This is a genomic window from Rhodococcus sp. SORGH_AS_0301, from assembly GCF_030818285.1.
Classification (GTDB): Bacteria; Actinomycetota; Actinomycetes; order Mycobacteriales; family Mycobacteriaceae; genus Rhodococcoides.
Genome location: NZ_JAUTAC010000002.1, coordinates 3936525 through 3994195, shown reverse-complemented (window position 1 = coordinate 3994195; position 57671 = coordinate 3936525). Strand labels below are relative to the sequence as shown.

Below are 57671 nucleotides of genomic sequence, written 5' to 3'. Positions count from 1 at the left end.
CTCGACCGACAACGGGCTGATCGAACTGAGTCCGCCCGGAGTGTCGAAGGCGTCGGGACTGCTGGAGATCGCGCGCACACTCGGCATCGACGCGTCCGAGATGATCGCCTTCGGAGACATGCCGAACGACGTGCCGATGCTGACGATGGTCGGCCACGGCGTCGCGATGGGCAATGCGCACCCTGCTGCGATCGCCGCGGCCGACGAGGTCACCACGAGCAACGCGGACGACGGCGTCGCCCGCGTGCTCGAACGGTGGTGGAGCTAGAGGAGAACGATCAGCCGACGGGCGCTGCCTCGGGAGCCGGGGCAGCCTCCGGGGCCGGTGCGGGAGCGTCCACCGGCGCGCCGGCGTTCATCTCCGCGGTGTACGTGTCGGTGAAGGTCTTCACGACCGTCGTCACGATGCCCGTGATCTCGTCGAACGAGAGCGACCCGTTCTCGAAGTCGGACTGCCATCCGTTCGGGATGCGGTACTCGTCGGACGTCGGTAGTCCGAGAGATCCGGACTCCGAGCCCATGGCGACGAACTGCTTGAAGATCTGGCCGAGCACCGAGACCACCTGGCCGGTGGGCGTCGTGTAGATCGATCCGTTGGCGAAGTCCGCGCGGGTCTGTCCCTCGGGTGCGGGGAGCAGTCCGGTCAGGGCGGCGCCGAGTCGACCCGACTCACCGCCCTCGGCGACCCACTTCTGCACGATCGGGTTCTGGACGCCCATCGCGAGGAGTTCGGACACGAGCCCGGTCAGCGTGTTGCCGGGTGCCGGTGACGACGCGTCGACACTCGGGGGAGCGGCGACGGGCGGTGCCACCAGGCCCTCGTCGGTCGAGGTCCCGGTACCGGGCTCCGCCGGTGTCGGGGTGCCGGTCCCGTTCAGGTTGGCTGCCGCGATGGACCGGATGTCGTCCATACGTGCGTAGGCGGCGTCGCCCGGGCACTCGGTGTTGCCGACGTCGCGGTGCGCGAAGATCACCGGGAGATCGATCGAGCGGCCCTGCTGGACGAACGTGTACTGCGTGCCCTCCGACGTCATCGTGGTGGTCCCCTTCGGGTCCAGGCCGGCCTTGCCGAGACGCCACCCGAGGAACTTGCCGGCAGCGTCGAGCGACTCCTGCGTCGGCTGCTCCGAGCTGTAGTCGCCCATCAGCGCGATGCCCATGGTGTTCTCGTTGAAGCCGCCCGCGTGCGCGCCCTCGACGTTGCGATCGAGGCCACCTGCGCGGCCCTCGAACACCTGGCCGTACTTGTCCACCAGCACGTTGTAACCGATGTCGCACCAGCCCAGTGTCTGCGCGTGGTACGCGTAGATCGCCCGGACGATGCCCGCGGACTCGTCCTTGCTGTAGTTGTTGCTGCCCGCGGTGTGGTGCACCGTGGCGCCGCCGAGAGAGTCGTCGTACGTGGGAGAACCGCAGCGCTTCGACTCGTCCGCTCCCCACTGGGCGCGGGTGATCACGGCGGGGCCGGAGCCGTCGACGGGGGTCGCGATGTCACTCAGCGTGCTGTCGGCCGCCGAGGTGCCGGGCGTGATGAGCACGGCGGTCGCGTCCGCGAGGGCGTTCGCGATCGGCTGGGCCCGTAGCGGGCGGGACGACGACGCCGGGACGTAGCCGAGCTCGGGTGCCGGCGCGACGGGATCGGCCGCGTCGGGAGCGGGAGCCGCCTCGGGTGCCGGTGCCGCCTCGGGAGCGGGTGCCGGCGGCTCGACCGGGAAGGCCGGGTCGGCGGGGTTCAGCACGGCGCCGGCCGGGACGGTGGGGCTCAGCAGGAACTGGACGCGCTTGGTCAGGCCCACGTAGATGGGCTCCGTGCCGTTGGCGACGGCGGGCACGTCCGAATCGGTGCGACCGGTGTCGATGGACTGCGTCTCGTTCCACGGACCCCAGGAACCGTCGTCGAGCTGGGCACGCACACGGGCCGCAGCAGAGCCGAGCTGGTCGGCCGTCAGCGCGACCATGCTGAAGGGGGTGTCCTGGGACACCTCCTTGACCACGGCGCCGTCCTGCGAGCCGTCCACCTCGGACGGCGCGGGGGCTGCCGGATCGGTGGGCGACGCGGCGGGCACCTCGGGAACCGTGAGTCCGGGGATGGACGGGATCTCGAAGGAGTCGGGCAGCGACAGATCGCGCAGCGACCCCAGGTCGATGTCCGGCAGATCCAGCCCGGTGAGTTCCTTCACGGGGATGACGATGTCGGGTGCGTTCGCGAGCGCCAGCTTGGCGATCTGCGTGGGAACGACGGTGGTCGTGTCGTTGGCCGCGCGCACTCCGGTGGTGCTGTCCCCGACGGCGTAGACCACGACAGGACTCGTGACCGCGAGTGCGGCGACGACACCCAGAATCAGTGACGGCTTCGGTCGACGGTGCAAGACGATTTCTCCCCTGGTAGACGTTGCCCCGCGATCACCGTCACATGTGACGGATGTGACTCATGTGATAGATGATGCGCAACAAGCGCCACACTAACCACAGAAACACCAACCATCAACCTCAAGTAGAGGGTTCGGCCAGGTGTTCGAACGATTCGCCCGTCGGGAGGGTCGACGTGCGGGTTGCGGGACGACTACACAGCGTCGGATACCCTGGTCACCCGTGACTGATACTTCGCGAGGACGGTACGACCTGATCGTCGTGGGGTCCGGTTTCTACGGCCTCACGATCGCCGAGCGGAGTGCCGCGGAACTGGGAAAACGAGTGCTCGTGCTCGACCGGCGCTCCCACATCGGAGGCAATGCCTACTCCGAACCCGAGCCCGGTACCGGCATCGAGATCCACAAGTACGGCGCCCACCTCTTCCACACGTCGAACGAGAAGGTGTGGGAGTACGTCACTCGCTTCACCGAGTTCACGGGCTACCAGCACCGCGTGTTCGCCCTGCACAAGGGCCAGGCGTACCAGTTCCCGATGGGCCTGGGCCTGGTGTCCCAGTTCTTCGGCCGCTACTTCACTCCAGCCGAGGCGCGCGCGCTCATCGAGGAGCAGTCCAGCGAGATCTCGGTCGAGGATGCCGCGAATCTCGAGGAGAAGGCCATCGCGCTGATCGGCCGCCCGCTGTACGAGGCGTTCGTCCGCGACTACACCGCCAAGCAGTGGCAGACCGATCCCAAGGATCTGCCCGCGGGCAACATCGCGCGGCTCCCGGTCCGCTACACCTTCGACAACCGCTACTTCAACGACACCCACGAGGGTCTGCCCGTCGACGGCTACACCGCGTGGCTCGAGAACATGGCGAAGAGCGACCTCATCGAGGTCCGGCTGGACACGGACTGGTTCGACGTCCGTGACGAACTCCGGGCCGAGAGCCCGGACGCGCCGATCGTCTACACGGGACCGCTGGACCGATACTTCGACTACTCCGAGGGCGAACTGGGTTGGCGCACACTCGACTTCGAGACCGAGGTGCTCGACACCGGTGACTTCCAGGGCACCCCGGTGATGAACTACAACGATGCGGACGTGCCCTACACGCGCATCCACGAGTTCCGGCACTTCCATCCCGAGCGCGACTACCCCGCGGACAAGACGGTCATCATGCGCGAGTACTCCCGGTTCGCGGAGTCGGGAGACGAGCCGTACTACCCCATCAACACTCCCGACGACCGCGCGAAGCTGGCGGCCTACCGGGCCCGCGCCAAGCAGGAGACGGCCGAGAACTCCGTCCTGTTCGGCGGCCGACTGGGCACCTACCAGTACCTCGACATGCACATGGCCATCGCCAGTGCGCTCACCACGTTCGAGAACACGTTGCGCCCCCACCTCGAATCCAATGCTCCACTGGGTGATTCGGCGTGAGCGAGGACCAGTTGCTGGGGCGGTCGCTGCTCCAACGCATCCTGCTCCCGCGCGCCGGTGAGCCGCTCGACGTCCGCACCCTGTACACGGACGAGGCCCGCACCAACCCGCGCCGCGCGCATTCGCTCTCTCGCACCTCGGTGTCCATCGGATCCGAGTCGGAGGTCTCCTTCGGCACGTACTTCAACGCGTTCCCGGCGAGCTACTGGCGACGGTGGAGCACGCTGGATTCCGTCGTCCTGCGGGTCGAGCTGATCGGCCACTGCCGCGTCGACGTCTACCGCTCGAAGGCGGACGGGTCCCGGATCCACGTCCAGGGCGGCGACACCGACGACGCGACGACGGTCGACGGCGACGTCACGACTCTCGAGTTCGTCGTCGAGCTCGGTCCCTTCGAGGACGGCGGATGGATCTGGTTCGACGTCACCACGGACACCGACGTCGAGGTGCGGTCCGCCGGGTGGTTCGCACCCGTCGACGCGCCCGGACGCGCGTCCGTGGCCATCGGCATCCCCACGTTCAACCGGCCGACGGACTGCGTGAAGGCGCTGACGGCGATCGCGTCCGATCCACTGGTCATGGCCGTCGTCGACGCCGTCATCGTGCCCGACCAGGGCACCCGCAAGGTGCGCGACGAGCCCGGATTCGACGACGCCGCGGCCGCGTTCGGTGATCTCCTCAGCATCCACGACCAGGCCAACCTCGGTGGATCCGGCGGATACAGCCGGATCATGTACGAGGCACTCGAGAACACCGACGCCGAGCACATCCTCTTCATGGACGACGACATCGAGATCGAGCCCGACTCGATCCTGCGGGCGCTCGCCATGGCCCGCTTCGCGAAGGTGCCGACACTCGTCGGTGGCCAGATGCTCAACCTGCAGGCACGAAGTCACCTGCACGTGATGGGCGAGAAGATCGACACCGGCATCTTCATGTGGGGTGGCGCCCAGAACGTCGAGTACGACCACGACTTCGCCGAGAAGCCGCTCCGCGAGTCGACACTGCTGCACCGCCGGATCGACGTCGACTACAACGGCTGGTGGATGTGCCTCATCCCGCGGGTGGTCGCCGAGACGATCGGTCAGCCGCTGCCGCTGTTCATCAAGTGGGACGACGCCGAGTACGGACTGCGAGCCCGCGAGGCCGGGTTCCCCACGGTGACTCTGCCGGGGGCCGCGATCTGGCACATGGCGTGGAGCGACAAGGACGACGCCATCGACTGGCAGGCGTACTTCCACCTGCGCAACCGCCTCGTGGTGGCGGCGTTGCACTCCCCGGGTTCCGCCCGCGGCCTCGTGGTGAACACCGTCAAGGCCACGATGAAGCATCTGCTGTGCCTCGAGTACTCCACGGTCGCGATCCAGAACATGGCGATCCGCGACTTCCTCGCCGGCCCCGAGCACATCATGGACATCCTGCCGACGGCGCTCGCCGAGGTGCACCGGGTACGCAGGCAGTACGCCGACGCCGTGGTCGTCCCGTCGTCGACGCTGCTCCCGCCGGCCAGCGGCGCGGACGTTCCCGCCGTCGCCGAGCCGGTCGGCGCCGTGGCCAAGGTGTCCCGGCTGGCGAAGGGCCTGATCCACAACGCCCGAGGTGCGCAGCGGCAGCACCACGACCGTCCCCAGCTCAACGTGCCGACGCTCGATGCGCGCTGGTACCTGCTCTCGCAGGTCGACGGTGTCACCGTCACCACCGCCGACGGACGCGGCGTCGTGTACCGCAAGCGGGATCCGAAGATCGCCTCCGCGCTGCTCGGAGAGGCGCTCTCGCTGCGCCGCGAGCTGGCGTCGCGCTTCCCCGAGCTGTCCGACCGGTACCGTCGCGCCGTGCCCGAACTCACCAGCAAGGAGCGTTGGGAACGTGTCTTCTCCTATCCGAACTGACAACCTGGTTCGAACCGACCTGCGGGTCCTCACCGCGGTGCAGGGCAGCGTCGGATCACTGCCGGGCGCCGTGCGTGTCGCTCGGGGGATGTCGCACTTCGGTGAGCACGCCCTCGGGTGGATCGCCATCGGCGGTGTCGGTGCCGTGGTCGACTCGGCGCGGCGCGAGCAGTGGGCGTCGGTCGCGGTCGGTGCCGTCGGTGCGCACGCGGCGTCGATCGTCGTCAAGCGCATCTCGCGGCGTCGGCGCCCGACCCATCCGTCCGTGCGCGTCGGCGTCTCCACGCCCAGCCGGTTCAGCTTTCCGTCGTCGCACGCGACGTCCACCACGGCCGCGGCGCTGCTGATCGGCCGCGCGAGCGGTCTGCCCGTGGCACCGGTGCTGGTGCCCGCGATGCTGGTGTCGCGCCTGGTGCTCGGTGTTCACTACCCTTCCGACGTACTCGTGGGCTCCGCGCTCGGCGCGCTGTCCGCGGCGGCGACGGTGCGAGCCGAGAAGAACGCGGCGGTCCGATTCGGCCTGACCGGCGGAGACGCAGCGGCCACGACAGCAGGAGCAGCATGAGCGAGGAACCCGCCGTCGTCGGCGCGCCCCCGAAGAACCTGGCCACGGGCATCGTCAAGGCGGTGCGCCCGCGCCAGTGGGTCAAGAACGTGCTGGTCCTGGCGGCGCCCCTGGCTGCCGGCTCGGTCACCGAGAGCTCGGTGCTCCTGCCGGTCGCGCTCGCGTTCCTCGTCTTCTGCATGGCCGCGTCGGGCATCTATCTGGTCAACGACGCGATGGACGTCGAGGCGGACCGGGCGCACCCCACCAAGCGATTCCGTCCCATCGCGGCGGGTGTCCTCCCGGTCAACCTGGCCTTCGCGATGGCGGTGGTGCTGCTCGGCGGCGCGATCGGGCTCTCGTTCCTGGCCAACTGGAACCTCGCCGTGGTCATGGGCGTCTACATCGCGGTCCAGCTCGCGTACTGCTTCGGCCTGAAGCACCAGGCGGTGCTCGACATCTGCATCGTCTCGTCCGGCTTCCTGCTGCGCGCGATCGCGGGCGGCGTGGCGGCCGACATCCCGCTGTCGCAGTGGTTCCTGCTGATCATGGCCTTCGGATCGCTGTTCATGGCAGCCGGCAAGCGGTACGCCGAACTGCAGCTCGCCGAACGCACCGGCGCCAAGATCCGCAAGTCGCTGGAGAACTACACCACCACCTACCTGCGGTTCGTGTGGACGCTCAGCGCCACGGCCGTCGTCATCTGCTACGGACTGTGGGCCTTCGACCAGGACGCGAAGAACGGCAGTTCCCTCTTCGCGATCTCGATGGTTCCCTTCACTGTCGCTATCCTGCGGTACGCAGTGGACGTGGACGGTGGCGAAGCGGGCGAGCCTGAGGAGATCGCACTCGGGGACCGGGTGCTCCAGATGCTCGCCATCGTGTGGATCGGAGTGGTGGGTGTCGCTGTCTACCTCGCATGAGGAACTGACAGAACGTACCGGCGACGAGCAGTCGCGGGCCGAGGACCGGGTGGGAACGCCCGGGTGGGCCCGAGCGACCGGCGTCGCCGGTATCGCCGTGGTCGCGGTGCTGACCTTCTGGGGCGCCTGGGACCGCCGTTGGATCGCGGACGACGGACTGATCGTGCTGCGCACGGTCCGCAACCTCCTGGCCGGCAACGGGCCGGTGTTCAACGCGGGCGAGCGCGTCGAGACCAACACGAGCGCCGCCTGGACCTATGTCGTGTACGCCTTCTCGTGGCTCAGCGGTGTCCGCCTCGAGTACGTGGTGCTGACCATCGCCCTCGTGCTGACGACGGCGGCCGTCACGGTCGCGATGATCGGCACGGCACGCCTGTACGCCGGGCGCGCGGTGCTCGCGCTCCCCGCAGGAGCGCTCGTCTACATCGCCGTACCGCCGGCACGCGACTTCGCGACGTCCGGCCTCGAGTCGTGCCTGGTCATCTTCTGGATCGCGGTCCTGTGGTGGCTGATGCTCCGTTGGGCGGACCGGCGGGTGGAGAACCCGTCGACGGCACTCGTGCTCGTCATCGCGTTCTGGGGCGGACTGTCGCCCCTCGTCCGCCCGGAACTCGTCATCGTCGGCGGCCTCGCGCTCCTCATGCTCGTCGTCGCGACGTCGGGATGGATCCGCCGCGGCGCCGTCGTCGTGGTCGCCGGTCTGCTCCCGGTGGGCTACCAGATCTGGCGCATGGGCTACTACGCGCTGCCGTACCCGAACACCGCGGTGTCGAAGGACGCCGGCGGCGCCAAGTGGGCGCAGGGTTCGACGTATCTGTGGAACCTCGTGGGGCCCTACGCCCTGTGGGTGCCCGCGGTGCTGGTCGTCGTGGCCGCGGCACTGGCCGCCACCCGGATCGGGCCCGGTGCGGCTCGCCGTGGCGAGGCGCCGAGCGGTCTCGCCGGACTGGTCTCGCGGATCCGGACGCCGAGCGCCGTGGTGGTCTTCGCGCTCGTGTCGGGTCTGATCTCCACGGTGTACGCCGTGCGCGTGGGCGGCGACTTCATGCACGGCCGCACTCTGCTCCCCGCGCTGTTCCTGCTGCTGCTCCCGGTCGCCGTCGTGCCGATCCCGCTGCGGCGCGGGATCGTGGCGCTGGTGTCGTGCGTCGCGCTGTGGCTCGGCGTGGTCGTCTGGGCGGTCTTCGCGGCCACCACCACCGGCATGCCGCAGGGCACGACGGTCGGGCGTAGCGGCATCGTCGACGAGCGGGCCTTCTACTCCGAGAACACCGGCCACCGCCATCCGATCCTGGCCAGCGACTACCTGGACTACCCGCGCATGCGGGCAATGGTGCAGACCATCGAGAACACGCCGGACGGCGGTCTGTTGCTGCCGTCCGCGCAGTTCACCTACTGGGACGTGGTGCCGCCGCCCCTGCCGATTCCCGAGGGCGGCGACGAGCACGTCGTCTACTTCCTCAACTTGGGAATGACCAGCATGAACGTGGGGCTCGACGTCCGGGTGCTGGATCAGATGGGCCTGGCGTATCCGTTGGCGGCGCACACGGAACGGCTCGACAACGGCCGCATCGGACACGACAAGAACCTGTACACGGACTGGGTGGTCGCGGACACCGGAATGGTGGACGTGCATCCCTTCCTGCCGTTCTATCTGGACGAGGAATGGGTGGAGCAGGCGCAGGTCGCGTTGACCTGTCCGGAGACGCAGGAACTGCTGACGTCCTACCGTTCGGAGCTCACGCGGGCCCGATTCGTGCAGAACTTCAAGCACTCGTTGGATCTCGCGGGGTACCGATTCGACCGGGTGCCGAAGTACGAAATACAACGGTGTAATTTGGAGATGCCCCCGGAGCGGCCCGCATCGTGACGATGTGCGGCAAGTGAGATCCGCATCACAGTGAGATCACCGGGTCATGGCGTTTCGGTGTCGTGAGTATTCCGATTTCGACGTCCCGGCTGGATTCCGGCATCTCGTTTGTGTAACGCTGTCTCCGTCGGCGGAGATATGTGTAGATGATGTGCGTCGACGTGCAGGATCGCCCGCGGGGCGATCGTGCGCGGAAGACGAGACCGATGGTTCAGGTTCCGAGGTCTTCCTCGGAGCGTGACCGGATATCGATCGACGAAGCGGTGCGGCCGTCCGGCTGCACGGAACTGTGAGAGGCCGAATGTATGCGTGACGGGTCCGTTACCGATGTCGCTGGTGACGACAGCGCTCTGCCGCGTAAGGCTTCACGCCTGCGCACCCCCCGAGTGGGCCGACGTATGCGTCAGGCCCTCGTCTCCGTCGTGATGGCCGCCGCCATCCCCCTCGGCCTCGCGGTCGTGGGCACCGGAGCCACTGCCAACGCCGAGATCCGTGCCGGATTCGACGTCTGGTCCGACTCGTCCATGGGTCCGATCAAGAGTCGCGTCTGGCGCGCCGCCGACGGCAACACGTCGAAGGTCGTGTACCTCCTCGACGGTCTCCGCGCGACGCCGGACATCAGCGGCTGGGAGCACGAGACCAATGCGGGCTCGTTCCTCTCGGACAACAACATCAACGTCGTCCAGCCGGTCGGCGGTGAGTCCAGCTTCTACACCGACTGGTACGCACCGTCGAACTTCAACGGCCAGCAGATCACGTACAAGTGGGAGACGTTCCTGACGCAGGACCTCCCCAACCGTCTCGCAGCGGGTGACCTCGGCTTCTCGCGTCAGAACAACGGCATCGTCGGTCTGTCGATGGGCGGCAGCGCTGCGCTGACGCTCGCCGCGTACCACCCGAACCAGTTCAGCTACGCCGGCTCGCTGTCCGGCTACCTGAACATCTCGGCGCCCGGCATGCGCGAGGCCATCCGCGTCGCGATGCTCGACGCCGGTCGCTACAACGTCGACAGCATGTGGGGACCGCCCTGGAACCCGGCGTGGCTCCGCAACGACCCGTTCGTCTTCGCGCCGCGTCTGCGTGACAACGGCACGCGTGTCTGGGTCTCGGCCGCCAGCGGCCTCCCGGGCAACTACGACCGCCCGGGCTCGCTGCTCGACTACTACAACACCGCCAACGGCATGGGCCTCGAGGCTCTGGCGCTCGCCAACAGCCGCGCGTTCCAGGTCCGCATGGCCTCGATCGGCGCCAACAACGTCACCTACAGCTTCCCCGCGCAGGGAACGCACCGGTGGGGTTACTGGTTCGATCAGATCGTGCAGATGATGCCCGACCTGCGTGCCAACATCGGCTGAGTCAGCTCGCTAGTCGACAGCCCCGGCCCTCGCTTCGGCGACGGTGTCCGGGGCTGTCGCATGTTCTGAGGCGACTCCAGTAACATTTGCACCACCAGTCACAGCGAGTCTCCCCGAGACCGTCGCCGTGACCGTGTAGAACAAGATCGGCGGCACTCTCGACGGACCGGACCTCTCCGGCACGCCGACGGCCCCGCACAGTCTGACGTTTCGAGGAAGCGAGTCCCACACATGCGAGTTCCGAACGGCCGGAGAGCGCGGATCCTGTCCGCCCTGGCGGTCACGCTGGTTCTTCCGCTCGCAGGGGGCCAGGCCGCCACGGCGGTCGCGTCTCCGGTCCACGCGGCACCGGTCCAGGCAGCGCCGCTGCGCGCGCAGGCGGATGCCGGCGCCACCGTGTCCGCGGTCGACTGGATCACCGACCGCCGTGTCGCGGTGTGGGTGAACTCGCCGTCCATGGGAGTCCCGATCCAGGTGCAGCTGCTGCTCGCGCGGGACTGGAACAAGAACCCGCAGGCCACGTTCCCGTCGGTGTGGATGCTCGACGGCATGCGCGCGACCGACACCGAGAACGGCTGGACCGCCGAGACCGACGCCGAGTCCTGGTTCGCCGACAAGAACGTCAACGTCGTGCTGCCCGTCGGCGGTCAGTCGAGCTTCTACTCCGACTGGGCCGAGCAGAACAACGGCCGGAACTACAAGTGGGAGACGTTCCTGACCAAGGAGCTCCCGCCCATTCTCGAGCGTGACTGGCGCTCCAACCAGACGCGCGCGGTCGCCGGTCTCTCCATGGGCGGCACCGCCGCGATGACGCTCTCGGCGCGGAACCCGGGCTTCTTCCGATTCGCCGGATCGTTCTCCGGCATCCTCAGCACCACGACGCTCGGCATGCCGCAGGCCATCGGGTACGCCATGCAGGACGCGGGCGGCTTCGACGCCGGTGCCATGTGGGGCGTGCCGTCGAGCGAGCTGTGGGCTCAGCACGACCCGTACGTTCTCGCGGAGAAGCTGAAGGGCATGAGCCTGTACGTCTCGAGCGGCAGCGGTACCGCCGGACCGTACGACCAGCAGTCCGACATCCCCGGCATCAGCACGAACTACGCCGGCATGGGTCTCGAGATCCTGTCGCGGCTCACGTCGCAGACGTTCGCGACCAAGCTCAACAAGCTCGGCATCCCGGCCTCGATCAACTACCGGCCGTCGGGAACCCACTCGTGGCAGTACTGGCAGTTCGAGCTCCGCCAGGCATGGCCGCAGATCGCCACCGCCCTCGGCGTCGAGGTGGACAAGCCCGCGTGCAGCGTCGGCGGGAACATCGGCGGCACCGCGAGCGCCAACGGATGGCTCGGCGACTGCCTCACCTCCGAGTACGACGTCGCGGGTGGGCGCGCACAGGACTTCCGGTTCGGTCGCATCTTCTCCTCCGACGGGGGCACGCACGTCGTCGCCGGTGCGATCGGTGGCGCGTACGCGGCCAACGGTGGTCCGGCCGGCGCACTGGGCATGCCGCTGTCGGGTGAGCTCGGAACCCCGGACGGCCGTGGACGCTACAACTCGTTCCGCAACGGAATGGTCTACTGGACCCCGCAGACCGGTGCGCACGCAGTGCGCGGCGCGATTCTCGACGAGTGGGCCCGCCAGGGCTACGAGGGTGGGCCGCTGGGCTACCCGCTGCGCGACGAGGTGCAGACCCCGAACAAGCCGGGTGCGGTCCAGGGCTTCGAGATCGGTGCGATGTACTTCTCGCCCGACACCGGCACGCACGCCGTGATGGGCAAGATCATGGAGAAGTACGGCCAGCTCGGGTGGGAGAACGGGGCACTCGGCTTCGCGAAGACCAACGAGGTCCCGGTCCGTGACGGCGGTCGTTTCACCGAGTTCCAGGGCGGCAACATCTACTGGTCGCCCGCGACCGGCGCGTGGTCCATCCTCAACGGCCAGATATTCGACGCGTGGAAGAGCGTCGGGTACGAGAACGGTCGCCTGGGATACGTCACCAGCGATCAGTTCGACATCCCCGGCGGTGTCCAGCAGAACTTCCAGAACGGCTTCGTGACGGTGCGGGACGGCGTCGTCCAGATCGTTCCCTGACCCGACACCGGGCGGTGCCGACACGGTGGGACTTCGCCCCGCGGCCGGCCTCCGGCCTTGCCGCACACAGAGTCCTCTCAGACCGTGCCGGTACCGTCCGCTGTCAGTTGCCGTGCCCCGATGACAGTAAGGACGTTCTCGTGACCTCGAGGTTCGCCACCACCGTCGCTCCCGTGATGCTGGCCGTCGCGGCCGGTGCTCTGCTCACCGCGTGCGGCGGCGACGACTCCTCGGCCAGCAGCACGCCGTCCCTCACGTCGAGCGCCACCGCCGCTGCGACCACGACGGAGGCGCCGACCTCCACGTCCGCGTCCGCCACGTCGACCTCGCCCGGCGCGACCACGAGTCCGGGCGCGGCGGCGACCGCTCCCGACGAGGCGGAACCGGTGCCCAGTGGCTTCCCCGGCCCGACCGAGGTGCCGATCGACGCCCGTGGAACCGCGTTCCTCGACGCTCTGAAGTCCCGCGGCGTCACGGTGGCCGGCAACGGCGACATCGCCATCGGCACGGCGAGCTACATCTGCGCCGCCCAGTCCGAGGGTGTGGCGGACGACCAGGTCCTCACCTTCGTCACCGCGAACGTCGGTGCCGAGGCGTCGGCGTCCGGTGCGACCATCAGCGCCGAGGACGCGTCGCGGACCGCACAGACGTACGTCGACGTCGCGCGCTCGACGTACTGCGGATAGGCGGCGCCTCGTGACACGATCCGGTCGGCCCGGGCCGCCGCGTCGGCGTTCGGTGGCGCGCACACTGCTCGTCCTGCTCGCGGTCGCGCTCGTCGTCGTCCTCGTCCTGCTGTTGCTCTGGTACCTGCTCGCGGGTCGACTGACGACACCCGGTCCCGGTGAGCCGCAGGTTCCCGGCGCCGAGCCGCCCACCTCGCAGCCGGCGTCGTGCCCCGACGTGTTCGTGCTCTCGGTGCCGGGCACGTGGGAGTCGAACGCGGCGGACGATCCCTACGCTCCCACCGCGAACCCGATCTCGTTGATGCTGAACGTGACTCAGCCGCTGCAGCAGCAGTTCGGCCCCGAGCGCGCCGAGGTCTACACGGTTCCGTACGTCGCGCAGTTCTCGAATCCCATCGCGTTCCCGCCCGACGGCCAGGCCTCGTACAACGTCAGCCGGTCGGAGGGCGCCGCGAAGGCGAACGAGATCCTGGCGCAGCGGTCCTCGGAGTGCCCGCTCACGTCCTACGTGCTCGCAGGGTTCTCGCAGGGAGCAGTCATCGTCGGCGATCTCGCCGCGTCGATCGGCGCAGGGGCGGGTCCGGTTCCGGCGGAGCGAGTCCTCGGCGTCACCGTCATCGCGGACGGCCGACGCGACGGCACCAGCGCGCAGCAGATCGGCCCGCCGGTGGACGGCGTGGGCGCGGAGGTGGCTCTCGGCGGTCTCGACGTACCCGGAATCACCATGACCGGTGCCCGCCAGGGTGGGTTCGGTGCGCTCGCCGATCGGACCTTCTCGATCTGCGCTCCCGGCGACCTCATCTGCGCGGCGCCGCCCGAGGCCATGTCGCTCCGGAACATCCCGTCGTCGCTGACCGCACTGGCCGGTGCGGCGGGTAATCCGGTGCACGGCAACTACGCTCGGTACGTCGTCGACGACGCCGGCACCACCGCCACACAGTGGACGGCGAACTGGGCGGCGGGGCTCGTCGCGTCGGCTCCGACGCCTGCTCACAGCTGACGGAAGGTGCTGCGCGGGGCAACTTTGGTCTCGAGCCGGTAACGGTTAGAGTGGCGAGTCGGCTTCGACTCCGGCCACCGCACCTTCCCTCGACGCTGCAGGAGAGAAAATTCATGAGTTCTGCCGACGCCGCGGCCACCACTGCGCCACTGCGCACGTTCCGCTTCGCGGCAGGCGGTGAGGGCAACCCGGACGAGGGCGGCGCACGGCGTTTCGTGAAGTTGGCGCAGAAGGCGGAGGAGCTGGGTTTCGACAGCTTCATGATTCCCGACCACCTGGGCAACCAGGTCGGCCCCATCGCCGCGCTCGGCGCGCTGGCCGTCGCCACCGACAAGATCCGCCTCGGGACCGCAGTCCTCGCGAACGGTTTCCGTCACCCGGCGGTGCTGGCGAAGGACGCGACGACCATCGACCAGATCTCCGGCGGACGGCTCGAGCTGGGCATCGGTGCGGGCTGGCTCAAGGAGGAGTACGACAAGGCGGGCATCGCCTACGAGAGCCCCGGTGTGCGCATCGAGAAGCTCGACGAGTCGCTCACCATTCTCGACACCCTGATGCGTGGGCAGGAGTGCCACTTCCAGGGCAAGCACTACCAGGTGAACGGGTTGCAGGGCAGCCCGCGGCCGCGCCAGGGCCCCCGGCCTCCCATCGCCGTGGGCGGCGGCGGCCCGAAGATGCTCGCGATGGCAGCCAAGCACGCCGACATCATCTCCCTGGTCCCCAGCACCACGCGCGAGGGCAAGCTCAAGCTGTCCGAGATCACCATGGAGAAGAGCATCGAGCGCGTCGAGCTCATCCGCGCCGCTGCGGGCGACCGGTTCGCCGACATCGAGCTGAACTGGACCATCACGACCATCCTGATCTCGGACGATCGGGAGCAGACGGCGGAGATGGTCATCGGTGCGCTCGACAACGGCTTCCCGCCCAACATGGAGGTCGACACCCGTCTGACCGTCGAGCAGATCCTGGAGTCGCCGTACATCGCGATCGGGAGCTTCGAGGAGATCGCGGACCAGATCCGGAACGTGCGGGCCCGGACGACGATGTCGTACGTCGGTGTCTTCCCGACGCAGATGGACGCCTTCGCTCCGGTCATTCCGCTGCTGGCGGGAGAATGACGGTCGTCGCTCGGCGGGTCTGTACCATGCTTGTCGTTCTCGCTGTCACGATCGGTGAGCGGGACCGGTGAGACTTACCGGTGAGTAAGATGACGACGCTCGAGAACGAGCGCGTGCATCCAGCAGACCGCGCCCACATCAGAACTGGGCGGTGTCGTGTAGCCGGCGGTGTCGCACTGCTTCGGAGGAGAGAATGATGAGTAACTCGTTCGACGATTTCGTCGACGACACCGGCAACATCGTGATCCGCGAGGATCTGACGCTGGTCCGCCACGTCGAGCAGAACGTCGCGGACAACGGCGACGACCTGGCCTACCGCTACGTGGACTACTCGCGGGAGCGCGACGGTGAGGTGCACGAGCTCACCTGGTCGCAGTTCGGTGCCCGTCTGCGCGCCGTGGCCGCGCGCCTGCAGCAGGTGACGTCGCCCGGTGACCGCGTGGCGATCCTCGCTCCGCAGGGTCTCGACTACGTCGTGGCGTTCTTCGGTGCCGTGTATGCGGGCACCATCGCGGTACCGCTCTTCGATCCGGACGAGCCCGGACACAGCGACCGCCTGCACGCCGTGCTCGACGACTGCTCGCCGTCGGCGATCCTCACCGCGACCAACTCGGCCGCCGGTGTACGCCAGTTCTTCCGCGCTCTTCCCGCAGCGCAGCGCCCCCGCATCATCGCGGTCGACGCCATCCCGGACAGCGTCGGCGCCACCTGGACCGAGCCGCCCACCGACATCGACGCGATCGCGTACCTGCAGTACACGTCCGGATCGACCCGCGTGCCGGCCGGTGTGGAGATCACGCACCGCGCCGTCGGCGTCAACGCCCTGCAGATGGTCGACGCGATCGAGCTGAACCACGACTCGCGCGGCGTCACGTGGCTGCCGCTGTTCCACGACATGGGCCTGCTCACCGTGATCCTGCCGGCGCTGGGCGGCAAGTACATCACCATCATGAGCCCGCGTGCCTTCGTGCAGCGGCCGTGGCGATGGATCAAGGAACTCGCCGCCGTGTCCGACGGTGCCGGCACATTCGCGGCCGCACCGAACTTCGCGTTCGAGCACGCGGCACAGCGCGGCCTGCCGAAGAACGGCGAGTCGCTGGACCTGTCCAACGTCATCGGCCTGATCAACGGCAGCGAGCCGGTCACCACCACGTCGATGAAGAAGTTCAACGACGCGTTCATGCCGTACGGACTGCCGAAGACGGCCATCAAGCCGTCGTACGGCATGGCGGAGGCGACACTGTTCGTCTCCTCCACCAAGCACTCGGACGAGGCCAAGGTCATCCACGTCGACCGCACGGAGCTCAACTCCGGACGTGTCGTCCAGGTCGCCGAGGGAACGCCCAACTCCATTCCGCAGGTGTCGTGCGGCTACGTCGCACGCAGCCAGTGGGCCGCCATCGTCGACGCCGACTCCGCGTCCGAGGTTCCCGACGGGCACGTCGGTGAGATCTGGCTGCACGGCGAGAACATCGGCAAGGGCTACTGGGGCCGGGAGAAGGAGACCTCGGAGACCTTCCACAACAAGCTGGTCTCGCGCCAGACGGAGAACAGCCACGCCGACGGTGCGGCCGAGGGCGCGAACTGGATGCGCACCGGCGATTTCGGTGTCTACGTGGACGGCGAGCTCTACATCACCGGTCGCGTGAAGGACCTGGTCATCGTCGACGGCCGCAATCACTACCCGCAGGACCTCGAGGCATCCGCCCAGGACGCGAGCACGGCCCTGCGCCCCGGTTTCGTGGCGGCCTTCGCCGTGCCCGCGAACCAGCTTCCCGACTTCGTCTTCGAGCACGGCGGCGCCGGACTCACCCGAGACCCGGGTGACTCGTCGGAGCAGCTGGTCATCGTGGCCGAGCGGGCACCGGGCGCCGGCAAGGCGGACCCGCAGCCCATCGCGGACACCGTGCGTGCGGCGATCTCGACTCGCCACGGCGTGACGGCACGCGACATCCTCCTGGTTCCCGCCGGTTCGATCCCGCGTACGTCCAGCGGCAAGATCGCGCGTCGGGCCTGCAAGGCGGCGTACATCGAGGGCACGCTGCGTGGTGGCTACCAGCAGACGGCGTTCCCCGACAATCCCGAAGACTGATCACCCGACGCGGGTAGTTTGGCGAGCTGATGGCTGAAGAAGAGACAACGACGTCCGCACCGGAGCCGACAGGTGACGTCGGGGCCCCGCAGGCGGGCGACATGACCGTCGCGCAGCTGAGGGACTGGCTCCGCGCCTGGGTCGCCGAGGCCACCGGCAAGGACGTCTCGGAGATCTCCGACGACCGTCCGATGGAGGAGTTCGGTCTCGCGTCCCGCGACGCCGTCGCGCTGAGCGGCGACATCGAGGATCTGGTCGGCGTCACGCTGACGGCCACGGTCGCGTACCAGCACCCCACGATCGCCTCGCTCGCGACACGCATCATCGACGGGGAGCCCGAGTCGGAGAGCGGCACCACCGACGACGCGTTCTACCTGTCCGGCACCACCGACGACAGTCACGACATCGCCGTCGTGGGCGTGTCCACCCGCTTCCCGGGTGCCGGCCACACGCCGGACGAGATGTGGGACATGCTGTCCGGCGGACGCGACGGCATCACCGATCTGCCCGAGGGCCGGTGGTCCGAGTTCCTCGGCGACCGTGCCATCGCCGAGGCGGTGGAGAAGACGGTGACCCGCGGCGGGTACCTCGACGACGTCAAGACGTTCGACGCGGAGTTCTTCGCCATGTCGCCGCGCGAGGCGGCCAACGTCGACCCGCAGCAGCGCCTCGCGCTGGAGCTCACGTGGGAAGCGCTGGAGGACGCGCGGATTCCGGCCAACGAACTCAAGGGCACGCAGGTCGGCGTCTTCATCGGCACGTCGACCAACGACTACCAGATGATCGCCGTCAGCGATCCCGACCCGCACCCCTATGCACTGACCGGCACGTCGACCGCCGTCGTCGCGGGGCGCGTGTCCTACTTCTACGACTTCCGCGGGCCGTCCGTCGCGCTGGACACCGCGTGCTCGTCGTCTCTCGTCGCCGTGCACCAGGCGGTGCGCAGCCTCCGCACCGGTGAGTCGAGCCTGGCCCTGGCCGGCGGCGTGAACATGCTGCTCTCGCCCGCCGCGACGCTCGGATTCGGGCAGACCGGCGTGCTCGCACCCGACGGCCGCATCAAGGCGTTCTCGTCGGACGCCGACGGCATGATCCGCTCGGAGGGCGGCGGCCTGGTGGTGCTCAAGCGTCTCGAGGACGCCGAGCGCGACGGGGACACCGTGCTCGCGGTCATCGCGGGCAGCGCGGTCAACCAGGACGGTCGCTCGAACGGGCTGGCCGCGCCCAACCCGGACGCCCAGGCCGACGTCCTGCGGACCGCCTACCGCGACGCCCGCATCGTGCCCACCACCGTCGACTACATCGAGGCGCACGGCACCGGCACCATCCTCGGCGACCCCATCGAGGCCGATGCACTGGGTCGCGTCGTCGGCCGCGGACGCGACGCGGACAAGCCCGCGCTGCTCGGTTCCGCGAAGACGAACTTCGGCCACCTCGAGAGTGCCGCGGGCGCCGCGGGGCTCATCAAGGTGATCCTCGCGATGCGCGAGAACCAGGTGCCGCCGTCCCTGAACTACGCCGGACCCAACCCCTACATTCCGTTCGACGCGGCCAGGCTCCGCGTCGTCGACACCGCGACGGACTGGCCCCGGTACTCCGGCACCGCCATCGCCGGTGTCTCCGGCTTCGGTTTCGGCGGCACCAACGCGCACGTCGTGGTCCGCGAGTACGTTCCCGCCGCGTCGGCGCCGAGCGTTGCCGGCGCACCCGAGTTCGATTCGCCGGAGTTCGATTCGACAGCGGTCGATCCGGAAGCGCTGATCGGGGAGCCCGTGGGCGTTCCCGAGGAGACGCCGGCGGACATCGAGCGGGTACTCGCGGGCGTGTCGGCGTCTCCGGCCGAGTCCGAGGAGGCGCCGGAGCCGGGACCCGTTCTCCTCGCCGTGTCGGCGAGCATGCCGTCGCGCCGTCGTCGTGCGGCATCGGATCTGGCCGACTGGATCGAGTCCGAGGTCGGCAGCACCACGGACCTCGAGGCTCTCGGTCGGTCCCTCGCCCGTCGTAATCACGGGCGCTCCCGCGCCGTCGTGCTCGCCACGACGCGTGCCGAGGCCGTCGCCGGACTGCGCGCCGTCGCCGACAACAAGCCGGGCCCCGGCGTCTTCTCCGCCGACGCGCCCGCGTCCAACGGCCCGGTGTGGGTGTTCTCCGGCTTCGGTGCGCAGCACCGCAAGATGGCGAAGGACTTCTACGCGTCCGAGCCGCTGTTCGCCGCGGCGCTCGATCGCGTCGACGCACTCATCGAGGACGAGTCCGGGTACTCGATCCGAGCGATCGTCTCGGACGACTCGCTCACGTACGACTTCGAGAACTCGCAGGTCGGGATCTTCGCGATCCAGGTGGCGCTCGTCGAGACGCTGCGTGCGTACGGCGCTGCGCCGACCGCGGTGGTGGGCCACTCGATGGGTGAGGTCGCCGCCGCGTACGCCGCCGGTGGTCTGAACCTCGAGGACGCGGTGCGCATCATCGTGGCGCGTTCGCGACTGCTCGGCGAGGGCCAGGAAGGTCTCGGCGACGCCGAGGCCGGCGCGATGGCGTTGGTGGAGTTCTCCGCGCAGGAGGTCGCCGATCTCACCGACCGCTTCCCCGGGGTGGAGCCCAGCGTGTACGCAGCGCCGACGCACACGACCGTGGGCGGACCGGTCGAGCCGGTGCGACAGCTGGTCGAGTACGCCGAGTCGCTCGGCAAGATGGGCCGCATCCTCGACGTGAAGGGCGCCGGACACACGTCGGCCGTCGATCCGTTGCTGGGCGAGCTCGCGGCCGAACTGATGGGCATCGAGCCCACCCCACTCGCCGTGTCGGTGTTCTCGTCGGTGGACAGGGAAGCGTTCTACCGCGCGGGTCACGAGCCGATCCACGGTGTCGAGTACTGGACCAAGGGCATGCGCCATCCCGTCTGGTTCACCCAGGCGGTCAAGCTGGCCGTGGATGCCGGCTACACCACCTTCGTGGAGTTGTCGCCCAATCCGGTGGCGCTGATGTCCGTCGCCGCGACGGCGTGGGCGACGGGTGTCCCGGACGCGACGCTGATCGCGACGCTCAAGCGCAAGGAGAGCGAGCCCGCGACGTTCCTCGCCGCACTCGCCGACCTCTACGTGCACGGCCATGCCGTGACGCTGTCGAGTCTGTTCGGACCCGGCGAGTACGCGGACCTGCCACGCACCGCCTTCGTGCGCAAACACCACTGGATCGACGCCGCGGTGCATCTGGGCAGCGGCAGCGCCGGGGGCGCGCGAGTCGCGTTGCCCGACGGCCGCGTCGTCTGGGAGACACCGGTGGCCGGTGTGTCCGCCATCGGAGATCTGGTGTCGACACTCGCCGGCGAGGTGCTGGGCGACGTGACGGTCGGCGCCGTGGTCACGCAGCGCCCCGTGCCCACCACCGGTTCGCTCACCACCACGCTCACCCCGCATCCGGGCGGTGCGTCCCTCCAGGTGCACTGGAACGACGGCACCCTCTTCGTGCCGGTCGCCGACGCCGTGGTCACCGCGGCGGGCGGTGTCGGATCACTGGCTCCCGCAGGCGATTCCGCCGCGGCGGCTCCGTTCGTGGAGGAGGAACCCGAGGTCGTCGACGACTTCGGCGATCGCTGGATCCCGAACGGGACCCAGACGATGGAGGATCGTCTCGCGATCATCGTCGCCGAGTCGATGGGGTACGCGCCGGAGGATCTGCCGGCCGAGATCCCGTTGATCGAACTGGGTCTCGACTCACTGATGGCCGTGCGCATCAAGAACCGCGTGGAGTTCGAGTTCGACATCCCCCAGGTGCAGTTGCAGGCCGTGCGCGACGCCAGCCTGCGTGAGGTGGAGAAGTACCTCCGCTACGCGCTGGACAATCGCGAGGAGGTCGCGGCGCTCGCCGAGCAGCAGGAACGCGAGCGCACGGCCGAGCAGGCCGCCGATCAGACGCCCGAGCAGGAACCCCCTGTCGCACAGCCGGATCCGGTGATCGCCGAGCCCGAGACGGCGGTCGACGAGACCGTACCGGGATCCGACAGCGGGCAGGCGGGCCCGACCACGGCGACGGCGTTCGAGGCGCCCGTGTCCGACGCGGTGACCGACGTGGGCGACGCACAGTCGTTCGCGGAGGCGACCGGGACGGACGTCGCACCGCGTGACGCCGCGGAGCGCCTCACCTTTGCGACGTGGGCCGTCGTGACGGGGCAGTCCGCCAAAGGTATCTTCAATCCCCTTCCCGTGCTGGACGATCCGACGGCCGAGAAGCTCGCGGAGCGTCTGAGCGAGCGGTCGAAGGGCGAGATCACGTTCGACGACATCCTCGACTCGGAGACGATCGAGCAGCTCGCCGACGTGGTGCGGCCGTTCCTCGAGTCGGGCGACGTCACCGGACTGGTGCGCACGCTGCGCGCTCGCCCGGAGGGCTCCACCGCGGTGCCGGTGTTCGTCTTCCATCCCGCGGGCAGTTCGTGCGTCGTGTACGAGCCGCTGCTCAAGCGACTCCCGGCGGACACGCCGATGTACGGCTTCGAGCGCACGGAGGGACCGATCGAGGATCGCGCCCGCGAGTATCTGCCCCTGCTCCGGGAGATCCAGGGCGACGGGCCGTACGTGCTGATGGGCTGGTCCCTCGGCGGTGTGCTCTCGTACGCCGTCGCGACGATGCTTCGCGAGGAGGGCGCCGACGTGCGCTACGTCGGGCTCATCGACACCGTCATGCCGTACGAGCCGATCCCGGACACCCCGGAGGAGATCGAGCTCCGCTGGAAGCGCTACGCGCAGGTGGGCAAGAAGCTCTACAACGTCGACTACCCGCTGCCGTACGAGAAGCTGGCACAGGCCGACGACGACGGCCAGATCAAGATCATCATGGACATGGTCAAGATGAGCAGCGCCAAGATCCCCAGCGGCATCATCGAGCACCAGCGCACGTCCTGGTTGGACAACCGCGCGATCCAGACCGCCCGGCCCCAGCACTACGACGGGGACGTCACGCTCTACATGGCGGACAAGTACCACGACGACGCCATCGCGCTCGAGCCTCGACTCGGCAAGCGGGAGCCGCACGGCGGCTGGGCGCCGTTCGCACCGAATCTGGACATCGTGCACATCGGCGGTGACCACCTCGCGGTGATCGACGAGCCGTACATCCGCGCGATCGCCGCGGATCTGACGGGCAAGATGCGAGACATTTCGGCGTCGATCACGCCGGAGGGAAGCGAGTCGCACACGTGAGCACCACTGCCGCCAAGCTGGCCGAACTGCGCGAGAAGTTGGAGGTGGCGCGGGAACCCGCAGGGGACGTCGCCATCGCCAAGCGCGCGAAGAAGGGCATTCCGAGTGCGCGCGAGCGCATCGACATGCTGCTCGATCCGGGTTCCTTCGTCGAGATCGGCGCCCTCGTCCGCGCGCCCGGCAACCAGGACTCGCTGTACGGCGACGGCGTGGTCACCGGCCACGGCACGGTCGACGGCCGACCGATCGCCGTGTTCTCGCACGACCAGACCGTGTTCGGCGGCACCGTCGGCGAGATGTTCGGCCGCAAGGTCGCGCTCATCATGGAGTTCGCGGCGGACGTCGGTTGCCCGTGCGTCGGTATCAACGACTCGGGCGGCGCGCGTGTGCAGGACGCCGTCACGTCGCTGGCCTGGTACGCGGAGCTCGGTCGTCGGCAGGAACCGTTGTCCGGCATGTGCCCGCAGATCTCGGTGATCCTGGGCAAGTGCGCCGGCGGCGCCGTGTACGCGCCGATCAACACCGACATCATCGTGGCCACCGAAGAGGCCTACATGTTCGTCACCGGCCCGGACGTCATCAAGTCCGTCACCGGCGAGGACGTCAGCCTCCACGATCTCGGGAGTGCCCGGAAGCAGGCCGAGTACGGCAACGTGCACCACGTGGCTCAGGACGAGAAGGCAGCGTTCGAGTGGGTGCGCAAGTACCTGTCGTATCTGCCGTCGAACTGCCACGAGCAGCCGCCGGTCATCAACCCCGGTCTCGAGCCGACCATCACGGACGACGATCGTTCGTTGGACACCTTCATGCCGGACTCGGACAACGCCGGGTACGACATGCACGAGATCCTGCTGCGGATCTTCGACGACGGTGACTTCCACGAACTCACCGCACAGACCGCGTCCAACATCATCGTCGGGTTCGCCCGCGTCGACGGTCGTCCGGTGGGAGTGGTGGCCAACCAGCCGATGCACCTCAGCGGCGCGTTGGACGCGGCGAGCAGCGACAAGGCGTCTCATTTCATCAACATCTGCAACGCCTTCGAGATCCCGCTCGTGTTGGTCACGGACACACCGGGATTCCTGCCGGGGCTCGAGCAGGAGAAGATCGGCGTCATCAAGCGCGGTGGCCGGTTCATCTTCTCGTACGTGTGCGCATCGATCCCCAAGGTCACCGTCGTGATCCGCAAGTCGTACGGCGGCGGATACGCGGTGATGGGGTCGAAGCAGCTCGGCGCCGACATCAACTTCGCCTGGCCCACAGCACGTATCGCGGTGATGGGCGCGGAGGGTGCGGTGTCGATCATGGCGCGCAAGCAGCTGGCCGAGGCGGGCGACAATGCTCCGGCGATCCGTCAGGGATTCATCGACTTCTACAACGAGCACGTGGCGACGCCGTGGGTGGCCGCCGAGCGCGGTTACATCGACGCCGTGATCGAGCCGTCCACCACGCGTCTCGAGATCCGCAAGGCCCTGCACATCCTGCGCGACAAGGCCAAGGAACCGCGACCGAGAAAGCAGCATCTGTTCCCGATCTAGTTCCGCCGGGGCTATCGTGCTGCCATGAGACGGACCGTGGTCGTCCTGGCCTGCGTCGGAGCGGTCGTGGTGCTGGTGGTGGCCGCGGTGGCGGCGGTGGTGATCACGCGGTCGTCCACGACGTCTCGCGACGATGCGCGGTTCCAGGAGTCGATCGCGTCGTTCTACGAGTCACCGGACACGCCTGCCGCGCCGGGTGAGCTGATCCGCATCGAGCCGATCGACGATCTGGACGTGCCCGGCGGCACGGCCTACCGGATGCTCTACGGCACCCAGCGTCCCGACGGGTCGCCCGCCGTCTCGTCCGGAATGCTCATCGTGCCGACGGCACCGGCGCCGCCGGGTGGTCGTCCGGTTCTGGCGTGGTCTCACGGCACGCTCGGCTTCGGAGACGAGTGCACCCCGTCGCGGCGGTACCACCCGACGATGGACACCCTGGACTTCACGAACTGGTTGCCGTCCGTGATGGCGCGCGGGTGGGTCGTCGCGGCGACCGACTACACGGGCCTCGGCACTGCCGGTGACACCTACTATCTCATCGCCCGTAGCGAGGCGCAGGACGTTCTGAACTCGGTACGGGCGGCGCGCGATCACGCTCCGGCGCAAGCGAGTTCGGTGTACGCCACGTTCGGGCACTCGCAGGGCGGTCACGCGGCGATCGGCACGGCGATGTTCGCCGACTACGCGCCCGAGCTCCGGTCGGTGGGCGCGGCGGCGGCAGCGCCCGCGGCGCTGCTGGGTCCGCTGTTCTCCGAGCAGTGGAACACGTTCGTGGCGTGGGGGATCGGGCCCAGCGTCGCGGTCTCGTGGCCGGTCGTGTATCCCGACCTGCCGCTCGAGGGGGTGCTCGGCGACGCGGCGATGTCGCGCTACCGGTCGCTGGCCGACGGGTGCATCACGGACGAACTGCCCGAACTGCTGCTCGAGCGCGCCGAGGGGGAGCAGTTCTTCGACTCCGACCCCATGCAGAACCCGGACTGGGCTGCCGCCGCAGCGGATCAGGCAATCGACCTCTCGCGCGTCGACGTACCCCTCTTCGTCGTCCAGAGCCTCGCCGACACGGTCGTCCTCCCGAACACGACGGCGCTGCTGGCCCGGACGGCCTGCTCCGCACCGTCTCCCGAGTCCGACGTCGCCTGGATCGGCCAGGTGGCACACCAGGACACGGCGAAGGTCGGCGGGCTGGTGGCGGTCGACTGGTTGCAGGACCGCTTCGACGGCGTCCCCGCGCCGAACTCGTGCTCACACCCGTCGCCGATCGCGCCGGCGGATCCCACAGGGTGACGAACGCTGTCTAGTAGACCCGCAGCGTCCCCGGCGACCACAGCCCGCTCCGGGTCTGCTCGGTGACCTCGACGGTCGCTGCGGACGCGCTCGGATCGAACCTGTCGTAGCGCTCGAGCGAACCCCAGTCGCGTCCCCAGTCGTGGTTCAGGTACGTCGGGACGGTGGTGGGTGTCGCCAGCATCTCGGTGAAGCCCAGCGGGCCACCGTTCTCCGCGGCCTGCCACGTGTCGGTGGACGAGACCGCCAACCCGCGATCGGGCAGGATGCGGAAGTTCGGCACCTCGGCGACGCCGTCGAGATGGTCGAACGGACGCTGGCACGGGAACTGCAGCCCCACGGCCCAGTCCAGCAGGACGGGCTGCGTCGTGCCTATCTCCTCCTGCAGCGGGACGACCACGGGCACGCGGGGCGGCGTGAAGGCCAGCCACTGGTCACCGGTGAGGTTGGGATCGTTGGCGACCACACGCACGGCATCCGCATCGGGGGAGAGCTCGTCGAGCGGGATGCGCAGGTTGCGCCACGACGGTGCCGGGCCGATGTCCTTGGGGAGGTAGTCGCCCTGGACCTGCACCGAGCCGTCCGGCTGCCGGACGCCGTACTCGACGCGGAGCGACTGACCGTACGTGTTCTCGCCGGTCTCCTGGTTCTCGGACCAGATGCGGCCGGCCGCACTGACCACCACCAGGGGCGCGTCGTCACTGCGCGCGGGGAGGCCGTACCAGCTCGACGTCGCGTAGGCCGGTGTCTGCACCCCGGTCTGGTACGAGCCGAGGACCGGTGTCGTGGCGGGGTCGAGCCCGAAGGGCAGGCGCGCGGTGGAGCCGTTGACGCCGGCGGCGCCGACACCACCCGCGGTACCGGAGGACTGGCCCTCCTCGAAGGACGCGCCCACGGACTGCTGGTCGGTGTTGCCCTGTCCGGGCTTGACCTCCACGGCGTCGGCACTGAGGTCGGTGGGGATGCCGTTGGGTGTGAAGCCGACGGGCTCGGCGCCGCCCAGTGGGCCCGTGGCAGTGTCCACCGGTCCCGGAAGTGGCGACAGCACACCGGCGTTCGGGTCGGACTCCACGAGGACGTCCCCGGCCAGTCCGCAGCTGTTGCCGGCCAACGCCTGCACGTTGGAGCGACCGAGCGAGTAGGCGGGGTACTGCGAGACGGCACCCTTGAGGAGCGAGAGGATCTCGAACAGGACCAGCAACCCGGCCACCACGGTGAGCGGCGCGGCCGCGAACTTGCGGATGCGCCGCCCGCGTTCGGTTCCGGGCTTCGGTTGCGGCGCAGCGAATCCCTCGCGGAGATAGTGCCATGCCGCGAGTCCGACGGCGGCGAAGAACAGGATCAGCAGCACGGTGTTGGATTGGATCCCCTTGACCGAGACCACCTTGTCGAACCACGGCACGCCGTAACTCGAGACGTACCAGTACCCGTTGATGCCCGAGAACGACAGTGCGAGAACGAAGGCGAGACCGACGACGAAGACGGTGCGGTTGCGCCGCGACCGCAGTGCACTGGCCGAGACCGCGACGGCGGTGAGCGCCGCGAGCGAACCGGCGATGCCGGCGTACACCCCGAAGTGGTGGGTCCACTTCGTCGGGTTGAACATCATGAAGAAGATGGTGCCGAAGACGACACCGATGAGACGCCACGCCGGACCGGACGGGACGCCCGGGATCCGCTTGCGACGCAGCAGGACGAACACCGTGGTGAAGAGGCACAGCAGCATGGTCAGGAAGGCGAAGCGGCGGGCGACCGATCCGTCGACCGTCTGGACGAAGAGGTAGTAGTACCGCAGGAAGTCGTTGTACCAGGGCAAGTTCGGACCGATGAGCGTGCGCACACGCGTCGACTCCTGGACCGCCGCGAAGGTCTGGTCCCCGTAGACGACGATGAGGACCAGCACGCCGGCACTGGCGATGGGTGCCAGCAGCGGCAGCGTCCCGACCATGCGGTGCCGTTTGACGACGATGCGCACCAGCGGCCGGATGCCCGTCAGGATCGCGGCGACACACATGAGGCCGGTGGGTGCGGCGGCGAGGGTGAAGGCGCCGATCAGCGCTGCCATGGCGGCGGGGAGCAGCCGTCCGGTCGCGATGGCGCGCTCGACGGAGCACCACGTGAGCAGGGCGCCGAGGGCCACGACGGGCTCGGGACGCAGCCCGTTGTTGTACGGCAGCCAGAAGGCGAGGAAGACCAGTCCGCCGGTCCAGACGGCGACCGAGTTGACGCGCACCGCGCGCCCGAGGCGCGGGACCACCTCGCGGCTGATGACCAGCCAGCACAGGATGCCGGCGATCAGCGCGGGCAGGCGCATCCAGGGGCTCGCCGTGGAGATCTTGGCGAACGCGGCCAGCACGTCGTAGTACCAGCCGAAGGGCGCCTCGGGGACACCGAACCAGCGGAAGTAGTTGGCCATGTAGCCGGCGTTCTCGGAGACGCGGGCCATGGTGAGCAGGTACCCGTCGTCCGCGGTGTTGGCGCCGAAGAAGTGCCAGCCGGCGAGTGCGCCGACCACCACCGCGTCGATACCGGTGACCTTCCACCAGTGCGCGGGGAAGAAGCGGCGGTGGGTGCGGCCGTCGACACCGTCGAGCCTGGCCAGCGCACTCAGTGCGAGCGCCGTGCAGGCGATGGCGGCGGCCATGGCGAGCAGCTTGAGCACGGTGGGCGACGACGAGAAACGGGAGTCGACGGCGATCGACACGTCGAGGCCCGGGTACTGCGCGGCGCTGCCGGCGAGGTCGGAGTAGACGCCGACCACCTGGGGCCGCAGGTCGCCGCCGAGCTGACCCTCGCGAGGATTGCCCTGTGCGTCCACGAGCCCGTCGAACGACGCGGACGTGGCATCGATGGTCGACTCGAAGGTGATCGCCCCGCACGCGGCCGACTGCACCTCGGAGCGCGGGGCGGAGACGATCACGACGTTGCGGTCGAGGACGTCGACCGTGTTCTCGCCGACGCGGACGAACATCGCGTTCAGCGCGGCGCCCTCGCCCTGCGGCGGCGCGGTGGAGAGGAGGATGCCGCCCGCGGCCGGCACGTCTGCGACGGCGCTGCAGGGGATGGAGACCGACATCGAGACCGGCACCTGGGACATCAGGGGTGCATCGACACTGTCGACGGTGCCGTCCTGCGGCCACTGGACGACGGCGTCGTCCTGCGTGACCGGAAGGAACGGGGTCAGAATCGCGAAGAGAACACCGAGAACCCCCGCGACCATCGCCACGAGGCGGGTGGTGCGGTACTGCTGTCGGACGTCCACCGAGCGATCCGGGCCGGCAGGTGTCGGCGCGGTCGGTGAAGAGGTGAGGGCGTCGGGCACGGCTCCCGATGTTATGCGACCGTGATCCGGTTGCTGCACTCGCTGGTTACTTACTGGTACTTGATGTGTCCGGGCGACCAGATGCCCGAACGCGACGACGTGGTCACGTCGGGTTCGACGGCCACCGCGTCCGGGTCGAGGGGCAGATAGCGCTCGAGGGATCCCCAGTCGCGACGGAGGTCGTCCGCCAGGTAGGTCGGTACCGTCTCCGCGCGCAGGACCAGTCCGGTCCAGCCCAGGGGCCCGCCGCCGACGGAGTCCTGCCACGCGTTGGTGGCCTCGGCACCGTTGCGGTCGGGCAGGATGCGCCACTCCGGCAGTTCGGCGACTCCGTAGCGGTGGTCGAACGGCCGCTGGCACGGGAAAGCGAGTCCGACGGACCAGTCCAGCAGCACCGGGTCGGTGGACCCGACGACGTCGTTGAGAACGGTGGTCCGCGGTGCGCGCGGCGGGGTGACGGCGAGCCACTGGTCGCCCGCCAGATCCTCGTCGGAGGCGACGAGCCGCACCGCGTTCGCGGTCGGCGGGACCTGGTCGAGTGGGACCCGCAGGTTGCGCCACGACGGTTGCGGGCCGATGTCGATGGGCGCGACCCGTCCGAGGATCTCCTCGGCACCGTCCGCGCCGACCGTGGCGTACTCAACCTCGAGGCTCTGCCCCGGCGTGACGATGCCGTCGGCGTCGACCGAGCGGATACGACCCGCGGCGGTGACGGACAGGAAGTCTCGCTGCGCGGCGTCGGGCAGCGCGTACCAGCCGGACGTGAGGCTCGCCGGTGCGGCGTCACCGGAGCCGAAGCTGCCGAGCACCGGCGTGGTCGCGGGGTCCAGCCCGAACGGCAGCGCGATCCGCGAGCCGTTGACGCCGGTGCCGGCGGTGGTGCCGCCCCCGGTGCCCGCGCTGTTCGCGGTGGCCTGCTGATCGGTGTCCGAGGGGTCGACCGAGTTGGCTCCGCCTGTCGCACCCGAGCTCTCGCGATCGGCGCTCAGGTCGCCGGCGACGCCGTTCGGGGTGAAGCCGACGCTGGCGGTCCCGGCGAGCGGGTCGGCGCCCGGCTCGGGGTTCAGCGGCTGGAGCATCGAGGCGTTCGGATCGGTCTCCACCAGGACGTCGCGTGCCAGGCCACACGATTGACCGAGGATCGAGTTCACGTTGGACCGGGCCACCGAGTACGCGGGGTACTGCGACACCGCGCCCTTCAGCAGGGACAACACCTCGAACAGCACCACGAGGCCGGCCACGACGGTGAGCGAGGCCCCGCTGAAGCGGCGGGTCCGCGCCGGCTGGGCGCCGACGTAGGGAGCGCGGAAGTGTTGCCATGCGGCGTACGCCAGCGTCAGCACGGTGAGCCCGAGCAGCAGCGTCGCGAAGCCTTTGCCGGCGATGGACGGGGGCTTGTCGAACCACGGCACGCCGTAGCTCGAGACGTACCACCACCCGTTGGACCCGGTGAACGCCAGCGCGGTGAGGAACAGGACGGCGGCCGTGAACAGAGTCCGGTTGCGCGGTGAACGCTCCGTCGCCGACATCACGGCGATGGCGGCGAGCGCGGCGAGAGACCCTGCGAGCCCGGCGTAGACGCCGAAGTGGTGCGTCCACTTGGTCGGCGTGAACATCATGAGGGCGAGGGCTCCGGCGACGATGCCGAGGATGCGGCGGGACGGACCGGTCGACGTTCCCGGGATCCGGCCGCCGCGACGCAGCATCACGACGAGACAGGTCACGAGGCACAGCAGCATCGCGAAGACGGCGAAGCGGCGGGCGAGCGATCCGTCGGGCGAGATGTTGAGCAGAGCGTCCCAGCGGTACCGCTCGTCGAACCACTTCACGTTGGGTCCGACCGCGGATCGGACACGGGTGGCCTCGAGGACGGAGGCGACGGTCTGGTCGGCGAACACGGCGAACAGCACCACGGTGCCCGCCGCGAGGATCGGGGCCAGCAGCGCGGGCAGTCCGACGGCGTGGCGCCGACGGACGACGATCTGGATGACCGGGCGCGCGCCGGCCAGCAGCGCGGCGATCGCGATGAGGCCGGTGGGTCCGGCAGCGAGGGAGAAGGCGGCGATCACCACGGCCACGGCCGCGGGCAGCAGGCGCCCGGTGGAGACCGCGCGTTCGATGGAGCACCAGGTGAGCAGAGCGCCGAGTGCGATGATCGGCTCGGGACGCAGGCCGTTGTCGTAGGGCAGCCAGAAGGCCAGGAAGACCAGACCGGCCGTCCACACGGCCACCGGTCGGGTGCGTACCGCGCGACCGAGGCGCGGGATGACCTCCCGAGAGATGACGAGCCAGCACAGGACGGCCGCGATCAGCGCGGGCAGGCGCATCCACGGGCTGGCGGTCGACACCTTGGCCAGTGCGGCCAGCATGTCGTAGTACGGCATGCCGAAGGGCGCCTCGGGCACGCCGAACCACCGGTAGTAGTTGGCCATGTATCCCGAGTGCTCGGAGACCCGCGCCATGTTGAGCAGATATCCGTCGTCCGAGGTGTTGGCGCCGATGACGTGCCACAGCAGCAGCGTCCCCACGACCACGGCATCCACGCCGGTGACCCGGAGCCAGTGCCGGGGGAAGAACCGCCGTGCGCGCCGGCCGTCGGCGTCGTCGAGCCGGTGCAGTGCGACCAGCGACGCGACGACCAGGAGCGATCCCAGCACGATCGCGAGCAGTTTCAGCGTCGACGGTGAGGAGGAGAACCGGGAGTCCACGTCGATGCGTACCGACATGTCGGCCGGTGCGGATCCGGTCAGGTCGCTGAACACCCCGACGGTCTGGGGGCGCACGTCGCCCGGGGCCGTGCCGGTGAGATCGCCGACCGCCGCGGTGGTGCTCTCCGGCGTCGAGGTGAGAGTGAGCGCATCGCAGCCGGCCACGGTGTCCGCGGGCACCGAGAGCAGCAGTTGGTCGCGCAGCACGACGGTGACGTCGCCGGCGTCGGTCCGTGTGACCACGAGGCCCACGCGCCGGGCGTCCGGTGACTGCGGCGCAACGGTGGACAGCACCAGGCTGCCCGGCGCGGCGTCGGCGAGAACGGAACACGGGACGGTGGCCGACAGCGAGAGCGGGTTGTACGAGACGAGGGGCGTCTCGACGCTGGTGAACGAGCCGTCCTGCGGCCAGGTGACGGACGCGGCGTCCTGCTCGACGGGCAGGAGCGGGGTGAGGATCGCCAGAAGTGTGCCGAGCAGACCCGTGACGATCGCGACGATGCGCGTGGTGGCGAACTGTCCCGACCGGCCTCCGGCCTTCCCGAAGGCGAATCGACTCGGTCTCGACGCCGGGGCCGGTGGTTCGGTCGTCGTCTCGGCGGTTGTCGGCACGCCACGATGCTAGGCGACGAGACCCGCCCCGCCAGAATCCGCGACCGTCAGCGGACGTCCCACACGTACGTGCCGTCGATCTCGGTGGCGGTGCGACCCAGCAGATCGTCGACGGTGTCGCGCAGTGCGTCCTGGTTCTCGGTCGGGGGCAGCATCACCACGTCGGCATCCCAGAACGCGAGGTCCTCTCGCGCCGTGCGTCGCTGATCGTCGTTCAGTGTCGGGACGATGCCGGTGCGTCCCGCGGTGCCGAGCAGCTTCGCGGTGGGTCGATCGATCGCGCCGTACTTCGCCTCCCCGTCCGGTTGTCCGCTCGGTCCGACGAAGTAGCCACCGGCGATGCGGTACTCGAGCCCGGTGTCCACCTGCCAGCGCAGCGCTGCGGCGGTGCCGGGATTCGGGACCGGCACGGTGACGATCGATCCCGGGTCGTCGGTGTCGACGTACTCGCGCCACGTCCCGTCCGCCAGGAACGACGGGGTCTCTCCCCGGTCGGCCGTCGGCAGCGGTGTCGGTGCGAGGGGGACGAGTGCGACGGCGAGAGCGCCCGTCCACACCACGGCGACGCGGCGCGAGGCGGGTGCGGTCAGGACGCGATCGGTGACCATCGCGATCAGCAGCGCCATGGCCGGCACCGCGGCCAGTACGAACCGGGTCTCGAGGACGGACTGCAGGAGCGGGATCCGGTCGAGGTACTCGCCGGGCAGGGCGATGCCGGTCTCCGTCCCGTCGACCACGAGGGCGACGCCCAGTGAGGCGACGCCGAGGATCAGGATCGACACGAAGGCGGCCACCGCGATCGGACGACGGCGCAGCACCACGGCGGAGACCACGACGAGAAGCAGCAGCGGGATGCCGAAGTACGCGTTCTGCTCGGTGGGGTTCAGGGCAACGTCGTCCATCGGAAACGCTGCACCCCAGAGCGACTGGGGCGGGAACCGGACGAGTGACACCAGATCGTTCCCGGGCAGATTGTGGTCGAGGTAGCTGTAGTGCTGTCGCCCGCGGAACTGCCACCACAGGGGTATCGCGACGAGCACCGCTGTCAGCAGTGCGGCACCCAGCACGGGCAGTGCCGCGTGCCGGACCATGGGGACGAACCGGCGCGGCCGGAACACCCAGTACAGCACCGTGAACAGGGCGACGGCGACCGCGAAGACGAGGAGCGGCTCCTCGCCGAGCATCACCTGCCACGCCACCAGGAGACCAAGGACGACGGCGTGACGGCGACGGCGAGTGTTCTCCGCGTCGGCCATGCGGACGAGTAGATACAGGATGAACGGCAGGACTCCGAGCACGACGAAGTTGGGGTGGGCGTTGGCGTGCGAGATCATGCCCGGCGCGAACCCGCAGAGGAGCCCGCCGAGACCCGCGGCCGCACGTGACCGGATCACGGTGCGAGAGAACAGGAAGTACCACCCGTAAGCGGTGGTCGCCAGCCCGAGCGTCAGGGCGAGGGTGAACGTGGCCGCCGGTCCGAAGGCCAGAGTGATCGGTGTCAGAGGTACCGACAGGCCGAGCATCGCGGTGTTGGCCATCATGTTCACGCCGTCGGGCGCGTTCTGCAGGTCGGAGAAGAACGGGTTGTCGAGATGTGTGACCGAGCGGGCGGTCACGGCGAAGAACCACTCCCACATGGTCTGGTCCTGGCCGCTGAAACGGAGGTACTGCGACTGCAGGTGCTGCCACTGGTCGTGCAGCACCAGCACGGACAGCAGCGTGTAGACGGTGGCAGCGAGGAGGTCCGCCCGGCGGGCGGTCACGTGCGCACGACGAGGACGAACGGACCGATCTCGCGGATCTCGAACCGAGGGTCGTCGAACAGCGACTCGGGGTAGGAGACGGTGTAGCGGCGCACGTTCGGATCGTTGGGGTACACGTCCTCCGCGAGACGCAACGTGTAACCGTCGGCGCCGCGGCGGAAGAGGAACGCGTCGGGGGCGCGCCACGGCAGGGCATCGAGGGCGGCGATCAGTTCGTCGCTGCTGCGCAGATCGCTCCACGACTCGATGGCGTCGGCGCGGGCGGCGAACTCGGCGAGCGGGTTCGCGTAGTGCGACGTCAGCCCCTGGAACCCGAAATACGGGTGGTACGCGAGGAACGTCGTGTCCGAGGTGAGCAACACCGTGTCGGTCCGCGGACCGGGCCGCGCCTCCTGGAGTGCCGCGTCGACCTCGCCGTAGTACGACACGGCGCTCGGTGGTCTCTGATCGGCACGGACTCCGTCGCCGTCGGTGTCCGTGTACGCCACCGTGATCTCGTTCTGCAGGACGTGGGGGATGTCCTGGGCGAAGGCGACGGCGCCGACGATCCCGACCGCGACGGAGACGGTTCGGACCCGGGGCGACTCACTCGACACCAGGTACAGCGCCCGAGCGCCCTCCACGAAGCCGAACACGCCCGCGGCGCCGAGGATCAGCACCAGCACCGCCTCGAGTCGGAAGCCGAGCAGGGTGGTACCCGCGACAGTGGCGAGCATCGACAGCAGGCACCACCCGTAGACGGCGACGACGCCGAGACCCAGGGCCTGCGCACGGCGAGAATCACGGACTCGCACCACGATCCACAGAGTGCCGACGAGGCACAGGGCGCCCGTGAGGGTGAACTGCGCCATCGGGAAGGGCAGCTCGGACCCGGACTCCGGCAGGTAGTGCAGAGCGGTACCGCTCTCCGCCGTGCTGCCCGTCAGCGACGCGAGCAGGTACGGCGCCCAGACGGTGAGCGCGAGCAGCCCGGAGATGCCTGCGATGACGACGAGGCGAAGTGCCGGGTCGAGCAGCACTGCGAGGGAACGGTTCTCCCGATAGCGCAACACCGCCGCGACCACCGCCATGAGCACGACGGTGAAGGCCGCGATACCGAGATAGAGGGTGTAGACCGTCGCGGCGACACCGAGGAACAGGCCGGTGCCGACGACGGCTCCCCATCCTGCGCTGCGCGTCGACCCCGGGCGATGGAGTGCACCCCACGCCAGGATCAGCACGGGCGGGATCATGACTGCGATCGTGGCGCCGTAGGCCTCGGGTGAACCGTAGGCCAGCATCAGGGCCGTCACGCCGAGCGCGGCCAGTACTGCCAGGTCCGCCCGAACGAGACTGCGCCACAGCACGAGCGAGACCACGGCGGCGACGGCGAGGGACGCGATGGCGTAGGGCTTGTAGGCCTCCCACCCGGCCGTACCGAGCGCGTCCGCGACCCGGCCACCGACCCAGAACCACCCCGCGGGGTAGTACGGCGGGAGGTCGGCGTAGGTCATGTCGGCCAGTGCCGGCGAGTCGGTGAGGCGAGTGAGGTACTCGGTGCGGAACTCCTGATCCACCGAGATGCCGAACAGGTACAGCTTCGTGGCGGCCAGCGGCATGCCGAGTGTGACGGTGACGAATCCGGAGAGGCCGATCCACGACAGCAGGGTCGCGACACGGGGGGAGCGGCGCAGCCGGAGCATCACCACCGACGCGGCCAGCACGGCGAGAGCAGCCACCTGCCCGACCGTCGCGACCGCGCGAGTCACGTTGGAGGAGTTGAACGCCGGCCACTGCACCAGGGAGAAGGCGTACAGACCGACCGCCGCCACCGCGGCCGCGACGACTGCCGCGGCGACGGCCTCTGCGCTGGTACTCAGAGCCGTCCGCATGACTCTGTTCGGCATGGCCCTGCTCAGATGGGGAGTTTGCGGAAGATCGGACGCGGGACGTGCCGCAGCGCCATCATGACGAACCGGAAGGGCCCCGGAGCCCACACCAGATCCTTGCCCTTGCGGGACGCGGACACGGCCAGTTTGGCGATGTCCTCCTTGTCCACCGTCAGCGGTGCTTCCTTGACGTGCGCGCTGAACTTGGTGCGCACCATGCCCGGACGGATGACGGTGACGCGAGGTCCGAACTCGCGCAGGGCTTCCCCGAGGCCGAGGTAGAACCCGTCGAGTCCGGCCTTGGTGGAGCCGTAGACGAAGTTGGAGCGGCGCACGCGCTCGCCCGCGACGGAGGACATGACGATGATGCGGCCGAAGGCCTGCGCCTTCATCTTCTCGCCGAGGAGCACACCCACCGACACCGACGCGGTGTAGTTGATGTTGGCCGTGAGCACGGCCTTGTTCTGGTCCTGCCACAGCAGTTCCGGATCGAAGTCCACCGCGAACGCCACGATCGCGACGTCGACGTCGCCCTTCGACCAGGCCTCGTCGATGACCTTCGGGTGCGACGCTGTGTCGAGCGCGTCGAAGTCGATGACCTCGACGGACTTGGCGCCCTTGGCCGTCAGCTGAGCGACGGCCGCGTCACGCAGGGGATCGTTGGGCAGCGCCGCGAGAATCACGCGAGCCGACGACGTCGAGAGGTACTCCTCGGTGATCGCGAGGCCGATCTCGCTCGTGCCACCCAGTACGAGAATGGTCTGCGGGTCGCCCACAGCATCGATCGTCACAGCAGTTCCAACCTTCTGGCCATATCCGAGGCGAAGACGCCTGTGGGGTCGACGGATCGCCGAACGGCGATCCACTCGTCGATGCGCGGGTACATCGCGTGGAACGTGTCCGCGGACGTCCGGGAGTCCTTGGCTGTGTAGAGCCGTCCGCCGAACTCGAGCACCCGCCGGTCGAGGTCCGCGACGAACGCGCCGAGACCCTCCTTGATCGGGAAGTCGACGCAGACGTTCCAGCCCTCGATCGGAAAGCTCAATGGCGCTTGGTTTCCCGGCCCGAAGAGCTTGAAGACGTTGAGGAACGAGTAGTGCCCCGAGCGCTGGATGTCGTGAATGATCTTCTTGAACTCGCCGACGGCCTGCGGCGGCACCACGAACTGGTACTGCAGGAATCCGGCCGGGCCGTAGGCCCTGTTCCACTCCCCGAACATGTCGAGCGGGTGATAGAACTGCGTCAAGTTCTGCACCTTGCCGCGGTAGGTACCCGACTTGCGGTACCAGAGCTCGCCGATGGGTCCGAACGTGTACTTGTTCGCGAGGCCGTTGGGGAACACGTCGGGGAAGGTCAGCAGCGGCTTCGCGCTGAAGCGCAGCGGATCCTTCTGCAGCTTCGCCGGCAGCTGGTCCAGGGTCGCGAGCGATCCGCGCGACAGCGCCGCACGTCCCAGCTTCGGCGGACCCGAGATGGCGTCGAACCAGGCGCTCGAGTAGTCGTACCGGCTCTCGCTGCCGTCGCTGTGGATCGCGATGGTCTCGTCGAGGCTCGCCGTCACGTCGCCGTCGGCGATGAAGTACGCGGTCTCGGTCGGCGTCATCTCGATGGTCGCCCGCAGGATGATGCCGGTCAGGCCGTTTCCGCCCACCGTGGCCCAGAACAACGGCGCGTCGTCGCCGTCGGGCGTGATGTGGCGGACTGTGCCGTCCGCGAGCAGCAGCTCCATCGAGCGCACGTGATTGCCGAAGCTGCCGGCGCTGTGATGGTTCTTGCCGTGGATGTCACACCCGATGGCGCCGCCGATGGTCACCTGACGAGTGCCGGGGAGCACGGGGACCCACAACCCGAACGGCAGTGCCGCACGCATCAGCTGGTCCAGGCTCACTCCACCGTCCACATCGACGATGTGCGTCTCCGCGTCCATCGAGTGGATGCGGTTCAGTGCGCTCATGTCGACGACGAGCCCGCCGCCGTTCTGCGCGTTGTCACCGTACGAACGGCCGAGTCCGCGGGCGATGACGCCGCGCCGCAGATGGGACGGCTTGCTCTCGTTCTGCTCCGCGACCCGGAGGACGGCGGCGGCCACGATCTCGGGATCGGACGTGGTCAGCACCTGCGCCGTGGTGGGCGAGGTACGTGCCCACCCGGTGAGGGTGCGCGCACTGGTGGGTGGCAATTCGGTGATGGACATCGTTCGTCAGGTTACAGGCAGTGAGAGGGCCAGTACGCTGACGCTCTGTGTCATCAGACGATCACCAGCGCCTTCCTCTGCCCGTCGAGATCCCCGTCACGGAGAACACCGCCGACGACGCGCTGGATCTGCGGACCCAGATCGTCCGGTTCCTCGTCACCGGGGTGCTGTCGGCCGTCGTCGACTTCTCCATCACCATCGCGCTGCAGTACGGCCTGGACGTGCAGCTCTCGCTGGCCAAGGCGGCGGGATTCGTCGTGGGCACCACCGTCGCGTACCTGATCAACCGGCGCTGGACGTTCGCGGCACCGCCGTCGCGGGCGCGGTTCGTGGCCGTCGTCGTCCTGTACGCGGCGACGTTCGGTGTCCAGAACGTGCTGTACACGCTGTTCGGGCACCTGTGGCCCGAGACGATCCTCTACAGCGCCGCGGCGTTCGTCATCGCGCAGGGCACCGCGACGGTGATCAACTTCGTGGTCCAGCGAGCGGTGATCTTCAAGTTGCGCTAGGCCCAGTCCTTGAAGGCGGGTGCTGCGGCGTCCTTGTCGGAGAGTTGGTAGGTCAGGGGTGTGCCGTCGCGGCCGTGGGTGGGCCAGTCGATGGCGAGGTCGGGGTCGAGCGGGTGGATGTCGCGGTCTGCTCCGGGGGTGTACTCGAGGCTGCACAGGTACATCACCGTGGAGTGGTCCTCGAGGGAGAGGATCGCGTGCCCGAGCCCGACGGGCAGGTACACCGCGCGGCGGTCGACGTCGTCGATGAGCACCGAGTCCCAGGTGCCGTACGTCGGTGAGTCCTTGCGGAGGTCGACCACGACGTCGAGAAACGCGCCGCGGGTGCAGGTGACGTACTTGGCCTGCCCGGGTGGATCGACGGTGACGTGGATCCCGCGGAGCACGCCTGCGGAGGAGACGGAGCAGTTGGCCTGCAGCAACTCGAGGGGGTGGCCGACGGCGGCGGTGAAGGCGGAGTCCTTGTGCCATTCGAAGAACACGCCGCGGTCGTCGCCGAACTGGCGGGGAGTGAATTCGAACGCCCCGGGGACGCGCAGTTCGCGGAAGCTCACGGTCGGTGTCCTCTCTCGAGCAGGTCCAGCAGGTATGCCCCGTATCCTGACTTGAGCAGTGTCTGCGCGCGGGCGCGCAGGGCGTCGTCGGTGATGAACCCGCGTCGCCACGCCACCTCCTCGGGGGCGCCGATCTTGAGTCCCTGGCGTTGTTCGATGGTGCGCACGTAGTTGGAGGCGTCGAGGAGTGATTCGAAGGTGCCGGTGTCGAGCCACGCGGTCCCACGCGGCAGCACCTGCACCTGCAGGGTCCCCGCCTCGAGGTAGTGGCGGTTGACGTCGGTGATCTCGTACTCCCCGCGAGCGGAGGGGGCGAGGTCGCGGGCGATGGCGATGACGTCGTTGTCGTAGAAGTACAGCCCCGGTACCGCGTAGTTCGACCGCGGGTGCATCGGCTTCTCCTCCAAGGACAGGGCGGTGCCGCTCTCGTCGAATTCGATGACCCCGTACGCGGTGGGGTCGGAGACCTCGTAGGCGAACACCGCGCCGCCGTCGACGTCGGCGAAACGGCTCAACTGCGTGCCGAGGCCGGGGCCGTAGAAGATGTTGTCCCCCAATACCAACGCGGCGCCCTCGGTGCCGATGTGCTCGGCACCCAGCACGAACGCCTGCGCGAGGCCGTTGGGTTCGTGTTGCACCTTGTAGGTCAGCGAGATGCCGAACTGGGAGCCGTCACCGAGCAGCCGCTGGAACTGCTCGGCGTCCTGCGCGGTGGTGATGACGAGGATGTCGCGGATCCCGGCGAGCATCAGCGTGGTCAGCGGGTAGTAGATCATCGGCTTGTCGTAGACGGGCACCAACTGCTTGCTCACGCCCTGAGTGATCGGATGCAGCCGCGACCCCGTGCCACCCGCCAGAATGATTCCCCGCATGATGGGCGAGTCTTTCAGACTGCGTCCGCCCTCGCCTCCCACGTACTCTTCGCCGCATGAGAATGCTCGTGACCGGCGGCGCCGGGTTCATCGGCGCGAACTTCGTGCACCTGACCGCCCGCACCCGCCCCGACATCGAGATCACCGTCCTCGACGCCCTCACCTACGCCGGCAACAAAGCCTCCCTCGACCCTGTCGCCGACCGCATCACCTTCGTCCACGGCGACATCACCGACACCGCACTCGTCGACAGCCTCGTCGCCGACACCGACCTCGTCGTCCACTTCGCCGCCGAATCCCACAACGACAACTCTCTCGGCGACCCCTGGCCGTTCGTGCACACCAACATCGTCGGCACCACCACCCTTCTCCAGGCGGTCCGCACCCACGACGTCCGCTACCACCACATCTCCACCGACGAGGTCTACGGCGACCTCGAGCTGGACGACCCCGCCCGGTTCACCGAGAACACCCCCTACAACCCCTCCTCGCCGTACTCCTCCACCAAGGCCTCCAGCGACCTGCTGGTGCGCGCCTGGACCCGCTCCTTCGGCGTCCGCGCCACCATCTCCAACTGCTCCAACAACTACGGGCCCTACCAGCACGTCGAGAAGTTCATCCCCCGCCAGATCACCGGCGTCCTCACCGGCATCCGCCCCAAGCTCTACGGCGCCGGACTCAACGTCCGCGACTGGATCCACGTCGAGGACCACAACACCGCCGTCTGGACCATCATCGACAAGGGTGCGCTCGGTCAGACCTACCTCATCGGCGCCGACGGCGAGGTCGACAACCGCACCGTCGTCGAGACCATCCTCGAACTGTGCGGCCACGACAAGGCCGACTTCGACTTCGTCACCGACCGCCCCGGCCACGACCTGCGCTACGCCATCGACAGCACCCGCCTGCGCACCGAACTCGGCTGGACACCCCGCTACTCCGACTTCCGCAGCGGACTCGCCGCCACCATCGACTGGTACCGGGACAATCGCACCTGGTGGCAGGCGCAGAAGGACACCACCGAAGCTGCCTACACGGCGGCAGGGGAACGCATCACCTGACGCCTCGAGGGTCCCGCGGCCATTCCAGACTGCGTGTCCTTTTGTTACGGCGTCGTGACCCTGTGCCACACTGACCGGGTTCGTGCCGCCTGCGGGCGGCATTCCCGGTAGGTGTTGGAGTTCTCGTGCTGCTGTCGGTCGTCGTCCCGTGTCACAACGAGGAAGACGTCCTACCCGACCTCGCAGCGCGTCTTCTCGAGCAACTCGCGCCGACCGACCCGGACGTCGAGGTGATCCTCGTCGACGACGGGAGCCGCGACGACACGGTCGCCATCATGCGCCGTCTGCATCTCGACGATCAGCGAATCCGGTACATCTCGCTGAGTCGTAACTTCGGTAAGGAATCCGCGATGCTCGCGGGACTGGTGTACGCCAAGGGTGACGCCGTGGTCATCATGGACGCGGACCTGCAGCATCCGCCCGAGCTCATCATCGACATGCTCCGTCTCCACGCCGAGGGGTACGACCAGGTGGTCGCTCGACGCACCCGGGACGGTGATTCCTTCGGGCGGACGGCCTTCGCCCGCCTCTACTACCGTGCGGTGAACAAACTCGTCGACGTCGACATGCAGGACGGCGCCGGCGACTTCAGACTGCTCAGCCGCCGTGCCGTGGACGCGCTACTGCAGATGGGCGAGTACAACCGATTCTCGAAGGGGTTGTTCTCCTGGATCGGTTTTCCCACGGCGACAGTTGATTACAAGAATGTCGCACGCCAGGGCGGCGGTGCCAGCAAGTGGTCGTTCCGGCGTCTGGTCAACTACGGCATCGACGGCATCATGTCGTTCAACAACGCGCCGGTCCGGCTCGCCATCTACATCGGCGCAGCGGTGATGGCGCTCGGGTTGGCGTACGTGCTGTTCCTCATCGTCGCGGCGATCGTCGCCGGTGTGTCGGTCCCCGGATACGTCACGCTGGTCGCCGCGATCATCGGCCTCGGCGGACTGCAGCTCATGTTCCTCGGTGTGATCGGCGAGTACGTCGGTCGGATCTACTACGAGACCAAGCAGCGGCCGCACTTCCTCGTGGCGGAGACCGAGAGCGGAGATGCCCCGTCGAATGCGGTCCGCCGACGACGCTCGGTTCGGCACGACCTGAACGAGACCGAGTGAACGACGACATCACGCCCGGACCCGTGGGTCGTCGTGAGTCGATGGTCGCCGCGTTCCCCGGCGTGATGCGGTTCGCGGTCGTGGGCGTCGTCAACACGACGGTCTACTACGGCAGCTACCTGCTTCTGCGACTCGTGGTGCCGTACATCGCCGCACACCTGATCGCCATCGTCGTGGCCATGGTGGGATCGTTTCTTCTCAATTGCTACTGGACGTTCCGTACGCCTCCGACATGGCGAAAGTTCGCACTGTTCCCCCTCGGGAACCTGGTCAACTACGTCGTGACGACAGTGGGCGTCGTCGCACTGGTCGACGGAGCAGGAATGGACGAGCGCATCGCCCCACTGGTCGCTGCTGTCGTCGCCATCCCGTTCACCTTCGTGTTGTCGAAGAAGATTCTCACGCGCACCCCGGTCCCGTCGGCGGGAACGCGATGACATCGCCTGCGGAACTCGACACCGTCGCGGAACCACGACGGAACTCCCGACTCGCGCGACGGGGCCCGGACGTCGTGGGCGTCGTTCTCGTCGCCGTCACGGTGGGCCTGTCGGCCGCGCTCGCGCAGTGGCGCGGCTCCTTGTTCTTCTACGTCGGCGACATGTACGAGCAGTTCGCTCCGTTGTGGCACATCTTCGGATCGCAACTGCGCAGCGGTAACTGGCCCACGATGGATCCTGCCGGCTGGATGGGCGGCAATTACGCAGCCGAGGCACTCACCGGCATCTGGAATCCGGTCAACCTGCTGAACTTCGTCATCGTGTCCTGTTTCGACGATCTCGCACTGGCTGCGTTCGTCGTCGCAGCAGAGATGACGGCGATCCTCGGTGTGGGTGTGTTCCTACTCGCACGGTCCTACGGTGCGGGGCGTCTGCCCGGTTACCTGGTTGCGGTCGCGATCCCCGTCTCCGGACTCACTCTCTGGTACGAAGCGGCGGGATGGCCGGCCGGACTGGCCGCGTTCACCTGGGTCGTCCATTTCTGGTGGTCCGCTCGGATGTTCTCGCTCGGTCGGCTGCCGGCTCTGGTGCCCTTCGTGTTCGGGTTCCTCGCGATGACGGCCGGCAACCCGTACGCCCCACTCGGACTCGTCGTCGTGCTCGTGGCACTCGCAGTCGAACTGGTGGTCCGGGGCGACCGCGCACGCCTGGTCATGCTCACTGTCATGGGGGCGTGCGTCGGAGCGGTCGCCTCGATGGTCTTCCTCCCGCTGCTGGGCTCGAGTGAGGTCACCGACAGGCAGTCCCTGGCCGCCATCGCCAACGACACGTTCCTCGTGCCGGACATCGGGGATCTGGTTGCGGGCAGCTCGCCGACGTACCTGCCGTCAATCTCGAACTGGGGCGGGGAACGGCTCGAGGGTGTTCCGTCGACCTACTTCGCCTGGTTCTTCCTGCCTCTGCTGCCGTGGCTGCGCTGGCCGTCGCTCCGTCGGCGTTTTGCCGGATCCGTCGGTCTGGCCGTCGTCGGTGTCGTCTATCTCCTCGCGAGCCTCGCCCCGTCCAACGTCTGGCTGTTCCGCTGGCCGTTCCGGCTGGTCGAGTACCTGTATCTCGTGGTGGCCGTCGCACTCGCCGTCGCGCTCTCCGCGGGCCTGGCGCGCGATCACGTGCGACGACGAGCCGCTCTCACGACAGCGGTCGTTCTTCTCGGTGGCTATCTGTCGTGGGCCGTCCGGCCGGATCTCTCCCCGACGCACCTCGTGGGGCTGCTGGTGGTCGCTGTGTTCGTGTCGGCAATGGTCGTCGCCGGCAGACGTGGGGCGACGCTGCTGATGGTCGTGATCGCCACGGTGGGAACGACGGCGGTGCTCGCCGTGCAGACCTCGTCGTTCCCCTCCGCTGCGCCACCGCTGCCGTCGTCGGAGCCGGAACCCGAGGCACCCCCCAACGGGGGCTCGCCCGCGATCTCGCTCGACCGGATGCGTGCCGGCGCCGAGTCCTATCGCGGCACGGTGCTCCAGCTGGCGGACCGATCGACCGTCACCACCGAGGACTCCGCGAACGGCCGACTGCTGTTCGGCAACGTGGGTCGTGCGACGGGTGCGCAGACGGTGGCGAGCTACACGGGAATGGGGTTCGACGCCTTCGCGACCGAGTTGTGCATGGACTACCGAGGCGCCGTGTGCGCCGACGCGTTCGATCGAGTGTTCGCGCCGGCGTCCGACACCGTCGACGCGCCACTGCTCGACGTGATGGGTGTGTCCACGTTGGTCCTGCAACGCACTCTTCTCCCCGAGGCGACGTCTGGCCCGCCACCGCCCGGTTGGCGCGTTGCGGCATCCGACGCTGCCCGAGTGGTCTGGGTGCGCGATCGGGTGCTCGTCCCGGGTGCAGGTCCGGCGACCTGGTCGTCGTCGCAGGTGTCGTTCGACACCGAGACGAGTACACCGTCCGGGGAGACTCTCCGCGTGGACGCCCGCGACGCCGGGACCATTGTGTTCTCCCGGCTCGCATGGCCCGGATACGACGCCACTCTCGACGGTTCGCCCGTGGCGGTGCGTCAGGGACCCGCCGGTCTTCTCGCGGTCGACGTTCCCGCCGGGAACGGGCTACTGCAGCTGACCTACTCGTCGCCGGGGCTGACCGTGGGACGAGTAGCAACAGTGTCCGCAGCAGGTGTGGCGATACTCATGTCGATCGGAGTCGGCCTGGTCGGGTGGCGACGCGCTCGCTCACGTAGGGGCAGCGGCAGCTCGCTCGGTTGATATCGTCGAGCCGTCGTTCGACGTGGTTCGGCACCGTGGTGGCTCACACCGCAGATCCATAGGAGAGTGTGATGAGCAGTTCCGTGCACGCCGATGCTCGATCCAACAACCTCGCGGCAGTACGCCGCACGATGGTCGATCACGACGCCCCGACCCGCCTGGTCGTTCAGCGAGGAACGTTCGCCGGTCCATCCCCCAGGGTGTCGGACGATCTGTACGCCTCCATCACCGTCGGTGACGTCCATCGCCGTCGTTTCGACGTCACGGTGGAGCAGGGTGCGTCCGTCGACACCGACACCTACTTCGGACGCTTCGCGGCGAGCTACTTCCAGCGGTGGACGACCGTGACCGAGGTGGCCGTCTCCTTCGACTTCGAGGGTGCAGGTGAGGTTCGACTTCGTGCGTCCGACTCGGGTGGCAACGACCGGACGGTGACCACCGTGCGGGTGTCGGGCTCCGGCAGGCAGACTCTGTCCTCCCCGGTGAACAGCTTCCTCGACGGTGGCTACCTGTGGATCGAGATCGCGGCGGTCGAGGACAGGGTGCGAGTGTCGGCCGTCGAGTGGACGGTGGCCGCACCGGCCGTCGTGCGCCCCGCCGCCGTAGCCATCTGCACCTTCAACCGGGCCGACGACTGCGCCGAGACGCTCGCCGCGCTGGCGGCCGACGAGCAGCTGGTCGCGGGCCTCGATGCGGTCTTCGTCGTCGACCAGGGCACGGACGTCGTCGCCGACCGGCCGCTCTTCGCGGAGGTCCGCGCGATCCTCGGAGACAAGCTGGTCTACATCCAGCAGCCGAATCTCGGTGGCGCGGGCGGTTTCACGCGGGGGATGTTCGAGATCACCGCCATCAACGAGCACGCCAACGTCATTCTGATGGACGACGACATCCTGTGTGAGCCGGAGAGCATTCTCCGAATGAACGCGTTCGCCAACGTCACGGTGACTCCCACGCTCGTCGGCGCGCAGATGCTCTACCTCATGAATCCTCTCAATCTGCACGTCAGTGGCGAGGAAGCGGACCTGCCCAAGCTGAAAGCCGGCCGCTGGTCGGCTCATTCGCTGCACGACGCCGATCTGACCGAGAAGCGCCAGAACAAGCGTGTCGATGCCGGATACAACGCGTGGTGGTCGTGTCTGATCCCCGCCGAGGTCATCTCGGAGATCGGGTTGCCGCTACCCATGTTCTTCCAGTGGGATGACATCGAGTTCGGCATCCGGGCGCGGGCGCACGGGTTCGCGACGGCGACACTTCCCAACGCGGGTGTGTGGCACGCCGATTTCCACTGGAAGGATCGCGACGACTGGGCCAAGTACTTCAGTGCCCGGAACTCGTTGATCGCCGCTGCACTGCACAGCGACTTCGACGTCAAGTCCCTCAGTAAGCAGTTGACACGCGAGATCTCGCAGTTCGCGGTGTCGATGCAGTACGGCCTCGCGCTGACCACACTGCAGGCGATCGAGGACTTCCTGGTCGGTCCCTCGATCCTCGAGGACGGTGGACAGTCCGTGCTCGCCTCGGTGCGAGCCATGCGAAGCGCGCACCCGGAGACGGTGAAGCATCCGGCCAGTGCCGTTCCCGGCGTCGTGTCCTCCGAGTTGGTCACGCGTCCGGCGGGTTTCACCCCGAACAAGAAGATGCTCGATCTCGTTCTCCTCAAGAGAGTGCGTGATCAGTTCCGAGGGCGAGTGCGAGGCGAGTTCGCCTACATCCCTGCGGCGGAGGCGCATTGGTGGCACGTGTCGCTCTTCGACCGTGCCGTGGTGGCGGACGCGTCCCAGTCCGGAGTACGAGTGCGCCGACGCGACGTGGCCGAGGCCAAGGTTGTCGCCGCGCGTCTCAAGGACGTCATGCGGCGCTTCCGCACCGAGGGACCGGAGGTCCAGCGGCAGTTCCGCGCTGCCCTGCCGGCCCTGACGAGTCGCGAGAACTGGGCCCGCCTGTACGACATCGACGATCCCGCAGCCGAATCGGTCAGGTGAGCCGGACCGCCACCTGCTCGTTGTTGGACGTGTAGGCGAGGTACTCGAACGTCACCCCGGTGCGGTGGACGAACTCGGTCCACGCCTTGTACTCGTGCAGGGCCCAGCCGGGGAAGTTGAAGAACTCGTCGAACACGATGACGGTGCCCGGCACCAGCCGTGACTCGAGACGACGCAGGACGAAGTCGGTCGACGAGTACAGGTCGGCGTCGAGGTGCAGGAACGCGACCGGGCCGCGGTTCTTCGACAGGAACGGCCCGAGGGTCTGCTGGAACATGCCCTTCACCAGATGTGCTCCCGGAACGTCCGGTAGAGCGTCCTGAGCGAAGGTCCCGGCCTCGAATCCGGTGCGCCAGTCCTCCGGCAGGCCCTCGAAGGTGTCGAAGCCGGCGATGACTCCGACGTTGGCGGCGCGGCGCCACTCGTCGACGATGGTGCCGAGGGTGGTCCCGGTGGCGACCCCGAACTCGAGTGCCATGCCGTCGATGGAGACGGCTCTGAGCGCGTGTCGGAGCGTGAGGTCGGGGTGGGTGAAGGACGGCGTCATCGGGAGATGTGTCTCGGCGAAGTCGGCGCTCGACGCCGTGGCTTCGACGTCGGCGGCGAACGGGATGTCGCGGCGCATCCGGAACTCCAGCGTGGTGATGGATTCCTGGAGGTCGGCGATCGTCTTCGCCTGACCCGTGATTAGGTCGATCAGCTCACTGTGACGACGGTCGGCCTCGGGTGCCACGGCGTCCTGGACTGCCTGCACGACCTTGCCTCGCGCCGAGGCTCTGACGCGTCGGCTCCACCGCATCACCCGCACCGTCCACTCGTCATGGGGACATACCGTAGTTCAGGGTTTGCGGAAGTACTCATCCCGGCCGAGCTTGCGCAGACGCAACCACTCGCGCAGGCCGCGGAGGTCCCGTCGTGTGACCACGAAGTACCACCCGAAGCGCACCCATTCCTGCGGGAGAAGCTTGCGCATGCCGGGTTGAGCCATCAGGTATCCGCGGTTGCGGTAGGTGAAGTAGCGCTTGGTGGCGTCGTCCGGATACTGCGTGTGCATCCGGCCGCCGAGGATCGGCTTGAATTCGTCGGCGCCGTTCGGATGCAGGTACGCGGTCTGCAGGCACGTGCCGAAAGCCAGCCCCGAGCGTGTGAGGCGACGGTGGATCTCGACCTCGTCGCCGCGGACGAAGAGCCGGAGGTCGGGGACACCGACGGCGTCGATCGCAGCGGCCGAGAACAGCGCACCGTTGAACAACGACGCGTAGGACGGCAACAACTCGTCGTCACCTAGTTCGGACCGCCAGCGTCGCCACGCGGTGCCGCGTCGCAGCGGGAACGCGAGGTGATCGGGATCGTCGATGTCGCACACGACGGGGGAGACCTCGTCGAGGCCGTGGCGCACCGCGCAGTCGAGGAGCGTGGCGAGGACGTCCGGCCCCTCCGGCCTGCCGTCGTCGTCGGCGAGCCACACCCGCTCGGCACCGAGGGACAGCGCGTGCAGCATCCCCAGCGCGAAGCCGCCCGCCCCGCCGAGGTTGTGCTTGCTCCCGAGGTAGGTGGTCGGCACGTCTGCGCTCTCGACGAGCTCGCGGACCGCGGTCTCGTTCGCGTTGTCCACCACGATCAGATGGTCGAGCGGACGGGTCTGCGACGTCAGGACGGCGAGGGACTGGGCCAGTAGCTCGCGGCGCCGGTGGGTGACCACCACGCCGACGATGAACTCAGGCATGCGGATCGTGATCGGCCTGGCCACGATCCGCGGCCTCCAGCTCACGAATGACGTGCGCGACGTGGTCTCCCGCGTCGTCGCCCTCGTACGACCGCACGACCTCCTCGATACCGCCCTGCTGCCGCACGTGGCCGTGATCGATCCACACGGCTGAATCGCAGAGCTGGGCGAGGAACTCGTTGGAGTGCGAGGCGAAGACGAGGATGCCCGAGCGCTGCACGAGCTTCTGCAGACGAGTGCGCGCCTTCTTCATGAACTCGGCGTCGACCGCGCCGATGCCCTCGTCGAGCAGCAGGATCTCGGGGTCGATGCTCGTGACGACGCCCATGGCGATGCGCACGCGCATGCCCGTCGAGTAGGTGCGCAGCGGCATGTCGAGGTACTCGCCGAGCTCGGTGAAGTCGGCGATCTCGTCGATCTTCGACATCATCTGCTTGCGTGTCTGGCCGAGGAACAGGCCGCGGATGATGATGTTCTCGTAGCCGGAGATCTCCGGGTCCATACCGACGCCCAGGTCGAAGACCGGCGCGACGCGACCCCGCACGACGGCACTGCCGCGGGTGGGTTCGTAGATGCCCGCCAGCAGGCGTAGGAGCGTCGACTTGCCCGCACCGTTGTGGCCGACCAGTCCGACGCGGTCGCCCTCTTTCAGTGAGAGCGTGATGTCGCGCAGCGCCTCCACGACGACGACGTCACTGCTGTTGCGTCCGATGGTGCCGCCGGCCTTGCCGAGGAACGCCTTCTTCAGCGACCGGGTCTTGGCGTCGAAGATGGGGAAGTCGACGCACGCGCCGTGCGTCTCGATGCTGACTGTCATGTGTGTCTCGTCCGATCAGACCCAGTAGGGCACGCGGGCCCGGAACGTACGCATCGCCACCATGGTGACGGCCAGGCCGACCACGGTGAACGCCAGCACGATGTACCAGTGGTACGCCTGCTGGTCCTCGCCGATCAGGGGCGCGCGCAGGATGTCGAGGTAGTGGAACAGCGGATTGATCTCCACCAGCCGCGCGCGGTCCGCCGCGGCCCCGCCCATCTTCTGCAGATTCGCCGTGGTCCACACGATCGGCGTCATGAAGAACAGCAGCGTGACGACGCTGCCGAGGATCGGGGCCAGGTCGCGGTAGCGGGTGGCGATGATGCCGAAGAGCAGTGACACCCACACCATGTTGACGACGATCAGACCGAACGCCGGGATCGCCATGACGATGGTCCAGTGCAGCTCGGGACGGAACACCGCGAGCATGATCAGGTAGATCAGCATGTTGTGGCCGAGAAGCAGCACCTGGCGCCACACGAGCCGATAGATGTGCACGCTCAGTGCCGACGGCAGCTGCTTGATCAGGCCCTCGTTGGCCACGAAGACGTCGGCGCCCTCGAGGATCGACGCGCTGATGAGGTTCCAGATGATGAGCCCGACGGTGACGTGGGGCAGGAACGACTTCAGGTCGATGTCGAGGAGGACCGAGTACAGCAGACCCATCGCGACGGCCTGCACACCCGTGGCGATGGTGATCCAGAACGGGCCGATGACGGAACGCCGGTACCGCTGCTTGATGTCCTGCCACCCGAGGCTCAGCCATAGCTCACGCTGGGCGTAGCCCTGCCGGAGATCGCGGACGGCCCGGCGGAACGTCTGCGAATCGGACGCGGGTGCATCCCCGGAGTTCGAGTCCCCGGTGTTCGAGTCGATCGCTGGTGCTGCCACGACCGACGACCCTACAGACGAGAACCGTCAGAGGTACTGGCCGGTGCCCTGCCCGTGCTGGCCCTGACCGCCGCCGCCGATGGACACACCGGGCGGAAGTGCACCCTGGCGCATCTGCTCGAGCTGGGCGCGCGCCGCCATCTGCTGAGCGAAGAGTGCCGTCTGGATGCCGTGGAACAGTCCCTCCAGCCAGCCCACCAGCTGTGCCTGGGCGATGCGGAGCTCGGCGTCGGACGGCACCGCGTCCTCGCCGAAGGGCAACGCCAGGCGCTGGAGCTCGTCGCGCAACTCCGGCGCGAGTCCCTGCTCGAGCTCACGGATGGAGGAGGTGTGGATCTCCTTGAGGCGGGTGCGGCTGGCGTCGTCCAGCGGTGCCGCGCGCACCTCCTCGAGGAGCTGCTTGATCATGGTGCCGATGCGCATGACCTTGGCGGGTTGCTCGACCATGTCCGCCAGCGATTCCTGGTCGTCGCCGTCCGACGAGTCGCCGGCCCCGGTGACGTTCGCGCGGGCCGCGGCGGCCGCCGCCTCGCGGGGACTGAGCGCGATCGGCTGCCCGTCCGGACCGATGACGACGACGTGGTCGGCGCTGTCGTCCGCGCGGCCGCCGTCCGAGTTCTGCTCGTGTGAAGACGTCATGTCTCCATCTTGACCCGGGTCGCTCACCAGGGTGGGGTCCGGGGCGTGCCCGTGCGTGCCCGCCCTGTCGCCGTCGGCGCCTAGAGTGTGCGGCATGACCTACGACGTCGCCCGCGTACGAGGGCTGTTTCCCTCGCTCGGCGACGGCTGGATCCACCTCGATCCGCAGCTGGGCATGCAGATCCCCGACCGGGTGGCCACGGCCGTGTCCACCACCTTCCGCGGGACCGCATCGACGCACATCGGTCGGCACCCCTACGCGCAGCGCAGCGCGAAGGTCGCCGACGACGCTCGGCAGGCCGTCGCAGATCTGGTCGGTGGATCCCCCGAGGGCGTGGTCCTCGGTCCGGACCACGGCATCCTCCTGACCGCTCTCGCGGAAGCCCTCAGCACGCGTCTCGGCCTCGGTACGGGCATCGTCCTGTCCCGGCTGGACGACGAGGCGAACGTGGCACCGTGGCTGCGCATCGCCAATCGGTACGGCGCCCAGGTGCAGTGGGCCGAGGTGGACATCGAGACGTGCGAGCTCCCCAGTTGGCAGTTCGGGGAACTCATCGCGGCGAACACTCGGCTCGTCGCGCTGACCGCGGCGTCGACGGTGGTGGGGTCGGCCCCCGACGTGCGTGTCGCCGCCGACCTCGTGCACGACGCCGGTGGGCTGCTGGTCGTCGACGCGGTGGGTGCGGCCCCCTACGCGGTGCTCGACATCGAGGAACTCCGGGCGGACGTCGTCGCCGTCAACGCCGCGGCCTGGGGTGGGCCTCGCGTCGGAGCGCTGGTGTTCCGGGACCCCGAGCTGCTTGACCGGTTGCCGTCGCAGGCGCTCGACACCGATGCGAAGGGTCCGGCGCGGCTCGAGGTCGCCGGTCTGCACTACTCACTGCTCGCGGGCATGACCGCGTCCATCGACTGTCTCGCCGCCCTCGACGAGAACGCGAGCGGGACACGTCGACAGCGTCTCGAGATGTCCATCGGCTCGCTGCAGGACTATCAGGATCGGCTCTTCGCGTACCTGCAGGAGCGCGTGGCGGCACTGCCGCACGTCATGGCCATCGGTCAGGCGTCCAGCCGCATCCCGTGCCTGAGCATCAGCGTGGACGGCGTCGACTCCGACAAGGTGGCGGCGCGATTGGCGGACAACAGGATCGACGTGGTCGGTGGCCTGCACGGCGGCAGCCGCCTGCTCGAGTCGCTGGGTGTCGCCGATGCCGGTGGCGCGATCACGGTGGGGCTGGCCCCGTACACGACGCGGCACGAGATCGACCAGCTCGTCACGGTTCTCGAGACGCTGACCTGATCCGCGCCCGTCAGCGGACGCGCAGGATCACCTTGCCCACCGTGGCGTGGTCGTCCAGCATGCGATGAGCCTGCGGTGCGTCCGACACCGGCACCTCCGCGTGCACGACGGGCACGACCGCACCGTCGGCGATCATCGGCCACACGTGCTCGCGGACCTGGCGCACGATGTCGGCCTTGCCGCCCGGGCCGGTGAGGGGGCGCGCCCGCAACCCGGCGCAGTGCACACTGCCGCGCTTGGCCATCAGCGCGCCGAAGTCGAACTCGGCCACCCGGCCGCCCTGCATGCCGATCGTGACCAGGCGGCCGTCCATCGCGAGCGCAGAGATGTTGGGAGAGAGGTACTTCGCGCCCATGTTGTCGAGAATGACGTCGGCTCCGTGCCCGTCCGTCGCGGACCGTAACTCCTCGGTGAAGTCCGAGGTCTTGTAGTCGATGAGGATGTCCGCGCCGAACGACCGGCAGATCTCGAGCTTCTCCGCCGAGCCGGCGGTCACCGCGACGCGCGCGCCGAGGGCCTTCGCCACCTGGATGGCGTGCGTGCCGATGCCGCTGCCACCGCCGTGGATCAACAACGTGTCCCCGGCGGACAAGCCGGCGTACATGACGACGTTGGACCACACCGTGCACGCGACCTCGGGCAGCGATGCGGCCACGTGCAGGTCGAGCCCGTCGGGAACGGGCAGCACCTGTCCGGCCGGCACCACCACCTGCTCGGCGTAGCCACCGCCCGCGAGCAGCGCGCAGACCCGGTCGCCGACCTTCCACGAGGTGACGTCCGCACCGACGTCGGCGATCACACCGGAGCACTCGAGCCCGAGGATGTCGGTGGCGCCGGATGGCGGCGGATAGTTGCCCTGACGCTGCTGAAGGTCCGCTCGGTTGACGGCGGACGCCGCGATGGAGATCAGGACTTCTCCCGGCCCCGGTACGGGATCGGGTACCTCGCTCCAGACCATGACCTCCGGGTCGCCGTACTCGGTCAGCGTGATGGCATGCACGTCTCGATCGTATGCCGCCCTCAGATACGGGAGGGTTCCTCCCACAGGTTGATCCCGGCTTCGGTGGCGTGCTCGTCGATGCGGCTCAGTTCGTCGTCGTCGAAGCGGAGTCGCGCGAGTGCACCCACGTTGTCGTCGAGCTGCTCGACGGACGAGGCGCCGATCAGCACCGTCGTGACCCGCGGGTCGCGCAGCGCCCACGCCAACGACATCTGGGCGAGCGACTGCCCCCGCGCCGCGGCGATGTCGTTCAGCGCGTTCAGATGCCCGCGCATGTCCTCGGTCAGCCACTCGGGATCGAACGACTTCCCCTGTGCCGCGCGCGACTCGTCGGGGATGCCGCCGAGGTACTTGTCGGTCAGCATGCCCTGCGCGAGAGGGGAGAACGCGATCACGCCGACTCCCAGCTCGTCGACGGCCGGCAGTAGATCGGACTCGATCCAGCGATTGAGCATCGAGTAACTAGGCTGGTGGATCAGCAGTGGCACTCCCGCATCGGACAGCAGTGCCGCCATCTGGCGGGTGCGCGCCGCCGAGTACGAGCTGATGCCCACGTAGCGCGCCTTGCCCTGCTCGACGGCACTGACCAGCGCGCCCGCGGTCTCCTCGACGGGTGTGTCCTTGTCGGGGCGGTGGCTGTAGAAGATGTCGACGCTGTCGAGCCCCATGCGCTCGAGTGAGCGGTCCAGTGAGCTCAGCAGGTACTTGCGCGACCCGCCGAAGCCGTACGGGCCCGGCCACATGTCCCACCCCGCCTTCGTCGAGATGACCAGCTCATCGCGGTACGGCCCGAAGTCCTCCCGCAGGATGCGGCCGAAGTTGATCTCCGCGCTGCCGTACGGCGGCCCGTAGTTGTTGGCGAGATCGAAGTGGGTGATGCCGAGGTCGAACGCCCGGCGGAGGACGGCGCGCTGGGTGGCGAGCGGCACGTCGTCACCGAAGTTGTGCCACAGCCCCAGCGAGATGGCGGGCAGCTTCAGTCCGCTCTCACCGGTACGGCGGTAGGGCATCGCTGTCGGGCGGTCGGTGTCGTAGCGGTCGGGGGAGGCGACATAGGGATCCGGCATGGCGCCATCCTGCCGGACATGTGACGCTCACCAGCGTGAAATCGTGTTGCCGGGCGTGCGCGTTCGCTAGCGTTTGCGTGTGAGCACTTTCGGCAACTTCCAGAACGAGATCTACCTGACCGGGCTCGGCGGCACGACCCCCGACCTGCCGATGACGGCCGACGGTCTCGAGGAGCGGGCGCGCGAGACGCTGTCCGCGGCCGCCTTCGCGTACATCGCCGGGAGTGCGTCCACGGAACGCACGGCGCGTGGGAACGTCGACGCGTTCGGCGCCCGCAGGATCGTTCCCCGGATGTGGCGCGGGGCCAGCGCACCGGACGCCCGCGACCTGTCGGTGACCGTGCTGGGGACCACCCTCGCCGCACCGGTGCTCACCGCGCCGATCGGCGTCCTCGGCATGGTGCACCCCGCGGCGGAACCCGCCGTCGGGTCGGCCGCCGCCGAGCTGGGGATCGGCTCGGTGCTGTCCACCGCGTCGTCCACTCCGCTCGAGGACGTCGCGGCGGAGTCCGGCGAGAACTGGTGGTACCAGCTGTACTGGCCGTCGGACGACGGCGTCGCGGAGTCACTGGTGCGTCGTGCCACCGCGGCGGGAGCGAAGGTCATCGTCGTCACGGCGGACACCCCCGGCATCGGGTGGCGTCCGCGCGATCTCACGCTCGGTCATCTGCCCTTCCTCCGCGCCGAGGGCATCGCGAACTACCTGTCCGATCCGGTCTTTCGCTCACGCCTGGCGTCGCCTCCCGAGGAGAGTGCCGAGGCGCTGCAGATCGCGGTGCTCACCTGGGTCGGCATGTTCGGCAACCACACGCTCCGCCCGTCCGACGTCGCGCGGGTGCGTGAGTGGACGCATCTGCCCGTCGTGGTCAAGGGGATCCTGCACCCCGACGACGCCCGTGCCGTCGTCGACGCGGGTGCCGACGGCGTCGTCGTCTCCAATCACGGTGGGCGACAGGTGGACAACTCGATCGCCGCGCTCGACGCGCTCGAACCGGTCGCCGCGGCCGTCGGGGATCACGCGACCGTGCTGCTCGATTCCGGTGTCCGCTCCGGCGCCGACGTGGTGGTCGCGCTGGCCCTCGGCGCCGACGCGGTGTTCTACGGGCGGCCCTGGGTGTACGGCCTGGGACTCGCGGGCCGGGAGGGTGTCGTCCATGCGCTGCGGTGCCTGCTGGGCGACCTCGACATCACCATGGGACTTGCCGGGCTGTCGTCGGTCACCGAGGTGGACGGGTCGATTCTGTACCGGTCCTGAAGATGCGCAGGTCGGCACGCGCGGGGGTCACCTCGGTCTAGCCTTCCGTCATGGTCGTTCACAGTGCGCGTCCCGAGGAGTCACAGACCGCGGCCCCGCCGGTGGCCTGGTTGAACGAGGCGGAGGCCCGCGCGTGGCGCGCGTTCATCGATGCCGACTACCGCCTCATGGACACCCTGAACCGCGACCTGCACACGCGAGAAGGTCTGACCCTGGCCGAGTACCGCATCCTGGTGCGACTGAGCGAGGCTCCCGACGGTTCGCTGCGGATGAGTCTGCTCGCCGACGGCGTGCTCTCGTCGAGGAGCCGGCTCACGCACCAGATCCGCCGAATGCAGGAGCAGGGCTTGGTCGTTCGAGACACCTGCGACGAGGATGGCCGTGGTGTCCTGGCCGTCATCACGGACGACGGACGCGCCCGCCTGGCGGCAGCGGCACCGTCGCACGTCGCCGCGGTACGGCGATGCCTGATCGATCTGCTCACGGCCGACGAACTCGCGACGATGGCCGAGGTGTTCGAGAAGGTCGATCGACGACTGCTCACGGGAGACCACTAGTATCGATCGCGGAAGCGTGGCAGAGCGGCCCAATGCACTCGCCTTGAAAGCGAGAGACGTGTGAAAGCGTCCGGGGGTTCAAATCCCTCCGCTTCCGCCAGTGCGATGTGATCGACGACGAACGCCCCCTCCGTCCGGAGGGGGCGTTCGTGTCGGTCGGTGCCGCGTTACTTCTGCTTCGCGGCGGCGAGTCCGCGGGCCACGATGGCGGCCTGCAGGTAGCGCAGTCCCGAGGGCACGCTGGGATCGATGCCGGTGAGCTGGCCGATGCGCTTGAGGCGGTAGTCGACGGTGTTGGCGTGCACGAACAGGTGCCGCGCGGTGCGCTGGCGGTTGAGTTCGTGACCGATGTACGACGTCAGCGTGTCGAGCAGTTCGGGCGCGTCGTCGAGGGGCTTGAGAGCACGGAGCAGCTGCTCCCGGCCGCGGCCCGGACGGGTGAGCTGGTACTCGAGCACCAGGTCCTCGGTGCGGTACATCCCGGCCGGTCGGCCGAGTTGCCGTGTGAGCGAGAGCAGTTCGTAGACGTGCTCGGCAGCGCCAGGGATGTCCTCGCGCTCGGCCGACGTCATCGTGGCGGTGATCGGGATCTCGCCGGCGCGGGAGAGTCGCTCGACGAGGGTGTCCACCCACTCGCGTTCGCGCGGTGCGGGCAGGAGCACGGTGCCGCCGTCGGTGCTGAGCAGGGCCAGCGGCGACTTCCCGCACATGGTCGCGAGTTCCGCCTGGATGCGGCGCAGCTTGCGCCGTGCGGACACGGTGCGATCGACGACGGGGTTCGCCTCGTCGGGATGCTGCGGGAAGTGCAGCGCGATGACGAGGTACTCGTCGGCGAGGTCGATGCCGCACTGCTGCGCGGTGGACAGGGCGTTCTGCCCGCCGCTGAGCAACGTGGTCACCAGTGTGTGCGTGGCGGTGTGGTGCTCGGACGCGACGGAGCGGTACTCCTCCACGTACGCCATGGACACCTCGGTGGTGACGGCCTCGAGGAGGCTCACCAGGACGAGCGAGTTGTCGGTGACGTTCTCGATGTTCTGAGCCTTGGCGTCACGGCTGACGAGAGTGAGACCGAAGCGGAATCCGTCGTGATAGGCACGCAGGATCGAGCGCAGGGGCACCCCCTCGCGAGCCCAGCGAGCGGCCGCGTCGTGGACGTTGGCGAGGTCCTTGTCCGACGGCGTCTTGCCCGATTCGAGCATGCGGACGGCAAGACCCAGGCACTTGACGGTGACCTCGGTGACGTCGCCGTGCAGGAGCTCGCCGGGGAGCGTTCCGCAGGGGGTGTTGGCCTGGAAGTGATCGACCAGATGACGCGCCACCCCTCGCAGATCGCTCATCGCCAGAGAATTTGTACGGGTGCCGGCGATCAGGCCCGCTTCCATGTGTCCCGGAAGCGGCTTCGGAGCTGTCTTCGGTGTGGTCATCGATCCCCCCATGACTGTGTAGTTCATGTCAGTCGTGCATGTTCTCGGGGTACCGTAACAATCATTAACGGGTCCCGAGATTGTTTCGAGATACCTATTCGAGAGCCACGGTATGCGCTCAGGCCCACTGCGGTGTCTGTTCCCGTTGTCAGGCCAACCGCTGTGACCTGCGATGACACCCCTGCATGACGCCTGTTGAGGCAAAACAAGTCGCGTTTTCACCTAGTTCCATCTTGCTTTCACACAATTGACGGTGACCCACTTCATGAAATGTCACACACGTGGGTGATGCCTCCAAGTCCGGTTCACGTGTCGTCCACCGTCTCGCGGTACGCTTTCGGCACGGTTCCCGGTCTC

Annotated in this window: 41 protein-coding genes and 1 tRNA gene (1 of these 42 only partly in view); 25 read left to right on the top strand and 17 right to left on the bottom strand. The window is 68.5% G+C overall.

The window, feature by feature from the left end:
* A protein-coding gene (locus QE397_RS19515; protein ID WP_307096811.1) for an HAD family hydrolase crosses the window boundary here: on the top strand, positions 1 to 268 show its end. It extends 584 nt beyond the left edge of the window; the window shows 268 of its 852 coding nt (coding positions 585-852); its start codon lies off the left edge, out of view; it ends in the stop codon at positions 266 to 268.
* Between the two features lie 10 nt (positions 269 to 278).
* On the opposite strand, the gene QE397_RS19510 is transcribed toward QE397_RS19515, so the two are convergent.
* On the bottom strand, positions 279 to 2369 hold the full coding sequence (locus QE397_RS19510) for an N-acetylmuramoyl-L-alanine amidase (RefSeq protein ID WP_307096809.1): 2091 nt from the start codon (positions 2367 to 2369) through the stop codon (positions 279 to 281).
* Between the two features lie 223 nt (positions 2370 to 2592).
* Between QE397_RS19510 and glf the strand changes: the two genes are divergently transcribed.
* The 14 genes from glf (at position 2593) to QE397_RS19440 (ending at position 25380) form a co-directional block, all read left to right on the top strand.
* On the top strand, positions 2593 to 3792 hold the full coding sequence (glf, locus tag QE397_RS19505; protein ID WP_307096807.1) for a UDP-galactopyranose mutase: 1200 nt from the start codon (positions 2593 to 2595) through the stop codon (positions 3790 to 3792).
* Positions 3789 to 5681, top strand: coding sequence for a glycosyltransferase (locus tag QE397_RS19500; RefSeq protein WP_307096805.1), 1893 nt, complete (start codon positions 3789 to 3791; stop codon positions 5679 to 5681). The genes glf and QE397_RS19500 overlap by 4 nt, the downstream gene beginning before the upstream one ends.
* A gap of 19 nt (positions 5682 to 5700) precedes the next feature.
* Positions 5701 to 6246 carry a phosphatase PAP2 family protein gene (locus tag QE397_RS19495; protein ID WP_051613706.1) on the top strand — a complete coding sequence of 182 codons (546 nt, stop codon included), beginning with the start codon at positions 5701 to 5703 and terminating at the stop codon, positions 6244 to 6246.
* Entirely contained in the window at positions 6243 to 7148 is a 906-nt protein-coding gene (locus QE397_RS19490; protein WP_027507272.1) for a decaprenyl-phosphate phosphoribosyltransferase, read from the top strand. The genes QE397_RS19495 and QE397_RS19490 overlap by 4 nt, the downstream gene beginning before the upstream one ends.
* Positions 7149 to 7197: 49 nt before the next feature.
* A complete protein-coding gene (gene zomB, locus QE397_RS19485) occupies positions 7198 to 9018 on the top strand; it encodes a flagellar motor control protein ZomB (protein WP_307097651.1) in 1821 nt (606 codons plus the stop codon).
* A 398-nt stretch (positions 9019 to 9416) separates the two neighbouring features.
* Positions 9417 to 10373 carry an alpha/beta hydrolase family protein gene (locus QE397_RS19480; RefSeq protein ID WP_231476482.1) on the top strand — a complete coding sequence of 319 codons (957 nt, stop codon included), beginning with the start codon at positions 9417 to 9419 and terminating at the stop codon, positions 10371 to 10373.
* 231 nt (positions 10374 to 10604) lie between these two features.
* Complete coding sequence (locus QE397_RS19475) at positions 10605 to 12464, top strand: alpha/beta hydrolase-fold protein (protein ID WP_056443104.1); 1860 nt, start codon at positions 10605 to 10607, stop codon at positions 12462 to 12464.
* Positions 12465 to 12604: 140 nt separating this feature from the next.
* Complete coding sequence (locus QE397_RS19470; RefSeq protein ID WP_027507276.1) at positions 12605 to 13150, top strand: DUF732 domain-containing protein; 546 nt, start codon at positions 12605 to 12607, stop codon at positions 13148 to 13150.
* A 10-nt stretch (positions 13151 to 13160) separates the two neighbouring features.
* Positions 13161 to 14150: a cutinase family protein gene (locus QE397_RS19465; RefSeq protein WP_081821493.1), complete on the top strand. Its 990-nt coding sequence runs from the start codon at positions 13161 to 13163 to the stop codon at positions 14148 to 14150.
* A 113-nt stretch (positions 14151 to 14263) separates the two neighbouring features.
* On the top strand, positions 14264 to 15268 hold the full coding sequence (locus QE397_RS19460) for an LLM class F420-dependent oxidoreductase (protein ID WP_027507278.1): 1005 nt from the start codon (positions 14264 to 14266) through the stop codon (positions 15266 to 15268).
* Between the two features lie 196 nt (positions 15269 to 15464).
* Positions 15465 to 17360 carry a long-chain-fatty-acid--AMP ligase FadD32 gene (gene fadD32, locus QE397_RS19455; RefSeq protein ID WP_027507279.1) on the top strand — a complete coding sequence of 632 codons (1896 nt, stop codon included), beginning with the start codon at positions 15465 to 15467 and terminating at the stop codon, positions 17358 to 17360.
* A gap of 29 nt (positions 17361 to 17389) precedes the next feature.
* Positions 17390 to 22558, top strand: coding sequence for a polyketide synthase Pks13 (pks13, locus tag QE397_RS19450; RefSeq protein WP_373425262.1), 5169 nt, complete (start codon positions 17390 to 17392; stop codon positions 22556 to 22558).
* A complete protein-coding gene (locus QE397_RS19445) occupies positions 22555 to 24096 on the top strand; it encodes an acyl-CoA carboxylase subunit beta (protein ID WP_056443109.1) in 1542 nt (513 codons plus the stop codon). The genes pks13 and QE397_RS19445 overlap by 4 nt, the downstream gene beginning before the upstream one ends.
* A gap of 24 nt (positions 24097 to 24120) precedes the next feature.
* Entirely contained in the window at positions 24121 to 25380 is a 1260-nt protein-coding gene (locus tag QE397_RS19440; RefSeq protein ID WP_307096801.1) for a lipase family protein, read from the top strand.
* A gap of 10 nt (positions 25381 to 25390) precedes the next feature.
* Here the strand turns inward: QE397_RS19440 and QE397_RS19435 are convergent, their stop codons facing one another.
* The 6 genes from QE397_RS19435 to QE397_RS19410 are packed head-to-tail and all read right to left on the bottom strand — an operon-like array spanning position 25391 to position 37847.
* Positions 25391 to 28702: an arabinosyltransferase domain-containing protein gene (locus QE397_RS19435; protein WP_307096799.1), complete on the bottom strand. Its 3312-nt coding sequence runs from the start codon at positions 28700 to 28702 to the stop codon at positions 25391 to 25393.
* 50 nt (positions 28703 to 28752) lie between these two features.
* Positions 28753 to 32022 (bottom strand): arabinosyltransferase domain-containing protein, encoded by a 3270-nt coding sequence (locus tag QE397_RS19430; RefSeq protein ID WP_373425261.1) that lies wholly within the window; start codon positions 32020 to 32022, stop codon positions 28753 to 28755.
* 47 nt (positions 32023 to 32069) lie between these two features.
* Positions 32070 to 33785: a 6-pyruvoyl-tetrahydropterin synthase-related protein gene (locus QE397_RS19425; RefSeq protein WP_307096796.1), complete on the bottom strand. Its 1716-nt coding sequence runs from the start codon at positions 33783 to 33785 to the stop codon at positions 32070 to 32072.
* Positions 33782 to 35671 carry a galactan 5-O-arabinofuranosyltransferase gene (locus QE397_RS19420; protein WP_307096794.1) on the bottom strand — a complete coding sequence of 630 codons (1890 nt, stop codon included), beginning with the start codon at positions 35669 to 35671 and terminating at the stop codon, positions 33782 to 33784. Before QE397_RS19420 ends, QE397_RS19425 begins: the two co-directional genes overlap by 4 nt.
* An 8-nt stretch (positions 35672 to 35679) precedes the next feature.
* Positions 35680 to 36444, bottom strand: a complete 765-nt coding sequence (locus QE397_RS19415; RefSeq protein ID WP_027507284.1) for a decaprenylphospho-beta-D-erythro-pentofuranosid-2-ulose 2-reductase — start codon at positions 36442 to 36444, stop codon at positions 35680 to 35682.
* Complete coding sequence (locus QE397_RS19410; protein ID WP_056443121.1) at positions 36441 to 37847, bottom strand: FAD-binding oxidoreductase; 1407 nt, start codon at positions 37845 to 37847, stop codon at positions 36441 to 36443. The genes QE397_RS19415 and QE397_RS19410 overlap by 4 nt, the downstream gene beginning before the upstream one ends.
* Before the next feature lie 47 nt (positions 37848 to 37894).
* On the opposite strand from QE397_RS19410, the gene QE397_RS19405 reads away from it, so the two are divergent.
* A complete protein-coding gene (locus QE397_RS19405) occupies positions 37895 to 38356 on the top strand; it encodes a GtrA family protein (protein ID WP_082544389.1) in 462 nt (153 codons plus the stop codon).
* On the opposite strand, the gene QE397_RS19400 is transcribed toward QE397_RS19405, so the two are convergent.
* Together QE397_RS19400 and rfbA are read right to left on the bottom strand one after the other, a co-directional pair.
* Positions 38353 to 38910 carry a dTDP-4-dehydrorhamnose 3,5-epimerase family protein gene (locus tag QE397_RS19400; protein WP_307096791.1) on the bottom strand — a complete coding sequence of 186 codons (558 nt, stop codon included), beginning with the start codon at positions 38908 to 38910 and terminating at the stop codon, positions 38353 to 38355. The two genes, QE397_RS19405 and QE397_RS19400, sit on opposite strands and share 4 nt — an antisense overlap.
* A complete protein-coding gene (gene rfbA, locus QE397_RS19395) occupies positions 38907 to 39782 on the bottom strand; it encodes a glucose-1-phosphate thymidylyltransferase RfbA (protein ID WP_307096790.1) in 876 nt (291 codons plus the stop codon). Before rfbA ends, QE397_RS19400 begins: the two co-directional genes overlap by 4 nt.
* A 56-nt stretch (positions 39783 to 39838) precedes the next feature.
* Between rfbA and rfbB the strand changes: the two genes are divergently transcribed.
* The 5 genes from rfbB to QE397_RS19370 all read left to right on the top strand — a co-directional run bounded on the left by rfbB (position 39839) and on the right by QE397_RS19370 (position 46641).
* Positions 39839 to 40843: a dTDP-glucose 4,6-dehydratase gene (gene rfbB / locus QE397_RS19390; RefSeq protein WP_307096787.1), complete on the top strand. Its 1005-nt coding sequence runs from the start codon at positions 39839 to 39841 to the stop codon at positions 40841 to 40843.
* A gap of 125 nt (positions 40844 to 40968) precedes the next feature.
* Positions 40969 to 41955 carry a glycosyltransferase family 2 protein gene (locus tag QE397_RS19385; RefSeq protein ID WP_307096785.1) on the top strand — a complete coding sequence of 329 codons (987 nt, stop codon included), beginning with the start codon at positions 40969 to 40971 and terminating at the stop codon, positions 41953 to 41955.
* Positions 41952 to 42392 carry a GtrA family protein gene (locus QE397_RS19380; protein ID WP_307096783.1) on the top strand — a complete coding sequence of 147 codons (441 nt, stop codon included), beginning with the start codon at positions 41952 to 41954 and terminating at the stop codon, positions 42390 to 42392. The genes QE397_RS19385 and QE397_RS19380 overlap by 4 nt, the downstream gene beginning before the upstream one ends.
* Positions 42389 to 44659 carry a hypothetical protein gene (locus QE397_RS19375; protein ID WP_307096781.1) on the top strand — a complete coding sequence of 757 codons (2271 nt, stop codon included), beginning with the start codon at positions 42389 to 42391 and terminating at the stop codon, positions 44657 to 44659. Before QE397_RS19380 ends, QE397_RS19375 begins: the two co-directional genes overlap by 4 nt.
* A 71-nt stretch (positions 44660 to 44730) precedes the next feature.
* Positions 44731 to 46641: a glycosyltransferase gene (locus QE397_RS19370; protein WP_307096778.1), complete on the top strand. Its 1911-nt coding sequence runs from the start codon at positions 44731 to 44733 to the stop codon at positions 46639 to 46641.
* Here the strand turns inward: QE397_RS19370 and QE397_RS19365 are convergent.
* From QE397_RS19365 to QE397_RS19345, 5 genes are read right to left on the bottom strand one after another with little or no spacing between them, the layout of a single operon-like run.
* On the bottom strand, positions 46634 to 47440 hold the full coding sequence (locus QE397_RS19365) for a class I SAM-dependent methyltransferase (RefSeq protein ID WP_307096776.1): 807 nt from the start codon (positions 47438 to 47440) through the stop codon (positions 46634 to 46636). The genes QE397_RS19370 and QE397_RS19365 overlap by 8 nt on opposite strands.
* Before the next feature lie 39 nt (positions 47441 to 47479).
* Positions 47480 to 48367: a glycosyltransferase gene (locus QE397_RS19360; protein WP_307096773.1), complete on the bottom strand. Its 888-nt coding sequence runs from the start codon at positions 48365 to 48367 to the stop codon at positions 47480 to 47482.
* A complete protein-coding gene (locus QE397_RS19355) occupies positions 48360 to 49184 on the bottom strand; it encodes an ABC transporter ATP-binding protein (RefSeq protein WP_307096771.1) in 825 nt (274 codons plus the stop codon). Before QE397_RS19355 ends, QE397_RS19360 begins: the two co-directional genes overlap by 8 nt.
* A 15-nt stretch (positions 49185 to 49199) precedes the next feature.
* Positions 49200 to 50075, bottom strand: a complete 876-nt coding sequence (locus QE397_RS19350) for an ABC transporter permease (RefSeq protein ID WP_027506560.1) — start codon at positions 50073 to 50075, stop codon at positions 49200 to 49202.
* Positions 50076 to 50102: 27 nt separating this feature from the next.
* Positions 50103 to 50714: a bacterial proteasome activator family protein gene (locus QE397_RS19345; protein WP_051613544.1), complete on the bottom strand. Its 612-nt coding sequence runs from the start codon at positions 50712 to 50714 to the stop codon at positions 50103 to 50105.
* Positions 50715 to 50808: 94 nt separating this feature from the next.
* Here QE397_RS19345 and QE397_RS19340 point away from each other — a divergent pair, with 94 nt between their 5' ends.
* The gene (locus QE397_RS19340) at positions 50809 to 52011 is read left to right on the top strand and encodes a cysteine desulfurase-like protein (protein WP_307096767.1); all 1203 of its coding nucleotides are present in this window, start codon (positions 50809 to 50811) and stop codon (positions 52009 to 52011) included.
* A 10-nt stretch (positions 52012 to 52021) separates the two neighbouring features.
* Here the strand turns inward: QE397_RS19340 and QE397_RS19335 are convergent, their stop codons facing one another.
* Positions 52022 to 53011: an NAD(P)H-quinone oxidoreductase gene (locus QE397_RS19335; protein ID WP_307096766.1), complete on the bottom strand. Its 990-nt coding sequence runs from the start codon at positions 53009 to 53011 to the stop codon at positions 52022 to 52024.
* Positions 53012 to 53031: 20 nt separating this feature from the next.
* Positions 53032 to 54078, bottom strand: a complete 1047-nt coding sequence (gene mgrA / locus QE397_RS19330) for an L-glyceraldehyde 3-phosphate reductase (RefSeq protein WP_204869541.1) — start codon at positions 54076 to 54078, stop codon at positions 53032 to 53034.
* 79 nt (positions 54079 to 54157) lie between these two features.
* On the opposite strand from mgrA, the gene QE397_RS19325 reads away from it, so the two are divergent.
* The 3 genes from QE397_RS19325 (at position 54158) to QE397_RS19315 (ending at position 55990) form a co-directional block, all read left to right on the top strand.
* Positions 54158 to 55333 (top strand): alpha-hydroxy-acid oxidizing protein, encoded by a 1176-nt coding sequence (locus QE397_RS19325; RefSeq protein WP_307096764.1) that lies wholly within the window; start codon positions 54158 to 54160, stop codon positions 55331 to 55333.
* 50 nt (positions 55334 to 55383) lie between these two features.
* Complete coding sequence (locus QE397_RS19320) at positions 55384 to 55890, top strand: MarR family winged helix-turn-helix transcriptional regulator (protein ID WP_222633270.1); 507 nt, start codon at positions 55384 to 55386, stop codon at positions 55888 to 55890.
* 10 nt (positions 55891 to 55900) lie between these two features.
* A tRNA-Ser gene (locus QE397_RS19315) sits at positions 55901 to 55990 on the top strand.
* Positions 55991 to 56057: 67 nt separating this feature from the next.
* Here the strand turns inward: QE397_RS19315 and QE397_RS19310 are convergent.
* The gene (locus QE397_RS19310; protein ID WP_261776324.1) at positions 56058 to 57314 is read right to left on the bottom strand and encodes a CdaR family transcriptional regulator; all 1257 of its coding nucleotides are present in this window, start codon (positions 57312 to 57314) and stop codon (positions 56058 to 56060) included.
* Positions 57315 to 57671: the final 357 nt, after the last annotated feature.

What these genes read in the sequence shown, in the direction of transcription:
- QE397_RS19490 (WP_027507272.1), top strand. Translation starts at nt 6,243, where the DNA reads ATGAGCGAGGAACCCGCCGTCGTCGGCGCGCCCCCGAAGAACCTGGCC.
- QE397_RS19480 (WP_231476482.1), top strand. Translation starts at nt 9,417, where the DNA reads ATGCGTCAGGCCCTCGTCTCCGTCGTGATGGCCGCCGCCATCCCCCTC.
- QE397_RS19475 (WP_056443104.1), top strand. Translation starts at nt 10,605, where the DNA reads ATGCGAGTTCCGAACGGCCGGAGAGCGCGGATCCTGTCCGCCCTGGCG.
- QE397_RS19460 (WP_027507278.1), top strand. Translation starts at nt 14,264, where the DNA reads ATGAGTTCTGCCGACGCCGCGGCCACCACTGCGCCACTGCGCACGTTC.
- fadD32 (WP_027507279.1), top strand. Translation starts at nt 15,465, where the DNA reads ATGAGTAACTCGTTCGACGATTTCGTCGACGACACCGGCAACATCGTG.
- pks13 (WP_373425262.1), top strand. Translation starts at nt 17,390, where the DNA reads ATGGCTGAAGAAGAGACAACGACGTCCGCACCGGAGCCGACAGGTGAC.
- QE397_RS19440 (WP_307096801.1), top strand. Translation starts at nt 24,121, where the DNA reads ATGAGACGGACCGTGGTCGTCCTGGCCTGCGTCGGAGCGGTCGTGGTG.
- QE397_RS19420 (WP_307096794.1), bottom strand. Translation starts at nt 35,671, where the DNA reads ATGCCGAACAGAGTCATGCGGACGGCTCTGAGTACCAGCGCAGAGGCC.
- QE397_RS19410 (WP_056443121.1), bottom strand. Translation starts at nt 37,847, where the DNA reads ATGTCCATCACCGAATTGCCACCCACCAGTGCGCGCACCCTCACCGGG.
- rfbA (WP_307096790.1), bottom strand. Translation starts at nt 39,782, where the DNA reads ATGCGGGGAATCATTCTGGCGGGTGGCACGGGGTCGCGGCTGCATCCG.
- rfbB (WP_307096787.1), top strand. Translation starts at nt 39,839, where the DNA reads ATGAGAATGCTCGTGACCGGCGGCGCCGGGTTCATCGGCGCGAACTTC.
- QE397_RS19375 (WP_307096781.1), top strand. Translation starts at nt 42,389, where the DNA reads ATGACATCGCCTGCGGAACTCGACACCGTCGCGGAACCACGACGGAAC.
- QE397_RS19370 (WP_307096778.1), top strand. Translation starts at nt 44,731, where the DNA reads ATGAGCAGTTCCGTGCACGCCGATGCTCGATCCAACAACCTCGCGGCA.
- QE397_RS19365 (WP_307096776.1), bottom strand. Translation starts at nt 47,440, where the DNA reads ATGCGGTGGAGCCGACGCGTCAGAGCCTCGGCGCGAGGCAAGGTCGTG.
- QE397_RS19360 (WP_307096773.1), bottom strand. Translation starts at nt 48,367, where the DNA reads ATGCCTGAGTTCATCGTCGGCGTGGTGGTCACCCACCGGCGCCGCGAG.
- QE397_RS19355 (WP_307096771.1), bottom strand. Translation starts at nt 49,184, where the DNA reads ATGACAGTCAGCATCGAGACGCACGGCGCGTGCGTCGACTTCCCCATC.
- QE397_RS19345 (WP_051613544.1), bottom strand. Translation starts at nt 50,714, where the DNA reads ATGACGTCTTCACACGAGCAGAACTCGGACGGCGGCCGCGCGGACGAC.
- QE397_RS19340 (WP_307096767.1), top strand. Translation starts at nt 50,809, where the DNA reads ATGACCTACGACGTCGCCCGCGTACGAGGGCTGTTTCCCTCGCTCGGC.
- mgrA (WP_204869541.1), bottom strand. Translation starts at nt 54,078, where the DNA reads ATGCCGGATCCCTATGTCGCCTCCCCCGACCGCTACGACACCGACCGC.
- QE397_RS19320 (WP_222633270.1), top strand. Translation starts at nt 55,384, where the DNA reads ATGGTCGTTCACAGTGCGCGTCCCGAGGAGTCACAGACCGCGGCCCCG.
- QE397_RS19310 (WP_261776324.1), bottom strand. Translation starts at nt 57,314, where the DNA reads ATGACCACACCGAAGACAGCTCCGAAGCCGCTTCCGGGACACATGGAA.